Below are 41,164 nucleotides of genomic sequence, written 5' to 3'. Positions count from 1 at the left end.
TGCTTCAGCGGATCTGCTGGGCATGCTGGACGTCGAAGAGGTCTGCACCGCGCTCACCTCGGTGTGGGTGGCAGTGCTGCAGTGTGCGCTGGAGGCGATCATCCGGGCCGACACCCCTCCGGGCGGGTTCGCTCCGGCGGCGATCGCGGTGATCGGGATGGGCCGGTTGGGTGGCGGTGAGTTGGGCTACGGCTCGGACGCCGATGTGATGTTCGTCTGCGACCCGGCCACCGGCGTCGACGAGAGCCGGGCGGTGAAGTGGTCGGTGAGCGTCGCCGAGCAGCTGCGCGGCCTGCTCGGCTCACCCAGCGACGACCCACCGCTGGAGGTCGACGCCAACCTGCGACCGGAGGGCCGCAGCGGCCCACTGGTCCGCACCCTGGCCTCCTACGGCGCCTACTACCAGCAGTGGGCGCAACCCTGGGAGGTGCAGGCGCTGTTGCGGGCCCGGTCGGTGGCCGGCGACGCCGGACTGGCGGCGCGCTTCGTGGCGATGGCCGACGCGGTCCGCTATCCAGGGGGCGGGATCTCCCCGGATGCCGTGCGGGAAATCCGCCGGATCAAAGCGCGGGTCGATGCCGAACGGCTGCCCCGCGGGGCGGACCCGAATACCCATACCAAACTCGGCCGGGGCGGCCTTGCCGATGTCGAGTGGACCGTGCAACTGCTGCAATTGCGGCACGCCCACGAGGTGCCGGCGCTGCACGAAACCGCGACGCTGAAGGCCCTGGAGGCCATCAAGGAGGCCGGGTTGATCCCTGAGGACGACGTCGCACAATTGCGCGAAGCCTGGCTGACCGCGACGCGCGCCCGCAACGCCCTGGTGCTGGTGCGCGGCCGGCCTACCGATCAGCTGCCCGGACCGGGCCGTCAACTCAACGCGGTCGCGGCCGCAGCGGGGTGGCGGGACGGCAACGGAGGGGAGTTCCTCGACAACTACCTGCGCGTAACCCGGCGCGCCAAAGCCGTTGTGAACAAGGTATTCGGGAGCTGAGGCACCGGTGGAGAAATGGGAAGGCCGGCTGATCAGCGGTGAGCAGACCGTCCGCGACGCCACGCGGGCCGTGCGGACACCTCTGGGGCCGTTGCATGCCGAGGCCGTCGTACAACGCACCGCGAACCACAAGACCTACGCGCGGGGATTTATCAGTGATACCCAGGGACCCACGGTGGAGGCCGAGGGTGTCTTTATCGAACCCGCGTGGGCACGCAACGGAGGCGGAACAGGCAGATGAGGTTTTACGTCAGCAGCGCATTCGTGGACACCGGGGAGATCGTTGAGATCGCCAAAGCCGCAGACGAACTCGGGTACGAAGGTATCGCGATTGCCGATCACGTGGTCAATCTGGAGACCCTGTCGACGCCATACCCGTACACCGACGACGGGCAGCGACGCTGGCAGCCCTTCACCGACTGGCCGGACCCATGGGTGCTTGTCGGGGCGCTGTCGCAGGCCACCGCTCGGCTGAAGTTCGTCACCACGGTGTACATCCCGGCCATGCGGGATCCCTACTCGGCCGCCAAAGCCATCGGAACCGCGGCCTGCCTGTCGGAAGGCCGGGTTGAACTCGGCGTCGGGGTGGGCTGGTGCGAGGAAGAGTTCGCTCTGCTTGGGCAGCCCTTCGCCAAACGCGGCAAGCGCACCGACGAGATGCTGGAGCTGATGAAAGCGCTCTGGCAGCCGGGCTGGACGGAATTCGACGGCGAGTTCTACCGCACCCCAAGGCTGGAGATGATGCCCACACCGCCGCGGATTCCCATCTACGCCGGCGGGCTCTCCGACGTCGCGCTGCGACGTGCTGCACGCAACGACGGGTGGATCGGCGATCTGATCGGGTTGGATCAGGCCATCGCGTCGGTGCAACGGATCGGCGAGATACGGTCGGCGGCCGGGCTGGGAATGGACGGCTTCACCGTGATCACCCCGCTTGTCGACGCGTTCCTGCCGGAGCACTTCGAACGTGCGGCCGCCGCTGGGATCAGCGCCGTGCTGACCATGCCGTGGATGTACTATTCCGGTCCGTCGGCGTCGCTGGCCGAGAAGATCGACGGTATGAGTCGCTTCGCCGCGGCCTTCGCCGGGTGAGTTTGCGGGCCGTTTCAGCTCTGAGGGGCTACTGCTCTCAGGGGTTGCACGTCGGGCACATCGCCGGATCAGCAGCCGCGGACGTCGGTCGCCGCAGCTGGTGCGAACACGACGCGCAGGCGTGGATTTCGTTGCAGACCAATGCTGTCGGCGTGTCACAGAGTCGGCAGGGCAGACCCGTTTCGGAGCTCACCCGTCCGAATCCCGGGCACCCGCACACGGGGCATCCGGTGGCCAGCCGACGAGCCAGGCTGGCGGCTAACCGGCGCAACACCCGGCGTCTGCCGGGGTTGTGGTGCGCCCGCAGATCGGGTTCGACCAAAGCCAGACCGTCGGGGGAGGCCGCGACCGCCGCGGCAATCGCCGTGGCCAATGTGTCGGTGTCGCTGACGCCCTTGGCCACCCCAGCGACCGGGCCGCAGGGCCGCACCGTCAGCGCCTGCTGCGGCAGCCCGGCCAGCAACTGGTCCGGCAGGTCGGCCGGTCGGGCCACTCGGTGGCCGGTGCTGGGAACTGAGGTGCTGCGATAGCCTTCGACAACCTCGATTCCCAGCACCTCGTCGCAGAACATCACGATCTCCTCGTGCCCGAACCAGCCCCCGGGCAGAACGCCGTAGCTTGCCTCGCTCGCGAGTCCGTAGGGCAGGCCGGTGATCTCCATCGCAAGACGAGCCTTGCCCCGGGCCGCCTCCGTCGCTGCGCCACGGCGGGCCACCTCGCCGGTGAAGGTGCCGAAGCGATCGGTGTCGAGATCCGGCGGTGTCAGCAGTTGGGCGCCCAACAGAGAACGGAACGCCAAGGCGAACTGATGTTGCTTTCCATGCCGGGTGCCGACCGCGATGGTCGTCCCCCGGTAGGGGGTGTCAGCTGGTGAATGCTCCCTGCGATCGGTCATCGAGTATCGCGAGGATCTCGCCGATGTCGTGGCCACGTTCTACCGGGTGACGTAATGGCCGGTCGCCGCGAACCCGGTAGGAGTTGCGGCGTCCTTCCTTGCGGCGAATCAGGTAGCCGGCGTCGACCAGTTCGCCGACGATACGCTGCGCCGCACGTTCGGTCACACCCACCTGCTCGGCCAGCTCCCGCAGCCGAAGACCGGGATCTCGGGCTATGCAGACGAGTGTGTGGGCGTGGTTGGTCAAGAACGTCCACTGACTCATTCCAGAAGTCTACTTCCGACCCCTGTATTTCGTTGCACCCCCGTGGGGGTCCGAGAGGAAAATCAAGATTTCTCATTCAAGAAGTTTGACATACGTAGTCAAACACATGTAATTTACATCGCATGTGGACTTCGGAGAGCGGCTTGCTGGTGGCGATGCTGACCGCCCCGGCGCTGGTCGCAGCCTCGGCATTCCTATTCGGTCAGCACGCGCCGCGGCGCTTCGGCCAGGCAGGTGCGATCACCGCAGCGGCCGGTTTCCTGGGTGCGGTCGCCCTAGCCTTCGGTGCCGGAAGCGGCCGCGACATCTCGGCGTATCTGTTGGGTGGCGAGTTCGACGCCGACCGGTTGGCGGCGGTTCTGCTGCTGCTGGTGTTCGGCGTCAGCGCCATCGTGCAGGCCTTCGCGGTGCGCTACCTCACCGGTGACCCCCGGGCGCCGTGGTTCTTCGGGGGAGCGGGCCTGCTGACCGCCGCCTCGGCCGGCCTCACCTCGGCGGCAACGCTGCTGACCCTCGCAGTCTGCTGGACCGTGGCCGGCGTCGCGCTGGCCCTGCTGCTCGGCACCTACTGGGATCTGCCGGCGGCCCGGGACGGCGTGCGCCGCACCGTCACCGCCTTTGTCGTCGGCGATCTGGCACTCTGGGCGGCTGTCATCGCGGCCACCGCGACCTGGGGCCGGATCGACCTGCGCACCGGCGCCCTCAGCGGGCCCATCATGCCGGTTCTCGGGATCCTGGTCGTGGTGGCCGCTTTGTCACGGTCGGCTCAGATTCCCTTCCACCGCTGGCTGCCGGCCACCCTGGCTGCCCCGACCCCGGTCTCGGCTCTGCTGCACGCCGGAGTGGTCAACGCCGGCGGCATCCTGCTGATCCGGATGGCTCCGCTGGGTTCCGACGACCTGGCCCGGGCGCTTACGATCCTGGCCGGCGCCGCGACCATGGCCTACGGCGCAGCGATCATGCTGGTCAAGCCCGACATCAAGGGCGCGCTCGCGCACTCCACCACCGCTCAGATGGGCTTCATGATCCTGACCTGCGGTTTGGGTCTATGGGCCGCGGCGGTCATCCACCTGGTGGCGCACGGCTTCTACAAAGCCACCCTGTTCCTCTCCTCGGGGTCGGCGATCGCAGGTCGGCGTCGCCACGAGGGCCTTCCGCCGACCCTCCAGCAGACCCGCGGTCAGATACTGACCAACGGCGCGGCAGCACTGGCACTACCCGCCGCAGCCCTGGCAGCCGCCCTGGCGGTGGTTCCGCCGGCCCCGGGCGACCACGCCGCCGAGCACGCTCTGCTGATCTTCGCCTGGGTGACCGGGGCAGCCGTGACCTGGGGTTGGCTCCAGCGCCGCCCGGGTCTGGCCGGCGCACTGACCGGTGCGGCGTTCCTCATCCCGGCCGCGATCGCTTACGTGGCAATCATCAACGGCCTTGGAGGATTCCTGGCACCAGCCCTGCCGGCCTCGACCCTGCCGGTCACCGCGGTCTGGCTCATCACCGCGGGAGCCGCGGTCGCACTCGGTGCGCTGGCACTCGCGCGCTGGGCCCCTGGCGCCGAAGGGTTGCGCCGCGCGGTCTACACCGGCGCCCTCACCGCTGGACACATCCCATCCCGCCAGTCCTCCGCCCCCGTGATGACAGGAATCCCGATGACAGGAGCCCGCTCATGATCAGCACCCAGGTCGATCTCGACACCCGACGCGCCAGGCTGAGGGCGGATGTCAACATCGCCGCCCGGGTGGTGCCGACGCACTACCCGCTGGAAACCTTCATCGCGGTCAACCCGTTGGCCGGTCTGGAAGGCATGCCCTTCGAGCAGGCCATCCGGCGGGCGGGGGACCTCTACGGGATGCCGGGAACCCTGGGCGAGGAGGTCTTCCGGCAGTTTCACCGCGAGGGCCGGATCACCGACACCGACCTCGATCGGGCCCTGGTGCTGCGCTACCCCAACGTTTCCCGCGAGCCGCAACTGAAGATCGGCGGGCGGCTGATCAGTCCGCTGGAACTGCTTCGCGCCGACATGCTGCACGGGATCGGTGACCCCAAGGTCAAGCGGCGCTTCACCACCCGCGCTGAAACGCAGGCGCCCGCGGTGGCCGACACCATCGATGCGCAAACCTCCAAGTGGTGCGCGGCCTTCTTCGGCGCGGCCGCCTGGCCGATGCCCGGCCGGGACAACGGGTTCTATCCGGCCTGGCGAGCACTGGCATCCAGCGACCGCAGCCTTCCCCGAGCTACCCGCAAGGCGCTCCGCCAGGTCGCCGAACGCGCCGATGACGCTGTCCTGCAGGCCTTGTCGAGGCTTGGCGTTAATGACGACGAGCGGACCACCTACCTGCAGGCCCATCTCACCCGGATGCCCGGGTGGGCGGCGCATGTGCAGTGGTGCGCCAGTCGCAACGCCGGGGTGGACGTAGTGCAATACCTGGCGATGCGACTGACCTACGAAGCGGTGCTCATGGCCGGTCGGTATCGGCCGGTCGTCGAGGCCGTCGATGAGGATGCAGCCGGTATGCCTTCCGCGCGGCAGCGTGCGGCGCATCTGGCAGCGGTGCTGGGCGCTGAGTCACCCAGTGAGGATGACCTGGCCGCGGCGGCACGGGCGTTGACCGCACTGCCGATCACCGCCCGGGAACTGCTGTGGCAGAACGCTTTCGAGGCGCACTATCGTGATGACCTGCTCACGACCCTGGCCGGGCCGGTCAAGCCGGCTCAGGCAGCGCACACCCAACTGGTGAGCTGCATCGACACCCGGTCGGAGGGCCTGCGCAGGCACCTGGAGTCTCTCGGCGGTTACGAGACGCTGGGCTTCGCGGGGTTCTTCGCCGTGGCCATCCGCTACACCGGCTTGGCCGGCGGTGCACCCAACGATCTTTGCCCGGTGCTGATTTCGCCGAACCACGACATCGCCGAAGTGCCCGCACCTGAGGCTGATCGGGCCGCGGCCCGGCAACTGGCGGGCATTACCGGCCTGGCCGGTGCGGAGTCGGCGTTCCACGCAGCCAAGGAGGCGTTCGCCGCCCCGTTCACGCTGGCCGAGGCGGCCGGCTGGGCCGCTGCACCGCTGTCGGCCGCCAAAACGCTGGCACCGCGGACAAGTGCTGGTCTGCGCAGGAAGCTGCGCGATGCGGTGGCACCTGCCGCACCGACGGTGATCGACCTGGACGCCATGCCGCAGAACGAGCAACTGCTGTTCGCCCAGGTGGCGTTGACCACCATGGGGTTGACCAGGGGCTTCGGGCGGCTGGTGGTGCTGTGCTCCCACGGCAGCACCACGGAGAACAACCCCTACCAGGCTTCCCTGGACTGCGGTGCCTGCGGCGGGCAGGCCGGTGCCCCCAACGCGCGCACCGCGGTGGCGATCCTCAACCGCCCGGTGGTGCGTGCCGGCCTGTGCAGCCTGGGCATCGACATCCCCGAGGAGACCCTGTTCGTCGCCGCCCAGCACGACACTGCGCGCGACTGCATCACGCTGCTCGACCGGCATCTGATCCCGGACGACTACGCCGCCGACATCCAACGGCTCGAGGGCGATCTGCATCGGGCTGGAGCGGCGCTTGCCGCCGAGCGCTGCACGGTGCTGCCGGGTGCCGGCCGGGGCCTCAAGCCGGGGCGGGCTGCCCGCCACGTCGCCACCCGGTCCTCCGACTGGGCGCAGGTCTACCCGGAGTGGGGTTTGGCCGGCAATGCGGCGTTCATCGTCGCGCCGCGTGCGGTGACGCGGGGCATCGACCTGCAGCGCAGGACATTCCTGCACTCCTACGAGGCGCAGGTGGATACCGACGGCTCCGCCCTGGAGACCATCCTGACCGCGCCGCTGGTCGTCGCCCAATGGATCAACTGCCAGTACTACTTCTCCACCGTCGCACCCCAGGTCTTCGGCGCCGGAACCAAGACCATCCACAACGTTGTCGGCACCGTCGGCGTGATCGCCGGACACAGCGGCGACCTGCAGCTGGGCCTGCCCTGGCAGTCGGTGTGCGACGGCCAGCGTCTGCTGCACGAGCCGCTTCGGCTGCTCGCGGTGGTGCAGGCGCCGTTGGATCGAATCGACATGATCGTCGATCGAAACCCAGTGCTGCAGCAGCTTTTCGGCAATGACTGGGTCGCCCTGACGGCCCGGGAGAACCCGGAACAGCCATGGCAGCGCTGGACGCGGGCGGGATGGCGGATCTGGTCCGAAACGCCCGGCAATGAGAACACCCAACCCACCCACAGCGAGGAGATGGTTCCGTGACGACACCTGTATCACTGCCCACCCTGACCAAGATGACCAAAGTCGAGGTCGTCGTATCCGGAAGCGACGCGCCGGCGGTGCGTGACCTCATCCAGAGCGTCGGCGCGACCGGATACACCAGCCTCTCCGGAGTGTCCGGGCTCGGGCACCACGGCTACCACCAGGGGCGGTTGCTGTTCAACCAGCAGGCCACCCTTGAGTTGATCATCACCGTCGTCCCGCCGGAGAAGGTCGAGGCGCTGCTCGCGGGGTTGCGGCCCTTGCTTGACGCGTCTTCCGGGGTGATGTTCGTTACCGAGACCTACGTCAGCCGCCCCGACTACTTCAGCTGAGCTTCGAAAAACAAAGAGAGAGAGAGGAAACTCCGATGTCCGATCCATTAGTCTCCTGGCAGCGTTTGCGGTCCGGCAACGAGCGGTTCTTCATGCCCGTGCGGGCACACAAGGGCGGAGTGATCGACGAACAACCCGTAGCGGCGGTATTCCGTTGCGCCGACACCGGCGTGGCCAGTGAGACCGTCTTCGGCCAGAGCTGGGGTTCCTTGATCGACATCAGCACCTGGGGTCACGTTGTCGACACCGGGGTGATCGCCACGCTGGAGTATGCCGTCGAGAGCCGCGAGGTTCCGCTCATCGTCGTGCTGGGTCACCACGACTGCCACGCAATGCGCACCGCGATGCGGGCCTGGACCGATGCCACCATGCCCGAAGGTGCCACTCGCACCGTCGTCGAGCACGCCATCGGCTCCATCGTGCGCCGCGGCGCGGCGGCGGAGTCGCTGGAGGCCGTGACCAAGGCGCACATCGTGGAGACCGGTCTAGCGCTGCTCGAGCGTTCACCAGTGATCGCCCGCCGCGTCGACGCCGGTCAGTGCGCGATCGTCTGCGTCACAACCAATCCCGTCGACGGCAAGATCGTCGCACACGGGACCGTGGGTTCGGTGGGTGAGGTGGACGGCGCATTGCTGGAGTGCGTCTGAGTCATCACCGGCCGGAGTTGAACCCCGGTTCGGCGACCTGCGCCTCGGTGAGCTGACCCACCGGAGCCGGTACGTCCGGCGGGGTGGCCATCTCGGCTGCTGGTGCCTCGGCCGGCAGCGGGCCAGGCGGCGGCGGTGCCACCGGTACCGCCGCGGCCGGTGGGCTGGTCGCCAAGGGTTCGACTTCAACCGGTGCGGTCGGATACTGCACCGGCCCCGCGCCAGTCTTGGTGAGGGTGAACGGAATTGAGATGCTCGCCGGCTCGGTTCCGCACGCGCCTTTGCTGAGAATGCTCGCGCTGCCGGACAGCGTTGCCGCGTCCCACGAGTAGGTGTTAACGCCGGGGACGGCGGTTCCGTCCTTGCAGAGGATCGCGTCAGGCTGAGCGACGAACATGATCCACGACCCGACACTGAGATGCGCCTCGGAACTCCACGGCGCACGTTTGGAGTTGCCGGCTTCTAAAACCCGGACACAGCCAGGGTTGTTGCCAGCGCAGGGCGCCATGGTCCAGATTGCGCTCTCACCGTCCTCGGCTTCGAAGGTGTACGCGCCCATGACATCGGGGTCGGCGGCAGCGGCGGGTGCAGCGGTTGCCAGTGCGGTGAGAACAAACGAGGCCACGGCAACGGCTCCCGGTGTTTTCCAAGTCATCAGCGTCATCAGCGTCATCAGCCTCATCAGCGCCCTTTCGACGTACTGCGGGAGCTTAACCGCACGGTTCGCAGGTTCAGCAGTGCGCCGGTGAGGGCGCCCAGCACGTCTGCGATCCAGTCCAACACGTCGGCACCGGAGCGGCCAGGGGTGATGGTCTGTAGTGACTCGTCGAGCAGTCCGAACGTCGCAATGAGCAGTACAGCCAGGCCGACTATCTTGCTGCGGCTTGCGGTGTGGTGTGAGGTTCGCACGGCACCGGCGGCCAGCCAGCCGCCCACGGTGAAGGCGGCGAAATGGTTCAGCTTGTCCCAGAACGCAAATGCGGCCTCCGGCAGATCCTCAGGGCTCAGCGACGACAACCACAGGATTGCGCAGGCCCAGAAGAACAGCGCAGACCAAAGCACGATGGCATATCGGCGCTGTGACACCCGGCTACCCAACCACACCGGTACAGAAGAGCCCACCCGCATCTGCGGGTGGGCTCTTTCCGTAGGTCGACGGGTTACACGTCGTAGTACAGCGCAAACTCGTAGGGATGCGGCCGGATCTGGATCGGCAGGATCTCGTTCTCCCGCTTGTAGGAGATCCACGTCTCGATCAGGTCGGAGGTGAACACCCCACCTTCGGTGAGGTAGTCGTGATCCTGTTCGAGACGGTCGATCACCGCTGCCAGCGAGGTGGGAGCCTGCGGAATGTTGGCTGCCTCGTCCGGTGGGAGTTCGTAGAGGTCCTTGTCGATCGGGGCCAGCGGCTCGATCTTCTTCTTGATGCCGTCGATGCCGGCCATCAGCATCGCCGCGAACGCCAGGTAAGGGTTACCCGAGCTGTCCGGGCAGCGGAACTCCAGACGCTTGGCCTTGGGGTTGTTGCCGGTGATCGGGATCCGCACGCAGGCCGAGCGGTTGCGTTGGCTGTACACCAGGTTGATCGGGGCTTCGTAACCCGGCACCAGGCGCTTGTAGGAGTTCACCGTCGGGTTGGTGAACGCCAGCAGCGACGGGGCGTGGTGTAGGATGCCGCCGATGTAATGCCGGGCGATGTCCGACAGACCGGCGTAGCCGGACTCGTCGTGGAACAGCGGCTTGCCGTCCTTCCACAGCGACTGGTGGGCGTGCATCCCGGAACCGTTGTCGCCGAACAGCGGCTTGGGCATGAAGGTGACGGTTTTTCCGTTCTGCCAGGCGGTGTTCTTGATGATGTATTTGAACAACTGCACGTCATCGGCTGCGTGCAGCAGGGTGTTGAACTTGTAGTTGATCTCGGCCTGGCCGGCGGTGCCGACCTCGTGGTGGCCACGCTCCAGGGTGAAGCCGGCGTTGATCAGGTTGGTCGACATCTCGTCGCGCAAGTCGACGTAGTGGTCGTACGGCGCAACGGGGAAGTAGCCGCCCTTCGGGCGGACCTTGTAGCCGCGGTTGGCGCTGCCGTCCGCCTCAAACGGTTCGCCGGAGTTCCACCAACCCGACTCCGAATCGACCTCGTAGAAGGTGCCGTTCATCTTGGAGTCGAACGCCACCGAGTCGAAGATGTAGAACTCAGCCTCGGCGCCGAAGAAACAGGTGTCGGCGATGCCGGTGGAGGCCAGGTAGTTCTCCGCCTTGCGGGCAACGTTGCGCGGGTCGCGCGAGTAGGGCTCGCGGGTGAATGGGTCGTGCACGAAAAAGTTCAGGTTCAGGGTCTTGGCAGCCCGGAACGGGTCGATACGCGCCGTCGCAGGATCCGGCAGCAGCATCATGTCGGACTCGTGGATGGACTGGAATCCGCGGACCGAGGATCCGTCGAAAGCCAGGCCGTCCTCGAAAACACTCTCGTCGAACGCCGACGCTGGGATCGAGAAGTGCTGCACCACACCGGGCAGGTCGCAGAAGCGGATGTCGACGTACTCGACCTTCTCGTCCTTGATCAATTTGATTGTGTCGTCGGCTGTCTTGTCTGCCACGTCGTCTCCTTTGTGTCGTAACTCGCGGCTGACGGTAGGGAGGCGATGTTGCCTGTCCGTCAAGTAAATGTTGCGTGGACGTTACGGGTCACCCCAGCGGCGGTCGGTCCCGGTTGCCGGTCGAGAACGGACCCTATTCTGGAGACATGGCACGTGAGATCGGGTCCTGGCTGTCCGGGCCGCAGTCGCTGGGTTCCCACGATGGATATCCGGGGGAGCGCTTGGGCCTGCCCGAAAAGGGGCCGGGGTCCCTCGCCGGGGCCTTTCGCCGCCTGGCGGCGCTGCTGGTGGACTGGATGATCGGCTACGGGCTGGCCGGGTTGGGGCTGGCCCTAGGTCTTTTCGGCAGCGGGTTCCTGGCGACCGCGGTTCTTATCATCTGGTTCGTCATGGGCGTGGTGTCGGTCCGGCTTTTCGGGTTCACACCGGGCCAGTTCGCGCTGGGTCTGCGGGTGGCCTCGATCGACAACCGCCAGCATGTCGGTACCGGCCGGGCGGCGGCGCGGGGTCTGCTGATCGCGCTGGTCCTACCGGCTTTGTTCACCGACGGCGACGGCCGCGGTATCCAGGACCGGGTGACCGGGACGGCGGTTGTCCGGCGCTGACGTCGATTGTGGAACCCTGCAGACGGTCGCTTGCGCTTTGACTGCCGGATTTCTCAGCCGAGGACTCAGCGCCGCCGGACGGTGCGCTGCACCCCGCGCATCTTGGCCTGCTGCGGCATCGGCCCCTTCGGCATCGCGGCGGCGGGGCCGAGTTTGGTGCCCAACGCGGTGAGCTTGGATTCCAGGTCGTCCATTTTCTTGGTGGTGATGTTGACTGGAAGCTTGTTCAGGTGCTTCTCCAGCTTGGCAAGGGGCACCTCACCCTCGCTGTCACCGATGATGACGTCATAGATCGGGATCTCGCCGACGAGTCGGGCGGTCCGCTTCTTCTCCTGAGCCAGTAGCGACTTGACGCGGGACGGGTTGCCTTCGCCGACGAAGATCACCCCGGGACGGCCGATGACGCGGTGCACGGCGTCGAGGTTGCCGTTCACCGAGACACCCTTGGTGACCCGCCACTTGCCGCGCATGTTGTCCAGCACCCATGCCCCCGCGCCGGCCTGGCCCTCGGCCTTGCGGTACACCGACTTCTGCGCGCGGCGCCCGAAGACGATGAACGCGACCAGCACGCCGAGCACGATGCCGAAGAAGATGAACAGGTATTTACTGAATCCGCCCGTCCACAACCCGAAGGCCACCGAGAGGGCAACTACCAGCAGGAACGCGCCGATCATGTAGGGCAGCAGCCGTTTGTCCTCCTGGCGCTGCATCTGAAACGCCTGCCACAGCTGCGTCCGCCGTTGTTTGGAGGCAGCCTTGCGGGCCGTTTTCGCTTCTTCCTTGGCCGCCTTGAGCTCGGCCGGCTTGCGGGACTTCGCCATAGCTGTTCAGGATACGGATGGCTTGCGGGCCAGTGAAGCTTGCTCATAAAGCCGGCCCGCCCGGTACGACGAACGCACCAGCGGCCCGGCCAGCACACCGGCAAACCCGAGGCCCTCAGCGTAACCCGCCAGTTCGACGAACTCCTCCGGGTGCACCCAGCGCTCCACCGGGTGGTGTCGTGGAGACGGACGCAGGTACTGGGTAATGGTGACGATGTCGCAGCCGGCGTGGTGCAGGTCGGCCAGTGCGGTGTGGACCTCCTCGATGGTCTCGCCCATGCCCAGGATGAGGTTGCTCTTGGTGACCAGTCCGAAGTCTCGTCCGGCGGTGATGACGTCCAGGCTGCGCTGGTAGCGGAACGCCGGGCGGATCCGTTTGAAGATCCGGGGCACGGTCTCGAGGTTATGGGCGAAAACCTCCGGCCGGGAGGCGAAGACTTCCCGCAGCAGGTCCGGTTCGCCGTTGAAGTCCGGGGCCAACAGTTCCACCCCGGTGGACGGGTTGAGCCCTTTGATGGCGCGGACGGTCTCGGCGTAGAGCCAGGCACCGCCATCGGGCAGATCGTCGCGGGCGACCCCGGTGACGGTGGCGTACTTCAGGCCCATCGCGGCCACGCTCTCGGCGACCCGGCGCGGTTCGTCGCGGTCCAGCTCAGCCGGTTTGCCGGTGTCGATCTGGCAGAAATCGCACCGGCGGGTGCACTGCTCACCGCCGATGAGGAAGGTGGCCTCCCGGTCCTCCCAACACTCGTAAATGTTGGGACAGCCCGCCTCCTCGCAGACGGTGTGCAGACCCTCGCGCCGAACCAGACTCTTCAGCGACGTGTACTCCGGCCCCATCCGCGCGCGGGTCTTGATCCACGGCGGCTTGCGCTCGATCGGGGTCTGCGCGTTGCGGGCTTCAAGTCGCAGAAGTTTACGGCCCTCAGGTGCAACGCTCATGGCTGCGATGTTACGGGCAGCCGCCCGTCGAGGGCATCGCAGACTGCATCGGCGACCCGTGAGCGCACCTGGTCAACACCGACCCGTCGGCCCAGCTCTGCGGTCAGCGAGGTGACCCCGGCGTCGGTGATTCCGCACGGCACGATCGCGGAAAACGCAGCTAGGTCGCAGTCGCAGTTCAGGGCGAAGCCGTGCAGGGCGACCCCACGGGCCACCCGGATACCGACAGCGGCGATCTTGCGGGCCGGACGACCGCCTTCCGGCGGCAGCCAGACACCGGAGCGTCCCTCCACCCGGCGGGCGTCCAACCCGAGTTCGGAGCACACCGCCATTAGTGACTGTTCAAGGCGACGAACGTAATTCACCACGTCGAGTTGTTCGCCCAAGCAGATGATCGGGTAGCCCACCAGCTGCCCTGGCCCGTGCCAGGTGATCTTGCCGCCCCGATCGGTATCCACGACGGGGATACCGTCGACCGGACGTTCATGGGCCTCGGTCCGCTTGCCGGCGGTGTAGACCGGTGGATGTTCCAGCAGCAGCAGAGTGTCCGGGCCGCCGGCCACTCGGGCGTCGGCGGTCTGGCGCTGCAGATCCCAGGCGGCCAGATAGCCAAGCGTCCCGAGTTGTCTGATCTGCACCGGAGCGTCGCTGGAGCGGATGGACTGCCGCATCGTCCGACGGTACTACCCGCGGCCGGCCCCGGTGGCGTAGGACAGCGCTTCGCCGATGGTGTTGTGGTGGAAAACGAAACCGGCGCGCTCCAGGGCGGCGGGCACAGCCCGCTGGCCGCCCAGCACACCCTCCTCGGCGAACTCCCCGAGCAGTGTCTTCAGTGCGAAACCCGGCACCACCCAGGGTGCTGGGCGATTCAGCATCCGGGCCAGGGCTGCGGTGAACTCTGCGTTGGTCACCGGTGCCGGACCGGTGACGTTCACCGGCCCGGAAAGGTCGCTCTTGCGGATCGCGAACAGCAGTGCCCGAACCTCGTCCTCAAGGCTGATCCAGGGCATGTACTGCCGCCCGCCGGCCAGCCGGCCACCCAGCCCGAGGGCGAAAATCGGCTTGAGTCTGCTCAGCAGGCCCCCGCCGGGGGAGAGCACCAGTCCAGTGCGGGCCAGCACCACCCGGACCCCGGCCTCGCGGGCTGGTGCGGTGGCGGCCTCCCAGTCCACGCACAGCTGCGCCAGGAATCCTGTTCCTGCCGTGGCGGTTTCGTCGACAATGCGGGCGCCGGCGTCGCCGTAGTAGCCGACCGCGCTGGCGTTAACGAGGGTCGGCACGCCAGCCTGCACCACCGCGGCAGAGATCACCTCGGTGGGGTCGATGCGGCTGTCGCGCAGACTCTGCTTGAACGCGCCGGACCACCGCTTGTCGCCGACGCCGACACCGCAGAGGTTGACCACCGCGTCGACGCCGTCAAGCCCGGCAGGATCGAAATCGCCGCTGTCGGGGTTCCAGTACAACTCCTCGCGGTTGGCCGCAGCGCGCCGGACGATCCGCAAAACCCGATGGTCGGCCGAGCGCAGTGCGGCCACCAGGGCCGAGCCGATCAGTCCGGACGAGCCGGCGACCGCGACGGTCAGTGTGTCGGGCTGTGTCTCGGGCTGTTTAACCACCGCTCTCTTCCTACTGCCGTCTTCGTTCTGCCGTCTTCGTTGTGCCGTTCGGGCTCGCTGATGACTCGCTAAAGCCCGAGTTCGGCTTCGAAGGCGGCTTCCTCAAGTCGCTTACGGATCGTGGTGACGAACCGGCCGGCGTCCGCACCGTCGACGAGCCGGTGGTCGTAGGTCAGCGGGAGGTAGCAGATCGAGCGCACGCCGATCGCCTCGTTGCCGGACTCGTCGATGATCACCCGGGGCCGCTTGACGATCGCGCCGGTGCCCAGCATCGCGGCCTGCGGCGGAACCAGGATCGGGGTGTCGAACAACGCACCTTGGCTGCCGATGTTGGTGATGGTGAAGGTGCCGCCGGACAGTTCGTCGGGCTTGAGGCCGCCCGAGCGTGCCCGCGACGCGATGTCGTTGATGGCGCGCGCAAGCCCCGCCAGCGACAGATCACCAGCGTTGTGCACGACCGGCGACAGCAGACCCTGCTCGGTGTCCACCGCAAAGCCGAGGTGTTCGGCGTCGTAGTAGGTGATCTCGCCGGTCTCCTCGTTGTAGCTGGCGTTGACGTTGGGATGGGCCTTGAGAGCGTCGATGACCGCTCGGGCGATGAAGGGGAGGTAGGTCAGGTTCACGCCCTCCCGCTCGGCGAATGCCTTCTTGGCCCGGGCCCGCAGTGCCACGATCTTGGTCATGTCCACTTCGTGGGTCTGGGTGAGCTGGGCGGTGGCCTGCAGCGACTCCCGTGTCTTGCGGGCGGTGATCTGGCGGATCCTGTTCGCCTTTTGCGTGGTGCCACGCAGATGGGCTAGCGGTGACGGCCCGGCCGGTGCCGGTGCTGTGGCCGGGGTGGCCGCTGCGGCCGCCGGTGCGGGTGCGGCGGGAGCGGTCGTGGCCGCGTCCTTCCGGCCGGACGCGGCCAGCACGTCCTGCTTACGAATCCGCCCGCCGACGCCGGTGCCTTTCACGGTTCCCAGGTCAACGGAGTTCTCGGCGGCCAGCTTTCGCACCAGCGGGGTGACGTAGGGCCCGCCGTCATCGCCGGCCGGGGCCGGTGCAGCCGGGGCTGGCGCGGGAGCCGGGGGAGGCGAAGCTGGGGCCGGCGCCTGCTCGGCCTTGGGGGCTGGCGCTGGCGGGGGCGGGGCTGCCGGTGCGGGCTCGGGGGCTGGGGCTGGGGCTGGGGCTGGGGCTGCCGGTGCGGGGGCGGTCCCGGCTGCGCCGATTCGGGCCAGCTCGCCGCCCACTTTCACCGTTACGTCCTCTTCGGCGGTGATGCTCAGCAGGGTGCCCGATGCCGGGGATGGGATCTCGGTGTCGACCTTGTCGGTGGAGACCTCGACGAGCGGCTCATCGACGGCCACCGTGTCTCCGACCTTCTTGAGCCATCGGGTGACGGTTCCCTCGGCGACCGACTCGCCGAGTTCGGGCATCAGCACCGGCGTCGAGTCCGCTGAGGCGGCCGGCGCCGCGGCCGGGGCCGGCGGCGCCTCGGGGGCCGGTTGCGGCGGCGCGGCCGGCTGCGGGGCGGGCGCGGGTTGCTCGACGGGCGCCGGCTCCGGGGCGGGTGCGGCTGGTGCGGCTGGTGCGGCTTCACCGGCGTCGGAGATGATCGCCAACTCGCCGCCGACGGCCACGGTGTCGTCCTCGTGGGCGATGATCTTGCTCAGCACCCCCGACGCAGGCGCCGGGATTTCGGTGTCGACCTTATCGGTGGACACCTCCAGCAGTGGCTCGTCGACCTCGACGGTATCGCCCTCTTGCTTGAGCCAGCGGGTGACGGTGCCCTCGGTGACGCTCTCACCGAGTGCGGGCATCTGGACGGAGACGGCCATAGGTGTTGACTCCCTCGTAACGTCGACAGCGTGGTGGTCCCAATCCTGTCATCTCCGGAGCGCCATCGGCGCGTAAGCGGCAAGGTCGATTCTTCTGGCACCATCGATGTAGATCACTGAATAGGCGAGCGGTCGGAGAGGAGATTGCGGCGTTGGGCCTGTTCGACAGGATCCGTAAGAGGCGGCGCAGCGACCGCCCAGCGTCTGGTGCCGCGCCCGACCTGCGATACCTGCGCCAGTGGGCGTCCACGCGGTCAGGTGTGGAGGCCTACGTCGAGCCGCAGACCCCCGTCACCCCGATGACCGTCGTTCTGGTGGCCGGCGACGGGGAATGGACCCGCCGACCTGCGGGTGGAGCTGCGGGCGCCCGGCGCGTCGGACAGAAGCTGGGTATCCCGGTCTACGACGTGCACAAGGTGGGCTATCCGCAGCGGATGCGTGACTTCGATGCCCGCCGGCGGATTGCCCGTCGCCGTGAGCTTCGAGCCGAACTCGACGGGCAATAATTCTCGGATGCCGACGCGCTACGTCTGTTCCCCCGACGGAACCCGCATCGCGGTCTACGAAGAGGGCAACCCCGCTGGGCCGACTGTCGTGCTGGTGCACGGATGGCCGGACTCGCACGTGCTGTGGGACGGCGTGGTGCCCCTGCTGGGGCAGGGCTACCGAATCGTCCGCTACGACGCCCGGGGGGCCGGCGATTCCGAGGTGCCCAAGGACGTGGCGGCCTACCGGGTGGCCACGTTGGCCGACGATTTCGATGCGGTCGTCACTGCCGTCAGCCCCGGCAGGAAGGTCCATGTCGTCGCCCACGACTGGGGTGCGGCGACGATGTGGGAGTACGTCACCCGGCAGAAGGCCGTGGACCGTGTCGCGTCCTACACGTCGATCTCGGGGCCCGACCCGGGACATCTGAGCCGGTTCATCCGGGAGGGATTGGCCCGGCCGTACCGGCCGCGCCGCTTTGCCCGGGCGGTGGCCCAGACGGCGCATTTCAGCTACATGATTGGATTCTCGATTCCGGTTCTGGCGCCGGCGGCGATGCGGTCTTTCCTGGCGCGCTGGATCAGCCGCCACCTGATCACCCCCGGCATCCCGCCCGAGCAGCGCCATCAGGGCAGCACCTTCGTCGCCGACGCCACCAACGGTCTGAAGATCTACCGGGCCAATTTCCTACGCGCCCTGCGCACCGCGCCGCGGGACCGTTACGTCGCGGTGCCGGTGCAGGTGCTGGTCAACACCAAGGACACATTCGTCCGGCCACACGTTTACGACGACACCCCCCGCTGGGTGTCGCAGCTGTGGCGCCGTGACGTCAACGCCGGACACTGGTCACCGATGTCGCATCCGCAAATGGTGGCCACCGCCGTCGATGAATTGGTGCGTCATCTCGATGGTGCGCCGCCGAGCAGAGCACTGCTACGCGCCCAGGTGGGGCGGCCGCGAAAGGCGTTCGGTGACATGCTGGTTGCGATCACGGGTGCCGGCAGCGGCATCGGCCGGGCCACGGCACTGGCCTTCGCGGCCGAGGGCGCCGAGGTCGTCGTCAGCGATATCGACCCCGTCGCAGCCGAACACACCGCTGCCCAGATCCGCGACGGCGGCGGGGTGGCCTACAGCCACTCGGTCGACGTCGCCGACGCCGACGCCGTCGAACGATTGGCCGAGCAGGTGTGTGCCGAGCACGGAGTGCCCGACATCGTGGTCAACAACGCGGGAATCGGGGTGGCCGGAGCCTTTCTGGACACCCCGGCCGAGCAGTTCGACCGGGTGCTCGACGTCAACCTGGGTGGTGTGGTCAACGGTTGCCGGGCGTTCGCCGGCCGCCTGGTGGAACGCGGGACCGGCGGGCACATCGTCAACGTCGCCTCAATGGCGGCCTACGCGCCGCTGAGTTCGCTGAACGCCTATTGCACCTCCAAGGCCGCGGTCTACATGTTCTCCGACTGTCTGCGTGCCGAACTCGCCGCCGCCGGGGTGGGTCTGACCACGATCTGCCCGGGGCTGATCAACACCAACATCGTCTCGACCACCGGTTTCCACGCACCCGACGGCCGGGCGGTGGAAACCCGGCGCGCTCAGTTGGAGCGGATGTTCGCGATACGCCGCTATGGACCGGAGAAGGTCGCCACAGCCATCCTTGCGGCGGTACGCGACAACAAGGCCGTACGCCCGGTGGCCCCGGAGGCCTATCTGCTTTATGGCACCTCCCGGGTGTTGCCGCAGGCGCTGCGCAGCACCGCGCGCGGCAGGGTGGTCTAGCGGCCGACGCGGTGTTGAACGCGGCAAAAGACCGGCGCCCCCGGACGCGACAGCCCGCTTCTGACGCTGTTCACCTGAATTGGCCTCGGCAGCCGGTTAGTCGGCGGCGGGCGCGGCGGTCGGCTCGCTCGCTGCGGTGCGCCTCTCGGCCCGCCTGAGCCGCCAGGACACCTCAATCGCCCCGACCAGCAGCAGCGCTGCGATGTAGGTAAGCCACTGGAACGGCACACCGCCGAACCGGGTGAACGGCGCCCCGCGCGGGCCCAGCGGAACGTCGGCCACCAGCAGGGCCTGGCCGCCGCGCTCGCTGTGCACCGCGGTGCTGCCCAGCACCCGGCCGTTGGGTGCGACGATCACCGAGTCCCACGCCACGTCGGCCTTGACCATCGCGACGCGATTCTCGATGGCGCGGAATGCCGTTGACGCCGAGCGCAGGTCGGCGACAGAGGCGAAGTCGATGCTGGGCGCCAGGATCATCTGAGCGCCGTTGCGCGCGGTCTTGCGGGCCGGGCCGTCGGGGAAGTCGATGTCGAAGCAGATGATCATGCCCAGCACACCCTGCGGGGTCTCGATCGTCGGGTATTCCGTTCCCGGCGTGAACTTCTCGCCCTCGACGATCACCCGCTTGGTCTTGAGGTAGACGACCTTCACCTCGCCCTGCGGGCTCCACAGCAGGCCGGTGTTGGGGGCAGCGCCGTCGGTGGCGTCCGGTGTGAAGCCCATCGCAAGGTATACCCCGGTCTCGCGGACCAGGGCGGGGATCCAGTCCGTGCGGGTGGACCGGGGGTCGTAGTCGAGCGTCTCCTCGGGCCAGACCACGACTTTGGCGCCCTGCGCGGCGGCATCGCGGGTCATCGTGCTCAGTTGGGCGATCTGATCAGCGATGCGCTGATCCTCGGTACGGCCGGGGCCGATGTTGCCGGCGGAGATCAGTGTGCCCGGTGTGGCGTTGTCCAGGCCGGGCTGCACCGCGGCGACGCGCACCTCGGGGCCCATCCGGTTGGTCACGTCGCGGTAGATCAGCAGGCTGACGGTGGTCCAGATCGCCACGGCGGCAACAGGGATCGCGACCGACCAGGTCAGCACCCGGCGGGGGACCGGTACGCCGGCGGGACGGACCCGGTCGATGAGCGCGATAACCACCAGCGCGACGGCGGCGTTGGCGACGTGGATCAGCAGACTCAGCGCGGGTGTGCCGGTGATGCTGATCGGCTGGGCCAGTTCGGGCATCGGCGCCAGCCGGTAGCCGATCCACATGTAGGTGCCGAAGATCTCGTTGTTCTGGACCAACAGGTCGATGGCCACCCAGATCAACGGCAGTTGCACGACGAACCAGCGGTAGTTGCTCCGCTCGGCGAAGGGCCGCAGGAACATCCCGATGAGCCCGCCCACGAGCGCCGCGCCCACGCCGATGCCGATGATCGGCCCGATCGACAACACCGATCGGGCGTTGAGGAACAGCGCGAAGTAATAGGCGCCGAACGCGATCGCCACCGCCAGCGCGCTCCAGCGCCGGGGCAGCAGCCGATACTGGGCGACGTACATCGGCACGAACGCCACGAAGGCCAGCCACCACAGGTTGCCGAACGTCGGCCAGATCACGACGAGCAGAGCCGCGGAGAGCAGGGCAAGGAACACGCCCCCGACGGTTCGTCCAGTCATGGGCGAAAGCTACATCACCAGGCGGAAGCTACATCACCGGTTCGGGCTCGGCGAAGCCCGGCCGCTCACCCGTTTTTCGCGATGTCCTCGCACGCCGCGAACAGCGTCCGTACCGGTACGCCGGTCCCACCCTTGGGGGTGTACCCCCACGGCGCGGTGGTGTTGTAGGCCGGTCCCGCGATGTCGATATGGGCCCACTGAACGCCCTCGGCGACGAACTCGCGCAGGAATACCCCGGCGACCAGCATTCCGGCGAAGCGCTGCGAACTGATGTTGGCCAGATCGGCGACCGTCGACTTCAGGTCGTCCTTGAGTTCATCGGGAAGTGGCATGGGCCAGCCGTTTTCGCCTTCGGCCTGGGACAGTTCCGCCACCCGGTCGCGGAACTCGTCGCTTCCCATCACGCCGGGGATGCGGGCGCCGAGGGCGACGGTCTGAGCCCCGGTCAGAGTGGACGTCTCGATGAGGTAGTCGGGGGAGTCCTCGCAGGCCCGCACGATCGCGTCGGCCAGGATCAGCCGGCCCTCGGCATCGGTGTTGAGCACTTCAACGGTGACGCCGCCGTACTGGGTGAGCACATCGCCGGGTCGCTGCGCGGTGGCTGAGGGCATGTTCTCAGCCATCGGGACGGTGGCGATGACGTTGATGGGCAGTTTCCGGTCGGCGATGAGCACCATGGTGGCGATCACCGCGGCCGCTCCGGCCATATCCGAGGTCATGTGATGCATCTGCGCGGCCGGTTTGATGGAGATCCCGCCGGTGTCGAAGGTGATGCCTTTGCCGATCAGCGCCACAACCGGGACTTTCCCGGAGGACTTCCTGGCCTTGTCCCCGCGGTACGTCAGCCGCACCAGCCGCGGCGGGTTGGCCGAGCCCTTACCGACTCCGATGATGCCGCCGTACCCCTGCTTGGCCAGGGCTTTCTCATCGAGAACCTCCACCGCCAGCCCGGCGCCGGTTCCGAGAATCTTTGCCCGCCTTGCGAATTCGTCGGGATGGAGGTGGCTGGGCGGGGTGTTGACCAGATCGCGAGCGGTGGCGACCGCTGTGGCGATCGCAACGGCGCGGGCGGCCTGGCTCTTGGCGCCGGTCGCAGTACTCAATGCAGTGATCGCCGACAGGGCAGGCTCTTTGGGGGCGGTTTTCTCGCTGCGGAACTCGTGCATCTGATACGCCCCGAGGATCAGACCCTCCACCGCTGCGGTCAGGTTCAGTTCGGAGAGCAAGGTGATGATCGATCCCACCCCGCTCAGTGCCCGTGCCGCCGAGCCGGAGGCTCGACGGATCACCTCGGCAGGCCATTCGTCGCGGGGTGCGCCGAGTCCGACCGCCAACACGCTGCCCACCGGCAGCGACGGGATGTGCAGCCGGGTGAGTTGTTCGGGACCGGCCTTGGCGCCCAGCGCCCGCAGTGCCGCCTCGATTTCGCCGACCGCCTCGGCGTCGAGGAACGGACCAACGACGACCTTCGGGGCGGCATCGTCGCCGGGGCCGCTGACAACGGGAACGAGCAGGACTGCAGGACCGCCTGCCCGCTTCGGGACGGACGTGGCGACGGTGACGCTCGGGGCGATGTAGCCGGGCTGGGTGCTCACCAGCAACACCCTAATCGGGGCCGGTTCAGAGGGTCGGCTCCAGTCGCGGTCAGACCCGGGTTCGGGGCCAAGCTATTCGTCGACGTCAAGACCGGCCAACGCCGGTTATAGAATCCCGCTATGTCTCAGGCCTCCCTCGAGTTCAGGGTGCAACGCAGCGCCCACCCGGCGAGCGAGGCCACGCGGACCGAGGTTCTCGCCGAGCCCGGATTCGGCCGGTACTACAGCGATCACATGGTGTCGGTGCTCTACGACCGCGGCCGTGGATGGCACGACGCGCAGGTGGTGCCCTACGGACCCATCGAACTCGACCCGTCGGCCATCGTCCTGCACTACGCCCAGGAAGTGTTCGAGGGGCTCAAGGCCTACCGGTGGGCCGACGGGTCGATCGTGTCATTCCGCCCCGACGCCAACGCGGCACGGTTGCGGGCGTCGGCGCGCCGGCTGGCCATCCCCGAACTGCCTGACGAGTTGTTCATCGAGTCTCTGCGGCAACTGATCGCGGTCGACCACGAGTGGGTTCCGGCCGCCGGCGGTGAGCAGTCGCTGTACCTGCGGCCCTTCATTATCGCCACCGAACCGGGCCTGGGTGTGCGGCCGTCGGCGGAGTACCGGTACCTGGTGATCGCTTCCCCGGCCGGCGCGTATTTCACCGGCGGAATCAAGCCGGTCAGTGTCTGGCTGTCCACCGAATACGTCCGGGCAAGTCCCGGCGGCACCGGCGCGGCCAAATTCGGTGGCAACTACGCGGCTTCACTGCTCGCCCAGGCCGAGGCCGCCGAACACGGCTGCGATCAGGTGGTGTGGCTGGACGCGATCGAGCGTCGCTACATCGAGGAAATGGGCGGTATGAACCTGTTCTTCGTGTTCGGTAGCGGCGGCTCAGCCCGGCTGGTGACCCCGGAATTGAGCGGCTCGCTACTGCCGGGCATCACCCGTGACTCGTTGCTGCAGTTGGCCGGTGACGCGGGATTCGGCGTGGAGGAACGCAAGATCGACGTCGAGGAGTGGCGCAAGGGTGTGGCTGCCGGCGAGATCACCGAAGTGTTCGCCTGTGGCACTGCGGCAGTCATCACACCGGTGGCCAAGGTCAAGTACGGCGAGGGAGAGTTCATCGTTGGCGACGGTGAGCCCGGTGAGGTCACGATGGCGCTGCGCGACACCCTGACCGGGATTCAACGGGGCACCTTCGCAGACACGCACGATTGGATGACCCGGCTCCGCTGACTCCAGACTTAGCCTTCCGCAACGGTATTGCGGCCCGAGCGTTTGGCGGCATAGAGCGCCGCGTCGGCGCGGGCCAGCCAGGACGTCAGATCGTCGTCCTCGTGCAGCTCGGCCGCGCCGATGCTGACGCTGACCGTGAACAGGTTGTCGAACGGAACCTCGGCGATTTGCTGGCGTAGTTTCTCGGCGGCCGCCACCGCATCGCGCAGATCGCAGTAGCGGAGCAGGACAACGAATTCCTCACCCCCCCAACGCCCGACGACATCTGTTGTGCGGACGTTGTCCCGCAGCCGACTGGCCACCTCGACGAGTACGCGGTCGCCGGTTTGGTGCCCATGCGTGTCGTTGATCGACTTGAAGAGGTCCACGTCGATCATCAACAGCGTCAGTGCCTGACCGTGGCGTTGGGCCCGGGTGAGATCGGCGGAGAGCAACTCGCCGGTGTGTCGACGGTTCCACAGCCCGGTGAGTGGATCGGTGACGGCCAGACGGGTCAGATCCGCCTCGAATCGCTTGCGCTCACTGATGTCGCGCGTCACGCCGAGAATCTCGACGACCTGGCCATCGGCGTCGACATGCGGAATGACCTGCAATTCGCCAACCATGATCGAGCCATCCCTGCGGTAGTACTCCAGTTCGCCGCGGAAGGCTGGTGGCTCGCTACCTTCGGCGATGGCGGCGAACAACTCGGCGAAGTATGCGCCGACCTGGGCGGCCGACTCCGGCGGGTGAATCACCTCGAGGCTCTGGCGCATGGCCTCTTCAGGGGTGAAGCCGCGGACCCGTTCGACGGCGGGGCTGACGTAGGTGATGGACCCGTCAAGGCCCATCGTCCACACCACGTCCCAGGCGTTGTGGGCCAGCAGTCGGTGACGCTTCTCTGAGTTACGCAGATCCCGTTCCACCGCATGCAATTCCGTTACGTCCTGCATGGCTCCCTCGACGACCCGGGAACCGTCTGGGCGTTCGCGGCACTCGACGCGGCCCCGGCTGTACACCGGTGTTCCGGCATGGTGGCGCCACTTGAGGTCGATCAACATGGCGGTACCGGGCGTCATCGAGAGCATCTCATCCAACGTGCGCCTGGACTCGGGGGCGACATGGGCAAACAGCGTTGCTGCGCCGGCCGGGCTGTCGGTCACCCGGATACCGACCAGTTGGGTTCGCATGCCGCCGTTGATGAACTCGAACGCCACGTCCGGATGAATCCGAAGGACGAAAAACACCAAACCACTGTCGTCGGCCACCCGCTGGAACCACTCGGGGCCGGGTACGACGCCGGTGGGCGGATCGTGTTCAGTCACCGCGGACCTCCTCGAACCGGCCGGTCTTGTCGCCCAGTTTAATCCGATACACCGATCCAAGCTTGGGCCCGGACGGATCAGGGGTCGGTTGATGCGGCGGGGACTTCAGCAGCGGCATGATGCGCTCGACGAGCAGAGCCATACCGGTGTCCCAGTCTCGTCCCTCGCACTCCTGAAAGCTGCCCCAGGCGATCACGCTGCGCCAATTCGACAAATCATCCACGCGCTCCACCTCGACGCAGACATCGGGATGTGCCCGCATGGCACGCAGCTTGGCACCGTCCATCCCGTGGCCCCAGATGTAGGTCCCGTCGTAGACGTAGCTCACCGGAACCACGTACACCCGGCCGTCGCTGATGCAGCCGATCCGCGCGATCACCTCTGTGCGGAGCACCTCTTCGATCTGTTCAGCGGTCAATTCGCCGAGCATGTTTCACCCCTAACTGCGGATCACCAGGCCCATGAGGGTCAGCGTGGTGGTTGCCTCGATGGCCGCACCCATGACATCGCCGGTGATTCCGCCGAACCGGCGAACGCAGTGGGTGATCAACAGTGCGGCGGCCAGCAGTGAGACCAGTACCGTCACGGGGCCCTGCCACAGTCGCGGGGTGGCAAGTGCGGCGCCGCCCGCCACCACAATCGCCCAGCCCGTCACCGCCAGCATGGACTGGCTGCCGGCCACCCCGGCGCCCAGGGTGCTGCCGGCGGCGGCGGGGATGCCCCGGCGGGCGGCCAGCACCGCGGCGACCCGGCCGGCTGTCACGGCGGTCACTGCGGCGACAGCGCCGGTCACTCCCGTCGGTAGCGCCGCGAACGCCGCCGCCTGAGCCAGTAACGCCACGACGACCGCGGCAACACCGAAGGGGCCGGTGGACCCGTCGCGCATCACCTGCAGAGCGCGGTCCGGCGGCCCATAGCAGCCGAGTCCGTCGGCGGTATCGGCAAGACCGTCGATGTGCAGGCCGCGGGTGAGCACCAGTAGGGTACCCACCGCCACCAACCCGGCAAGCAAGCTCTGGTCACCGAACGCCCACCTGCCGACCCACAGTGCCGCCGCAGCAGCCATCCCCAGTGCCAGCCCCACCACAGGCAGCACGGTCAGGGTGCGGCGACCGGGGCCGCTGTCGTGGCGCCCCATCGGGAGTACCGTGCCGAACGCGAAAGCACTTGCCACGCTCGGTATCACGGGGCGCTGATCCCGTCCGGGCCGGACACTCCCGCGTCGGTGAAGGTGGCCATCGACGACAACGTCGCCACCGCTGCACGCAGCACGGGCAGCGCCATCGTCGCACCGGTGCCCTCGCCCAATCGCAGGCCCAAGTCGATGATCGGATCCAGATCCAGGTGGGCCAATGCCAGGCTGTGGGCAGGCTCGGGGGAGCGGTGTCCTGCCTGCCACCACAACCGCGCACCGGGCGCGAGTTGCTCGGCGAGCAGGGCGGCCGCGGTGATCACCAGGCCGTCGAGCAGTAGCGGAGTCCGCCGGACCGCGGCTTGGGCGCAGAACCCGGCCATTGCGGCCAGATCGGCGCCACCGCACGCGGCAAGCAACCCGACCGGATCGGCATGTACGCCCCGCGACCGGTACAACGCATCGCGGACTGCGGCGGTCTTGCGGGACCAGGCCGCGTCGTCGATGCCGGTGCCGCGTCCGACCACGGCGACCGGTTCGGTGCCGGTGACGGCGGCGACCAGAACCGTCGCGGCGGTGGTGTTGCCGATACCCATATCGCCGGCGATGAGCAGGTCGGCCCCGGCGTCGACCTCCTCGTCGGCGATCCGCCGGCCCATCTCGACCGCGGCGGTCGCCTCATCGGTGCTCAGCGCGCTCTCGACGGCGATGTTGCCGCTGGAGCGACACACCCGGTACGGCGCGGGGGAGTCCCGGTCCACCGCGATGTCGATCACGCGGACACCTGCACCGGCAAGCTCGGCCAGCACGTTGATCGCCGCACCGCCGGAGTCGATGTTGTCCACCATCTGTGCTGTGACTTCGGCTGGATAAGCCGACACACCGTGGCGGGCCACTCCGTGATCCCCGGCGAACACCACGATCCGGGCTCGCTCGAATTGTGTTGGGGGACAATTGCCTTGGCACGACGACACCCACACCGACAGATCCTCCAGTCGGCCCAGTGCCCCACGGGGCTTGGTCAGGCTGTCCTGCCGTCGGCGGGCGGCGGCCGCGACTCGGCCGTCGGGGGGGACGACCTCCCCGAACTTCATCAGATCCCCGCCGTCATCGAGTCACCGACGCACCGCTTGATCCACAGTGGCTGTCCGGCGACCACCAGAACGACCTGCTGGCACCGGTCGGCCAACCGCTGGTTGAGCGCACCCAACTCATCGGCGAAACGTCGCCCCGATTCGGTGGCCGGGATCACTGTCAGCCCCACCTCCGGGCTGACCAGGACCAGATCGGCGGCGGTCTCGCCGATTGCGGCGAGCAGGTCGTCGACCTCAGCGTCGATGGGCGCACCGGTCCAGCCGCGCCGGTCCAGCACAGCGGTGAGCCACCCCCCGAGGTCGTCGACGATGGTCGGAGTGTCCGGATCTGAACGCAGGCTGCCGGCGACGTCGACGCTTTCGACGGTGCTCCAGGTCGGGGGGCGGCGGTCACGATGGTCGGCGACCCGGCGTACCCAGGCGTCGTCGTTGTCCGGCACGGCACCGGTGGCGACATAGCGCACGCACGGCGCGGAAATCTCTGACTGGGCGATGAACGATTCGGCCCAAAGCGACTTGCCCGAGCGGATTCCGCCAAGGACCAAGGTGCGCACGGGTCTCTCAGACCACCTTGGCGCCGCGCTCGACCCGAGGCCGCGGAATCCGTGAGCGGCGCAGTTGAGTTGCCCTTGATACGGCGTACAGGCCCAGCTTTCCGCGGCTTTCGGTGTTATCCGGGAACTTGGCGGCCACCGCCCGATTCACCTTGCGCACCAACAGGTAGCCGTCGATGAACATGATCAGCACCAGCAGCAGGGTGAACGGCGGCGAGTAGTAGGCGAGCTTCGGCGTGGCGAGCATCAGGAAAATCAGGATCAACGACAGCGGCAGGAACAGGCCGAGCAGGTTGCGGCGGGCGTCGACGATGTCGCGTACGTAGCCTCGGACCGGACCTTTGTCCCGCGGCAGCAGGTAGGCCTCCTCGCCGGACATCATCCGCTCACGCTGTTTCGTCATCGCCGAACGGCGGGCGACTTTCTCGGCCCGACGCTCCTCCTTGGTCATCGCGCTTCGCGCTTCTTTACGCCGCTGCCGTGCCTCGGCGGCGGTCATCGGTGCCGGCGCCACCGGACCCCGCTTCTTGATCTTCTCGTTGCGTTTGGGGGTGGGGCGGCCCTTGGGGGCCGTGGTGCGGGCGGGGGTGCTGTCCAGGCTGGCCGCATCCGGTGCGAGATCGGCGTCCGGCCCGGACCCGGAGTCCTGCGCCCCGGCGTCGTCGGCGTCGTCGTTGCGGCGGCCCAGCAGTTTCACGCTGTCAGGTTACTGCGCCGTCACTGCCGGGCACATCATGGAGGCCCTGAACGGGCCTGAAGCGGGACCCGGTAGCGGACTCAGTACACGACCCAGTACAGGACCCAGTACACGACCCAGCACAGGACGTAGCCTGCTGAGATGACTCCCGGCCTACGGGTACTCATCGCCCCGGACTGCTTCGGTGACAGCCTGACCGCCGTCGACGCGGCCCAGGCGATCGCCGACGGGTGGCGGCGGTCCCGGCCTTCCGACACCCTGGTGCTGCTTGCGCTGTCGGACGGCGGCCCCGGCTTTCTCGAGGTGCTCACCGCCCGGCACCCCCGGTGGCAGGTGCGTCGGGTGCGGGTCAGCGGACCGCTGTCCGATGAGGTCGACGCCCGGTGGGTGTTGGATCCGGTGAACGCCACCGCCTACATCGAGAGTGCACAGGCGTGCGGGCTGAGCCTGCTGGGCGGCCCGCCCACCGTCCAGAGCGCCATCGATGCCCACAGCGCGGGGGTCGGCCAGATCTTCGGCGACGCGCTGAATGCCGGTGCGCACCGCCTGGTGGTGGGTCTGGGTGGCACCGCCTGCACCGACGGTGGGCGGGGGGCGATCGAAGCCCTCGGCGGGACCGAGGCCGCCCGTCGCAGGCTGACCGGGGTTGACCTGATCGTCGCCACCGATGTCTCACACCCGCTGCTCGGCCCATCCGGAGCGGCTGCGGTGTTCGGCCCGCAGAAGGGTGCGGACGCCGCCACGGTGGCACTTCTGGAGTCGAGGCTGGCCGACTGGGCGTCGCAACTGCAGGCGGTCACCGGTGTGGAGGTGGCCGGGCTGCCCGGGGCGGGCGCTGCCGGGGGATTGGGCGCTGCACTGCTGGCCCTGGGTGGGCGCCGGGAGTCAGGGGCGACCCTGATCGCCGAGCACACCGGCGCGACCGCCGAGATCGCGCGCTCTGATCTGCTTGTCTCCGGAGAGGGCCGCCTGGACGGTCAGTCGCTGCACGGCAAAGTCGTCGGGTCGCTGGCCGCCGCGGCCGCCGGCCACCGGGTGCCGGTGTTGGTGTTGGCCGGCCAGGTCGACTTGAGTGAAGCCGAACTGCTGGCGGCCGGCATTACCGGGGCTTTCGCAGTGGCGGAATATGCCGGTTCGGTTCAGCGCGCCCTGGCCGACGCCGCAGCGCAGCTTCGCGGGCTCGCGGCGCGCACCGCAGCAGAGCTGACGGTTCGAGGAGTCGAGAGAAGTCGAGAGAGTCGAGAGAAGAAGGAATAGCCGGCGCACCAGGTACCGTTGAACCCAACGGGGTCACCGCAATCGACCCCAACCCGTTCCGCTGAGGAGACGTAATGACTGACCAGTCGGCCACTTCGACCGGCCTCGGGACCGATCCGGGCACCACCACCCACGGTGCGACCCTGACCGATGCCGCTGCCACCAAGGCCAAGACCCTGCTCGATCAGGAGGGCCGGGACGATTTGGCGCTCCGCATCGCGGTGCAACCCGGCGGATGCGCCGGTCTGCGGTACAACCTGTTCTTCGACGATCGTGCTCTCGACGGCGACCTCACCGCCGATTTCGGCGGCGTGACCCTGACCGTCGACCGGATGAGTGCCCCCTACGTGCAGGGCGCCACGATCGACTTCGTCGACACCATCGAAAAGCAGGGCTTCACCATTGACAACCCGAACGCCACCGGGTCATGCGCCTGCGGCGACTCGTTCAACTGATCGTTCAGTACTGATTCGATCTCAGTACTGGGCTGCGGTGCGCAGCAGGTAGGAACACACCAGAAGTTGGTTGTCCTGCCGCAGGATCTGAGCGACGCCCTGCTCCTCGTCACGACCCCTGCGCGACGAGGAGGCCGGCGCGACTTTCATGGTGAACAGCACCTGGGCTTGGTAGGACGAGGACAGCACGATCTTGTCGATCGAGGTGACGTCCGCCCGCGCGAACTGCTTGCGAAATGCGTCACTGGCCAGTCGGGCCAGCGCCATGTCCGACCTGCGGTCTTTGATCCCGTCGTACATGCCGCACAGCGTGTTGCGGGCGATAGTCTCGGTGTCGCCGTCGGACAATGCGGTCAGATAGTTCTGGATAGCCGTCTTGGCGTTGGATTCGCCGAAAGCCGTCGAGCCGCTGCCGGGCCGGTTCAACCCGGCGAACAGTGCGGTGGCGATCAACACCCCGACCAAGCCCAGCCCCAGCAGAGTCCACAATAACGCCCGGTTGCGTCTCGGCGGCTGGGGGTAGGCGACCGGGGGCGGTAGCGGTCCCGGGTAGGCCGCTGGGTAGGGGTAGGGCTCCGGGTAGATCGGCGGCGGACCGGGTGGGAGGGGCGAACCGGGGAACGGTTGACCCTCTGCGCCGGCGTGCGGCGGCGGATACGGGCCAGCCATCGATCGTTCTCCTCGCAAGTGTCGTCGGTCCGGCATGGGCCCAGTACCGCAGGGGCCATATAGTCGGCGTTCGATACGCAGGCTAGCGCACCGCTGCACCTGCTCCACGGAATGAAGGGCGGACACCTGTCGTGACGATCGCGGTAACCGGATCCATTGCCACCGACCACCTGATGCGCTTCCCGGGTCGCTTCTCCGAGCAGTTGCTGGCCGAGCACCTGCAGAAGGTCTCGCTGAGCTTTCTGGTCGACGACCTGGTGGTCCATCGCGGCGGGGTGGCGGGCAACATGGCTTACGCCATCGGTGTGCTTGGTGGGGACGCAACGCTGGTCGGGGCGGCCGGAGTCGACTTCACCGACTACCGGGAGTGGCTGGAGTCCGCCGGGGTCAACTGCGCGAACGTGCTGATCTCCGATACCCAGCACACCGCCCGGTTCGTCTGCACCACCGATGAGGACATGGCACAGATCGCGTCGTTCTACCCCGGCGCGATGTCGCAGGCCCGCAACATCAAACTGGCCGAGGTGGTGGCCGCGGTCGGCCAACCCGAGCTGGTGATCGTCGGTGCCAACGACCCGGAGGCCATGTTCGCCCACACTGACGAGTGCCGGGCCCTGGGTCTGGCGTTCGCCGCCGACCCCTCTCAGCAACTCGCCCGGTTGTCCGGGGAGGAGATCCGTCGCCTTGTCGGCGGCGCCACCTATCTGTTCAGCAACGACTATGAGTGGGATCTGATGCTGTCCAAGACCGGTTGGACCGACGCCGACGTGCTCGGCCAGGTGGGTTTGCGGATCACCACCCTGGGAGCCAAGGGCGTCGACATCGTCGGCGCCGACGGCACGAAGATCCACGTCGGGGTGGTGCCGGAGACTGCGCAGGTCGATCCCACTGGGGTAGGCGACGCTTTCCGGGCTGGGTTCCTAACCGGACGCGGTGCCGGCCTGGATCTGGAACGCTCCGCCCAACTCGGATCCCTGGTCGCGGTGCTGGTTCTGGAGACCACCGGTACGCAGAACTGGACCTGGGACCCTGCGGTCGCCCGCACCCGTCTGGCGGAGGGCTTCGGCGCCCAGGCGGCCGACGAGATCGCCGCGGCGCTGGCGGCAGCCAGTCGCAGTTAGTCGGCTACAACTGCACCGGATACTGCGGTTCGCTGATCTGCGGGACGATGCTGCCCTCGACGAAGATCGCGTACCACAGCAGGAAGATCAGCACGGTCCACAGTCGGCGACTATGGTCGCCGTCGCCGGTACGGTGCTCGTCGAGCATGGTCTGCACCGCGGCGAGGTCGACCAGATGGCCGGCCTGCGAGGCGGCGATCATGCCGTAGGCCCAGTCCATCAGTTCACCGGACCGTAGCCAGTGCCGGATGGGCACCGGGAAGCCGAGTTTGGCCCGGTTGAGCACGTGCGCCGGCACGATCGGTTCCAGGGCGCGGCGCAGGGCGTACTTGGTGGTGGTGCGGGTGATCTTCTGGTCGTAGGGCAGCCGGGAGGCAACCGCGAAGACCTCGGGGTCCAGGAAAGGAACCCGCAATTCCAAGGAGTTGGCCATCGTCATCTTGTCGGCTTTGACCAGGATGTCGCCGCGCAGCCAGGTGAACAGGTCGATGTGCTGCATCCGTGCCACGGGGTCCCAGTTCAGCGATTCGGCGTAGATCGCCGCCGTGACGTCGGTGTGGGTCCAGTTCGGGGTGAAGCCGGGCAGCACCGCGCGCAGTTGGTCGTCGGAGAAACTGCGGGCGTTGCCGTAGTAGCGGTCCTCGAGAGTCAACGATCCGCGGTGCAGCAGACTCTTACCGCGCATGCCCTCCGGAAGCGGTTTGGAGGCCTTGCCCAGCGATTTGCGCACGCCGCGGGGGAGATAGTCGAACGCCCTGAGTGACAGGGGTTCCCGGTAGATCGTGTAGCCGCCGAACAACTCGTCGGCACCTTCTCCGGACAGCACCACCTTGACGTGCTTGCGCGCCTCGCGGGCGATGAAGAACAGCGGTACCAGCGCCGGGTCGGCCACCGGCTCGTCGAGGTACCAGACGATTTCGGGCAGTGCGGCGACGAACTCCGACTGGCTGACCACCTTGGCGACGTGACGGGCCCCGATGGCATCCGCAGATGCGACTGCCACGTCGACCTCGGAGAAACCCTCCCGCTCGAACCCGGTGGTGAAGGTGATCAGCCGGGGGTTGTGCCGGATGGCCAGCGCCGCGATAGCGGTCGAGTCGATGCCACCGGACAAAAAGGCGCCGACGGTGACGTCGGCCCGCATGTGCTTGGCAACCGAGTCCTCCAGGACCGCGGTGATCTGGTCATAGCGGGCTTGCTCGTCGCCGGGGCGAAACGGCACGGCGGCGAACCGCGGGTGAAAATACCGGGTGGTCTTGGGGGCCTGGCCGGGGCGGATCACCGCGTAGCAGCCCGATTCCAGGCGGCGCACGCCGCGGTGCAGGGTCTCCGGCTCGGGCACGTACTGCAGCACGGTGTAGTGCTGCAGGGCGCGGACGTCGATGGCGGTGTCCAGGCCCAGGAGGCCGGCGAGGTCGAGCAGGCATTTCTTCTCGCTGCCCACCGCGGTGCCGCCCGGGCCGGTCGCCATGAACAGCGGTTTGATGCCGAACGGGTCCCGGGCGCAGAACAACTCTCGTCGGGTGGTGTCCCAGAGCGCGAAGGCGAACATGCCGCGCAGCCTGCTCAGCGCCTCGGTACCCCAGTAGTGGTAGGCGGCGACTATCGCCTCGCCGTCGCCGTCGGTGGCGAACTCTGCACCGAATTCCGACCGTAGAACCTCGCGTAACTCGAGGTAGTTGTAGATCTCCCCGTTGAACACCAACACATAGCGACCCGGCTCGCCGGGCGGGCCCCAGCGCAGCGGCTGGTGGGAATGGGCGATGTCGATGATCGAGAGCCGGTTGAAACCCAGCACAACTTGATCGTCGGCCCATGTCCCAGGCTCATCCGGGCCGCGGTGGCGCATCAGATGCGAGGCGCCCGCCACGGCATCGACCGTTGCTTCAGAGATGGCGCCGGCGGCGTGTCCTACCAGGGCAAGCAGTCCGCACACCCGGCCAAGTATGCCCGACCGCCAGCAGGCTGCCGAAGCTACACCCGATGTCCACCCGGTCGAATCGCCAGGTGTGTCCGCTTGCTGTCCGTTGGTGGTCTACGCTGCGTAGTATTCGAGTGGCGATGTGCCCTCGTGCCACCTCCTCTGGTGGGTGGTCGAGGCTGCATCGGTCCGGCTTGTGACACAGGAGGCGCCAAGTGACACCACGCGGACTAGGCGATGCCACCACCAGCTTCGGCGACCGTTCCAACCGGCGGCGGGCGGTGGCGCTGAGCGCAACGTTTGCCGTTTTGGCGATCACGCTCAGCGGGTGTAGCTGGCAGGACGCGCTGGCGTTGGGGTGGCCTAGAGGTGTCACTCCCGAGGCCGAGGCCATGCACAAACTGTGGGTCGGTTCGGTGATAGCCGCGCTCGTGGTCGGTGTGATCGTGTGGGCCCTGATGTTCTGGTGCGCGGCGTTCTTCCGCAAGAAGCGCGGCGACGAGGAATTGCCGCGCCAGTTCGGCTACAACATGCCGCTGGAGTTGGCGCTGACGGTGGTCCCCTTCGTCATCATCTCCGTGCTGTTCTACTTCACTGTCGTCACTCAAGAGAAAGTCCTCAACAGGGAGCCGAACCCGGAGGTGGTCGTCGACGTCACCGCCTTCCAGTGGAACTGGAAGTTCGGATACCAGAAGGTCGCCTACGCCGACGGGTCGTTCAACTACGAGGGTGCCGATCCGGCCCGCAAGGCCGCTGTGATGTCCAAGCCGGAGGGTAAGGGCCCTGACGGTGAGGAGAAGGTCGGCGCGGTCCGCGGAATGAACCCGGAAGACCGCTCGTACCTGAACTTCAACAAGATCGAGACTGTCGGTAACAGCGACGAGATACCGGTTCTGGTGCTGCCGGTTGGTAAGCGGATCGAGTTCCAGCAGGCTTCTGCGGACGTGATCCACTCGTTCTGGATCCCCGAATTCCTCTTCAAGCGCGACGTGTTCCCTGAGCCGGAAGCCAACCACTCGGAGAACAAGTGGCAGGTTTCCCAGATCAACCAGACCGGTGCGTTCGTCGGCCGGTGCGCTGAAATGTGCGGCACCTACCACGCGATGATGAATTTCGAGGTGCGTGTCGTGCCAGCCAACGACTTCAAGACCTACCTTCAGGCCCGTGCCGATGGCATGACCAACGCCGAGGCGCTCAAGGCGATCAACCAGGCCCCGCTGGCAACCAGCACCAAGCCGTTCGACACCCGCCGGGGCGAACGGGTGATGCCGAAGCCCGAGATGGCTGCCGCGCAGGGCACGAAGTAGGGGAGTCTGATATGCGTATCGAAGCCAGGCTTTTTGAGATCCTGACCGGCTTCTTCCTACTCGCCGCCATCGTCTACGGCGCTCTGACCGCGGTATTCGAGCCCGGCGGGCTGGAATGGGCCGGCACCACTGCGTTGGTCCTCACCGCAGGTCTGACCCTCATCATTGGCACGTTCTTCCGGTTCGTGGCCCGACGCCTCGACACCAGACCGGAAGACTACGAGTACGCCGATATCGCCGACGGCGCCGGTGAACTCGGGTTCTTCTCCCCGCACAGCTGGTGGCCGATCCTGATCGCGCTGGCGTTCTCGACGGCCGCCATCGGTGCAGCTCTGTGGCTGCCGTGGCTGATCGTAACCGGCGTAGTCTTCGTGCTGGCGGCGGTCTGCGGTCTGGTCTTCGAGTACCACACCGGGCCCGAGAAGCACTGACCTCCAAGGTCACGATTCGCCCGCGTCGGCGGCATCACCCGGTGTCCTGAACGGCCCGCGGGTGCTCGGTTGGGTAGTGTTTTGGCCTGGAGTGAGGCTGACCGCCGGCGGCGAGGGCCACTTCCCGGGCAGGCAGTCAGAAGAGGAATAGTCGAAGGATGAGCGGACCCAATCCGCCGGAACCTGAGCTCGGCGGCCAGCCGTCGCAACACTCGGGCGGGGACCGGGAGGAGCTGACCGACACCGGGTTCTCTCGTGCCTATTCGGCTCCGGAATCCGAGCAGTACACCATCGCGCCGTACGTTCCGGCGGAACTTGAAATCTATGACTACGACGCCTACGAGCAGCGTGAGGGGGTCGACGACCTCGCTCCGCCGAAATGGCCGTGGGTGGTCGGTGTCACCGCGATCATCGCCGCAATTGCGCTGGTGGTGTCGGTGTCGCTGCTGGTGACGAACAACGGTGACACCGAGACCCTGGCCACTCCCGGAACCACCGCCGTGCCCACACCGCCGGTTCAGGATCAAATCACCACCACCACGCCGCCCCCGCCCCCGCCCCCGCCCCCGTCGGCTGAACCGCCACCGCCACCGCCTCCGCCACCGCCGGCGATCGAGACGGTAACCGTGACCCCGGAGCCGCCGCCTCCGCCGCCTCCGCCGCCTCCGCCTCCGCCGCCGAGTCCCGAGCCGGCGCCGGTGACCACCAGCGCAGCCCCGCCTCCGCCGCAACCGCCGACGACGCCGGCTGGACCGCGGCAGGTGACCTATAGCGTCACCGGCACCAAGGCGCCCGGCGACATCATCACGGTGACGTATGTCGATGCATCCGGACGGCGCCGCACCCAACGCAACGTCTACATTCCGTGGTCACTCACGGTGACGCCGATTTCACAGTCCGATGTCGGCTCGGTGCAGGCCTCCAGTCTGTTCCTGGTCAGCCGGTTGAACTGCTCCATCACAACCAGCGACGGGACGGTGCTGTCATCGAACCAGAACAACGCCGCGCAGACGAGTTGCTGATGGTAACCGAGGGCCGCTCGCCTGAGACCGTCGACCGCGTGATGGTCGGCGTCTGTGGGGCGATCTGGCTGGTGTTACTGGCAGCAAGCGTCTTCGCAACGGTCGCGATGGTCCGACTCGGCAGCGGGCAAACCGGCGGTGTGCAACGGCAGTCCTCGTGGCTGCTCTACAGCATCATCGTGGTTTCGGCTCTGGTCATCATCGGTGCGATCCCGCTGCTGCTCCGGGCCCGGCGGGCGGCAGTGACTGTCGCCGGCCCGGATGACTCCCCGGCGGACCCGGCCATGCGGGCGCCCGCCACCGACGCCGCGGCGGGAAGGATGCGCGTCTTTGGCGTGGACCCCTACGCCCGCCGGGTGCCTGAGGCCCGGGCCGTCGGAGTGACGCAGGCCGTGGTGGAGCGGTTGTGGCTGCGTGGGACGGTTTCGCTGCTGGGCGCGATGGGCGTGGCGTTGACCGGCGTTGCTATCGGCGCCAATTTCCTGGCCGGTCGCAACGATGCCGGGGCTTGGGTCGCGTTCGGGCTGGCCGGGGCGATTACCGTGGCGATGCCCGCGGTGATGGTCTTTTTCCAGCGCCAATTAAGGGAAGCGGTGGAAGGGCCGGCGGAGTAATCCGCGAACGTACAAAGAAAGGGCCCCAGCCGGTGGCTGGGGCCCTTTCTCATTCGGTGGACAAGTCTATCCGTGGGAGCCGTTAACGCTTCCGTTCCCGTTTCCGCTGGGCAGACTTGCGTGTCCATTGGACCCGTAGTCCTGGTATTCCTTGAGCGCCGTCAGAGCCCGCTGCTCGGAGGCGTGTGCCGCCTCGTTCAGCGCGGCATCCTCAGGGGCTGGGTCGGCAGTCAAGAAGCTGCCATGACCAGGCCTACCGCCGGAGCCCAACTTATTCATCCGCTTGGGCAGCGGTGCACCCTGGTATTCCAACGGAATCGGGTGACCGTGCTCGTCGACCGGACCGAGCGGCTGGTGCAGTTCGATGTAGGCACCGTGCGGCAGCCGCTTGATGATGCCCGTCTCGATACCGTGCTCGAGCACCTCACGGTCGCTGCGCTGCAGGGCGACCGCCCACCGGTAGGCCACGAAGAATGCCAGCGGCGGCAGCACCAGCATGCCGATACGTCCCATCCACGTCGTCGCGTTCAGCGAAATGTGGAAGTTGTAGGCGATGATGTCGTTGGAGGCGCTCGCGGTGAGCACCAGGTAGAACGCAATCACCATCGCCCCGATGCCGGTACGGACCGGCACATCCCGCGGACGCTGCAGCAGGTTGTGGTGGGCGTCGTCGCCGGTGAACTTCTTCTCCAGGAACGGGTAGATGAACATCAGCAGGAACACCACGCCCATGATCACCGCAACCCACACAGCGGCCGGGATCGTGTAGTTGCCGATGTAAATCTCCCACGGCGGGAACAGCCGGATCAGGCCGTCAGTCCACAGCATGTAGAAGTCCGGCTGTGATCCGGCCGACACCTGGGAGGGCTTGTAGGGACCGAGCTGCCAAATCGGGTTGATCTGCAGCAAGCCGCCCATCAGGCCGAGAATGCCGACGATCATCGCGAAGAAGGCGCCGGACTTCACGGCGAACACCGGCATGACCCGGACACCGACGACGTTGGTCTCAGTGCGACCGGGGCCGGGGAACTGGGTGTGCTTCTGGAACCACACCAGCGCCAGGTGCATGCCGATGAGGGCGAGCATGATGCCCGGGAAGATCAGGATGTGCACCGCGTAGAGCCGCGGCATGATGATGTTCCCGGGGAAGTCACCGCCGAAGATCGCCCAGTGCATCCAGGTGCCGACCAGGGGCAGGCCCAGGGTGATCGAGGACAGCGCAGCGCGGATGCCGGTTCCCGAGAGCAGGTCGTCGGGCAGCGAGTAGCCGAAGAAGCCTTCGAACATCGCCAGGATCAGCAGCAGAGCTCCGATGATCCAGTTGACCTCGCGGGGCCGCCGGAAGGCGCCGGTGAAGAAAACCCGGGCCATGTGCACCATGATCGACGCGGCGAACAGCAGCGCCGCCCAGTGGTGAACTTGCCGGACAAACAGCCCGCCTCGGACCTCGAAGCTGATTTCCAGCGCCGTCTCGTAGGCCCGTGACATCTGGATACCGCGCAGCGGTTGGTAGACGCCGTCGTAGGTGACCTCGGCCATGGACGGGTCGAAGAACAAGGTCAGGTACACACCCGTGAGTAACAGCACGATGAAGCTGTAGAGGGCCACCTCGCCAAGCAAGAATGACCAGTGGGTGGGGAATACCTTGTTGAGTTGGCGTCGCAACGCCGCGGACGGGTGGTACCGCGAATCGGCGTTGTCGGCGGCCTTGTTGACACGGTCAGCGAGTGTCGTGCTCATGATCTGCGCTCCCAGAATGCCGGTCCGACTGGTTCTATGAAGTCACCGTTGGCGACGAGGTAACCGTCCTTGTCGATAGTAATAGGAAGTTGCGCCAGTGCGCGCGCTGCCGGCCCGAAGATCGGCCGTGCGAAGTGCAGCGCATCGAACTGCGACTGGTGGCACGGGCACAGGATGCGGTAGGTCTGCTGCTCGTAGAGCGAAGACGGGCAACCCAGGTGCGAGCACACCTTCGTGTAGGCGAAAAGCTCACCGAAGTTGAAGCTCTCCTGACCTTGGCGTTTGACCACCCGGGGCATGTCGACCGGCTTGATCCGGATCAGCATGACCGGGTTGCGTACGCCCATGCCGATATGGGTCAGGCGTTCGTGGGACTCCACCGTGGTGCCGTCACCGTCTTCTTCGCGCCACGGGAAGACCGTCTCCATGCCGCCGGCGTCGATGTCCTCCGGCCGGATCTTGGTGAACGGCGACTCACCCGGACGGCCGGTGGCTCGACCGAGGTAGATCGTCTCGCCCCTGTAGCGAGGCGTCCAGTCCGAAGTCCACAGCACGGCTTTGAGTCCATCGGCGGTGGGAACCACAGGCTTCCACGGATTTTTGATCAGGCCGCCCAGACCTGCGACCAGCGTGCCCACCCCGAATGCGCCGACGCTGATGCCCAGCGAGGTCAGGATCAGCTTGCGACGCTTGATCGTCGAGCCATCGAGAGCATTGATGAGCGTGGCCGCTGTGGCCTTGCGCTCAACTTCGGAGGACGGCCCGTCGTGGCGGTCCTGGATTGAGATCTCCTCCGGGATGAAGCGCTTCTGATACAGAACCGCCCCGATCCCGATGGCCAGGATGGACAACCCGAACGTCAGCCCGTAGAGCGGCGTGGTCAGGGTGTACCAGAAGTTGCCCTCCGCGCCGTATGGCTTGTACTCCCAGGGCCAGAACAGGAAGACCAGCAGCAGGGCGAGGCCGAACAAGCCGCCGATCAGCAGCCAGGCAGCGACCAGTCGCTCAGAGCGCTTCTCGGCCCGGGTGCCCGGGACCGGCCAGCGTTCCTCTTTGAACACCGTCTCGACTCCGTCGAGTCGGGCGCCGAGGGCCGTCAGTTCTTCATTGGTCATGCGCGAGAGATCCTCGCCCTGCGGGTGTCCCGAATCGTTCGTGCTCATGCCCGTGCCCCGATCCACAGCGCCACCGCTACCGCGGCGACCATTCCGACGACGAAGATCGCCATGCCCTCCGGCACGGGGCCGAAGCCGCCGAGGCCGTAGCCACCCGGGTTGGGGGTGTCGGCAGCCGACCGGACGTAGGCGATGATGTCCCTCTTCTCCTCCGGCGAGAGTTGGCGGTCGGAGAACTTCGGCATGTTCTGCGGGCCGGTCAGCATCGCGGTGTAGATCTGGGCCGGCGTGGCCGGATCCAGGGCGGGAGCGTACTTGCCCGACGACAGGGCGCCGCCGCGGCCGGTGAAGTTGTGGCAGGACGCGCAGTTCAGCCGGTACAGGTCACCGCCGCGGGCGATGTCGCTGCCCAGCAGCGACTCGTTGGCGATCTGACCGTTGGCGTCGCGGGGGACCAGGGGGCCGCCGCCGACGCTCTGAACGTAGGCGCCCAGCGCGTCGACCTGTGCCTCGTCGAAGTTCGGCGGTTTGCGCATCGCCTGTGCCTCGTTGCGCATCATCGGCATCCGGCCGCTGGAGACCTGGAAGTAGACCGCAGCCTCGCCGACTCCGACCAGGCTCGGCCCGCGGGCCTCCACGCCCTGCAGGTTGGCTCCGTGGCAGGTGATGCACGCGGTCGCGTAGAGCTCTTGGCCAGTGCGCAGCAGCGCCGACTTCGACTCATCGGCGACGGCGACTTGCGGTTTGGGCGTCAGCGTTGCCGCCAGCACCCCGGCCAGAGCCAGGCCGAAGAGCAGCAGGACTGCGCCGGTAAGTCGCCGGCGGAACCGGCGGCGGGACTTGTCGCTCATCGAACCCCTTCTCATCGACGGATGATCGCTCATCAACGGATGAAGTAGATAGTGGCGAACAGGGCGATCCAGACGATGTCGACGAAGTGCCAGTAGTAGGACACGACGATCGCTGCGGTTGCCTGGGCGGGGGTGAACTTGCTCATCTTGGTGCGCACGAGCAGCAGGACGAATGCGACCAGGCCACCGATGACGTGCAGGCCGTGGAAGCCGGTTGTCAGGTAGAAGACGCTGCCGTAGGCGCTGCTGGAGATCGTGGTGCCCGTTTCCACCA

The 41,164-nt window shown here is 67.3% G+C and carries 41 protein-coding genes and 1 pseudogene; 18 read left to right on the top strand and 24 right to left on the bottom strand.

Features of this window, described 5'->3' with window-relative positions:
* The 3 genes and pseudogenes from ADBZ5N_RS04445 to ADBZ5N_RS04435 form a co-directional block, all read left to right on the top strand.
* Positions 1-994 (top strand): [protein-PII] uridylyltransferase family protein (locus ADBZ5N_RS04445; protein ID WP_526256282.1); only part of this gene is annotated, 994 nt, incomplete at its 5' end.
* Between the two features lie 76 nt (positions 995-1,070).
* Positions 1,071-1,235 (top strand): annotated as a pseudogene (locus ADBZ5N_RS04440) (PaaI family thioesterase); the annotation flags it as partial.
* Entirely contained in the window at positions 1,232-2,086 is an 855-nt protein-coding gene (locus ADBZ5N_RS04435; RefSeq protein WP_526256281.1) for a TIGR03619 family F420-dependent LLM class oxidoreductase, read from the top strand. The pseudogene ADBZ5N_RS04440 and the gene ADBZ5N_RS04435, both read left to right, overlap by 4 nt.
* Before the next feature lie 37 nt (positions 2,087-2,123).
* On the opposite strand, the gene ADBZ5N_RS04430 is transcribed toward ADBZ5N_RS04435, so the two are convergent.
* Positions 2,124-2,981, bottom strand: coding sequence for a DUF6671 family protein (locus ADBZ5N_RS04430; protein ID WP_526256280.1), 858 nt, complete (start codon positions 2,979-2,981; stop codon positions 2,124-2,126).
* Positions 2,950-3,246, bottom strand: coding sequence for a winged helix-turn-helix domain-containing protein (locus ADBZ5N_RS04425; protein WP_526256279.1), 297 nt, complete (start codon positions 3,244-3,246; stop codon positions 2,950-2,952). The genes ADBZ5N_RS04430 and ADBZ5N_RS04425 overlap by 32 nt, the downstream gene beginning before the upstream one ends.
* Before the next feature lie 122 nt (positions 3,247-3,368).
* Here ADBZ5N_RS04425 and ADBZ5N_RS04420 point away from each other — a divergent pair, with 122 nt between their 5' ends.
* Genes ADBZ5N_RS04420 through ADBZ5N_RS04405 form a run of 4 tightly spaced genes read left to right on the top strand, consistent with a single transcriptional unit; the run spans position 3,369 to position 8,459 of the window.
* The gene (locus ADBZ5N_RS04420; protein ID WP_526256278.1) at positions 3,369-4,913 is read left to right on the top strand and encodes a proton-conducting transporter transmembrane domain-containing protein; all 1,545 of its coding nucleotides are present in this window, start codon (positions 3,369-3,371) and stop codon (positions 4,911-4,913) included.
* Positions 4,910-7,480 carry a putative inorganic carbon transporter subunit DabA gene (locus tag ADBZ5N_RS04415; RefSeq protein WP_526256277.1) on the top strand — a complete coding sequence of 857 codons (2,571 nt, stop codon included), beginning with the start codon at positions 4,910-4,912 and terminating at the stop codon, positions 7,478-7,480. Before ADBZ5N_RS04420 ends, ADBZ5N_RS04415 begins: the two co-directional genes overlap by 4 nt.
* Entirely contained in the window at positions 7,477-7,812 is a 336-nt protein-coding gene (locus tag ADBZ5N_RS04410; RefSeq protein ID WP_526256276.1) for a P-II family nitrogen regulator, read from the top strand. Before ADBZ5N_RS04415 ends, ADBZ5N_RS04410 begins: the two co-directional genes overlap by 4 nt.
* Before the next feature lie 35 nt (positions 7,813-7,847).
* Positions 7,848-8,459, top strand: a complete 612-nt coding sequence (locus ADBZ5N_RS04405; protein ID WP_526256275.1) for a carbonic anhydrase — start codon at positions 7,848-7,850, stop codon at positions 8,457-8,459.
* Positions 8,460-8,463: 4 nt separating this feature from the next.
* On the opposite strand, the gene ADBZ5N_RS04400 is transcribed toward ADBZ5N_RS04405, so the two are convergent.
* From ADBZ5N_RS04400 to glnA, 3 genes are all read right to left on the bottom strand, one after another.
* On the bottom strand, positions 8,464-9,141 hold the full coding sequence (locus tag ADBZ5N_RS04400) for a hypothetical protein (RefSeq protein WP_526256274.1): 678 nt from the start codon (positions 9,139-9,141) through the stop codon (positions 8,464-8,466).
* Positions 9,141-9,545: a VanZ family protein gene (locus ADBZ5N_RS04395; protein WP_526256273.1), complete on the bottom strand. Its 405-nt coding sequence runs from the start codon at positions 9,543-9,545 to the stop codon at positions 9,141-9,143. Before ADBZ5N_RS04395 ends, ADBZ5N_RS04400 begins: the two co-directional genes overlap by 1 nt.
* 74 nt (positions 9,546-9,619) lie before the next feature.
* The gene (glnA, locus tag ADBZ5N_RS04390; RefSeq protein WP_526256272.1) at positions 9,620-11,056 is read right to left on the bottom strand and encodes a type I glutamate--ammonia ligase; all 1,437 of its coding nucleotides are present in this window, start codon (positions 11,054-11,056) and stop codon (positions 9,620-9,622) included.
* Positions 11,057-11,202: 146 nt separating this feature from the next.
* Here glnA and ADBZ5N_RS04385 point away from each other — a divergent pair, with 146 nt between their 5' ends.
* Positions 11,203-11,661 (top strand): RDD family protein, encoded by a 459-nt coding sequence (locus ADBZ5N_RS04385; RefSeq protein WP_526256271.1) that lies wholly within the window; start codon positions 11,203-11,205, stop codon positions 11,659-11,661.
* 65 nt (positions 11,662-11,726) lie between these two features.
* Here the strand turns inward: ADBZ5N_RS04385 and ADBZ5N_RS04380 are convergent, their stop codons facing one another.
* From ADBZ5N_RS04380 to sucB, 5 genes are all read right to left on the bottom strand, one after another.
* On the bottom strand, positions 11,727-12,482 hold the full coding sequence (locus ADBZ5N_RS04380; protein WP_526256270.1) for a DUF4191 family protein: 756 nt from the start codon (positions 12,480-12,482) through the stop codon (positions 11,727-11,729).
* A gap of 6 nt (positions 12,483-12,488) precedes the next feature.
* Positions 12,489-13,424, bottom strand: a complete 936-nt coding sequence (gene lipA / locus ADBZ5N_RS04375; RefSeq protein WP_526256269.1) for a lipoyl synthase — start codon at positions 13,422-13,424, stop codon at positions 12,489-12,491.
* A complete protein-coding gene (gene lipB, locus ADBZ5N_RS04370) occupies positions 13,421-14,095 on the bottom strand; it encodes a lipoyl(octanoyl) transferase LipB (protein WP_526256268.1) in 675 nt (224 codons plus the stop codon). The genes lipA and lipB overlap by 4 nt, the downstream gene beginning before the upstream one ends.
* A 12-nt stretch (positions 14,096-14,107) precedes the next feature.
* On the bottom strand, positions 14,108-15,040 hold the full coding sequence (locus tag ADBZ5N_RS04365; RefSeq protein WP_526256267.1) for a TIGR01777 family oxidoreductase: 933 nt from the start codon (positions 15,038-15,040) through the stop codon (positions 14,108-14,110).
* A 68-nt stretch (positions 15,041-15,108) separates the two neighbouring features.
* Positions 15,109-16,860 carry a 2-oxoglutarate dehydrogenase, E2 component, dihydrolipoamide succinyltransferase gene (sucB, locus tag ADBZ5N_RS04360; protein WP_526256266.1) on the bottom strand — a complete coding sequence of 584 codons (1,752 nt, stop codon included), beginning with the start codon at positions 16,858-16,860 and terminating at the stop codon, positions 15,109-15,111.
* 152 nt (positions 16,861-17,012) lie between these two features.
* Between sucB and ADBZ5N_RS04355 the strand changes: the two genes are divergently transcribed.
* Both ADBZ5N_RS04355 and ADBZ5N_RS04350 read left to right on the top strand, forming a co-directional pair.
* On the top strand, positions 17,013-17,366 hold the full coding sequence (locus ADBZ5N_RS04355) for an oxidoreductase (RefSeq protein ID WP_526256265.1): 354 nt from the start codon (positions 17,013-17,015) through the stop codon (positions 17,364-17,366).
* 7 nt (positions 17,367-17,373) lie between these two features.
* A complete protein-coding gene (locus tag ADBZ5N_RS04350; protein ID WP_526256264.1) occupies positions 17,374-19,122 on the top strand; it encodes an SDR family oxidoreductase in 1,749 nt (582 codons plus the stop codon).
* 96 nt (positions 19,123-19,218) lie between these two features.
* Here the strand turns inward: ADBZ5N_RS04350 and ADBZ5N_RS04345 are convergent, their stop codons facing one another.
* Positions 19,219-20,784, bottom strand: coding sequence for a nitrilase-related carbon-nitrogen hydrolase (locus ADBZ5N_RS04345; RefSeq protein WP_526256263.1), 1,566 nt, complete (start codon positions 20,782-20,784; stop codon positions 19,219-19,221).
* A 65-nt stretch (positions 20,785-20,849) separates the two neighbouring features.
* Positions 20,850-22,388, bottom strand: a complete 1,539-nt coding sequence (locus ADBZ5N_RS04340) for a leucyl aminopeptidase (protein WP_526256262.1) — start codon at positions 22,386-22,388, stop codon at positions 20,850-20,852.
* A 111-nt stretch (positions 22,389-22,499) separates the two neighbouring features.
* Here ADBZ5N_RS04340 and ADBZ5N_RS04335 point away from each other — a divergent pair, with 111 nt between their 5' ends.
* A complete protein-coding gene (locus ADBZ5N_RS04335) occupies positions 22,500-23,606 on the top strand; it encodes a branched-chain amino acid aminotransferase (protein ID WP_526256261.1) in 1,107 nt (368 codons plus the stop codon).
* Between the two features lie 8 nt (positions 23,607-23,614).
* Here ADBZ5N_RS04335 and ADBZ5N_RS04330 read toward each other — a convergent pair whose 3' ends face one another.
* The 6 genes from ADBZ5N_RS04330 to ADBZ5N_RS04305 are packed head-to-tail and all read right to left on the bottom strand — an operon-like array spanning position 23,615 to position 28,387.
* Positions 23,615-24,910 carry a sensor domain-containing diguanylate cyclase gene (locus ADBZ5N_RS04330; protein WP_526256260.1) on the bottom strand — a complete coding sequence of 432 codons (1,296 nt, stop codon included), beginning with the start codon at positions 24,908-24,910 and terminating at the stop codon, positions 23,615-23,617.
* The gene (locus ADBZ5N_RS04325) at positions 24,903-25,340 is read right to left on the bottom strand and encodes a pyridoxamine 5'-phosphate oxidase family protein (protein WP_526256259.1); all 438 of its coding nucleotides are present in this window, start codon (positions 25,338-25,340) and stop codon (positions 24,903-24,905) included. The genes ADBZ5N_RS04330 and ADBZ5N_RS04325 overlap by 8 nt, the downstream gene beginning before the upstream one ends.
* A 9-nt stretch (positions 25,341-25,349) precedes the next feature.
* Entirely contained in the window at positions 25,350-26,096 is a 747-nt protein-coding gene (locus ADBZ5N_RS04320; protein ID WP_526256258.1) for an adenosylcobinamide-GDP ribazoletransferase, read from the bottom strand.
* A complete protein-coding gene (cobT, locus tag ADBZ5N_RS04315) occupies positions 26,093-27,136 on the bottom strand; it encodes a nicotinate-nucleotide--dimethylbenzimidazole phosphoribosyltransferase (RefSeq protein ID WP_526256257.1) in 1,044 nt (347 codons plus the stop codon). Before cobT ends, ADBZ5N_RS04320 begins: the two co-directional genes overlap by 4 nt.
* Positions 27,136-27,690: a bifunctional adenosylcobinamide kinase/adenosylcobinamide-phosphate guanylyltransferase gene (locus ADBZ5N_RS04310; protein WP_526256256.1), complete on the bottom strand. Its 555-nt coding sequence runs from the start codon at positions 27,688-27,690 to the stop codon at positions 27,136-27,138. The genes cobT and ADBZ5N_RS04310 overlap by 1 nt, the downstream gene beginning before the upstream one ends.
* Before the next feature lie 7 nt (positions 27,691-27,697).
* Complete coding sequence (locus tag ADBZ5N_RS04305; protein ID WP_526256255.1) at positions 27,698-28,387, bottom strand: DUF3043 domain-containing protein; 690 nt, start codon at positions 28,385-28,387, stop codon at positions 27,698-27,700.
* A gap of 141 nt (positions 28,388-28,528) precedes the next feature.
* Here ADBZ5N_RS04305 and ADBZ5N_RS04300 point away from each other — a divergent pair, with 141 nt between their 5' ends.
* Positions 28,529-29,644: a glycerate kinase gene (locus ADBZ5N_RS04300; RefSeq protein WP_526256254.1), complete on the top strand. Its 1,116-nt coding sequence runs from the start codon at positions 28,529-28,531 to the stop codon at positions 29,642-29,644.
* A gap of 74 nt (positions 29,645-29,718) precedes the next feature.
* Entirely contained in the window at positions 29,719-30,099 is a 381-nt protein-coding gene (locus tag ADBZ5N_RS04295) for a HesB/IscA family protein (RefSeq protein WP_526256253.1), read from the top strand.
* Between the two features lie 21 nt (positions 30,100-30,120).
* Here ADBZ5N_RS04295 and ADBZ5N_RS04290 read toward each other — a convergent pair whose 3' ends face one another.
* Positions 30,121-30,768, bottom strand: a complete 648-nt coding sequence (locus ADBZ5N_RS04290; RefSeq protein ID WP_526256252.1) for an Rv0361 family membrane protein — start codon at positions 30,766-30,768, stop codon at positions 30,121-30,123.
* A gap of 131 nt (positions 30,769-30,899) precedes the next feature.
* Here ADBZ5N_RS04290 and ADBZ5N_RS04285 point away from each other — a divergent pair, with 131 nt between their 5' ends.
* Positions 30,900-31,889: a carbohydrate kinase family protein gene (locus ADBZ5N_RS04285; protein WP_526256251.1), complete on the top strand. Its 990-nt coding sequence runs from the start codon at positions 30,900-30,902 to the stop codon at positions 31,887-31,889.
* A gap of 4 nt (positions 31,890-31,893) precedes the next feature.
* Here ADBZ5N_RS04285 and asnB read toward each other — a convergent pair whose 3' ends face one another.
* Entirely contained in the window at positions 31,894-33,825 is a 1,932-nt protein-coding gene (gene asnB, locus ADBZ5N_RS04280; protein ID WP_526256250.1) for an asparagine synthase (glutamine-hydrolyzing), read from the bottom strand.
* 200 nt (positions 33,826-34,025) lie between these two features.
* Here asnB and ctaC point away from each other — a divergent pair, with 200 nt between their 5' ends.
* The 4 genes from ctaC (at position 34,026) to ADBZ5N_RS04260 (ending at position 37,184) form a co-directional block, all read left to right on the top strand.
* Entirely contained in the window at positions 34,026-35,117 is a 1,092-nt protein-coding gene (gene ctaC, locus ADBZ5N_RS04275; RefSeq protein ID WP_526256249.1) for an aa3-type cytochrome oxidase subunit II, read from the top strand.
* A gap of 11 nt (positions 35,118-35,128) precedes the next feature.
* Positions 35,129-35,548 carry an aa3-type cytochrome oxidase subunit IV gene (ctaF, locus tag ADBZ5N_RS04270; protein WP_526256248.1) on the top strand — a complete coding sequence of 140 codons (420 nt, stop codon included), beginning with the start codon at positions 35,129-35,131 and terminating at the stop codon, positions 35,546-35,548.
* A gap of 158 nt (positions 35,549-35,706) precedes the next feature.
* Complete coding sequence (locus ADBZ5N_RS04265) at positions 35,707-36,570, top strand: MmpS family transport accessory protein (protein WP_526256247.1); 864 nt, start codon at positions 35,707-35,709, stop codon at positions 36,568-36,570.
* Complete coding sequence (locus ADBZ5N_RS04260) at positions 36,570-37,184, top strand: DUF2561 family protein (protein WP_526256246.1); 615 nt, start codon at positions 36,570-36,572, stop codon at positions 37,182-37,184. The genes ADBZ5N_RS04265 and ADBZ5N_RS04260 overlap by 1 nt, the downstream gene beginning before the upstream one ends.
* A 66-nt stretch (positions 37,185-37,250) precedes the next feature.
* Here ADBZ5N_RS04260 and qcrB read toward each other — a convergent pair whose 3' ends face one another.
* The 4 genes from qcrB to ADBZ5N_RS04240 all read right to left on the bottom strand — a co-directional run.
* Positions 37,251-38,924: a cytochrome bc1 complex cytochrome b subunit gene (gene qcrB, locus ADBZ5N_RS04255; RefSeq protein WP_526256245.1), complete on the bottom strand. Its 1,674-nt coding sequence runs from the start codon at positions 38,922-38,924 to the stop codon at positions 37,251-37,253.
* Positions 38,921-40,087: a cytochrome bc1 complex Rieske iron-sulfur subunit gene (gene qcrA / locus ADBZ5N_RS04250; protein ID WP_526256244.1), complete on the bottom strand. Its 1,167-nt coding sequence runs from the start codon at positions 40,085-40,087 to the stop codon at positions 38,921-38,923. The genes qcrB and qcrA overlap by 4 nt, the downstream gene beginning before the upstream one ends.
* Positions 40,084-40,890, bottom strand: coding sequence for a cytochrome bc1 complex diheme cytochrome c subunit (gene qcrC / locus ADBZ5N_RS04245; RefSeq protein WP_526256243.1), 807 nt, complete (start codon positions 40,888-40,890; stop codon positions 40,084-40,086). The genes qcrA and qcrC overlap by 4 nt, the downstream gene beginning before the upstream one ends.
* 32 nt (positions 40,891-40,922) lie before the next feature.
* A partial coding sequence (locus ADBZ5N_RS04240) for a cytochrome c oxidase subunit 3 (RefSeq protein WP_526256242.1) occupies positions 40,923-41,164 on the bottom strand: 242 nt, incomplete at its 5' end.

It is taken from the genome of Mycobacterium sp. (genome assembly GCF_044370595.1).
Taxonomy (GTDB): Bacteria; Actinomycetota; Actinomycetes; order Mycobacteriales; family Mycobacteriaceae; genus Mycobacterium.
The sequence above is the reverse complement of the archived record's forward strand: the minus strand, read 5'-3'. Positions and strand labels throughout refer to the sequence as shown.

Bases quoted from the DNA above. Each gene is read 5' to 3' on its own strand.
- ADBZ5N_RS04265 (WP_526256247.1), top strand. From the start codon at position 35,707: ATGAGCGGACCCAATCCGCCGGAACCTGAGCTCGGCGGCCAGCCGTCG.
- ADBZ5N_RS04420 (WP_526256278.1), top strand. From the start codon at position 3,369: ATGTGGACTTCGGAGAGCGGCTTGCTGGTGGCGATGCTGACCGCCCCG.
- ADBZ5N_RS04385 (WP_526256271.1), top strand. From the start codon at position 11,203: ATGGCACGTGAGATCGGGTCCTGGCTGTCCGGGCCGCAGTCGCTGGGT.
- cobT (WP_526256257.1), bottom strand. From the start codon at position 27,136: ATGAAGTTCGGGGAGGTCGTCCCCCCCGACGGCCGAGTCGCGGCCGCC.
- ADBZ5N_RS04295 (WP_526256253.1), top strand. From the start codon at position 29,719: ATGACTGACCAGTCGGCCACTTCGACCGGCCTCGGGACCGATCCGGGC.
- lipB (WP_526256268.1), bottom strand. From the start codon at position 14,095: ATGCGGCAGTCCATCCGCTCCAGCGACGCTCCGGTGCAGATCAGACAA.
- ADBZ5N_RS04300 (WP_526256254.1), top strand. From the start codon at position 28,529: ATGACTCCCGGCCTACGGGTACTCATCGCCCCGGACTGCTTCGGTGAC.
- ADBZ5N_RS04380 (WP_526256270.1), bottom strand. From the start codon at position 12,482: ATGGCGAAGTCCCGCAAGCCGGCCGAGCTCAAGGCGGCCAAGGAAGAA.
- sucB (WP_526256266.1), bottom strand. From the start codon at position 16,860: ATGGCCGTCTCCGTCCAGATGCCCGCACTCGGTGAGAGCGTCACCGAG.
- qcrA (WP_526256244.1), bottom strand. From the start codon at position 40,087: ATGAGCACGAACGATTCGGGACACCCGCAGGGCGAGGATCTCTCGCGC.
- ADBZ5N_RS04335 (WP_526256261.1), top strand. From the start codon at position 22,500: ATGTCTCAGGCCTCCCTCGAGTTCAGGGTGCAACGCAGCGCCCACCCG.
- ctaF (WP_526256248.1), top strand. From the start codon at position 35,129: ATGCGTATCGAAGCCAGGCTTTTTGAGATCCTGACCGGCTTCTTCCTA.
- ADBZ5N_RS04415 (WP_526256277.1), top strand. From the start codon at position 4,910: ATGATCAGCACCCAGGTCGATCTCGACACCCGACGCGCCAGGCTGAGG.
- ADBZ5N_RS04400 (WP_526256274.1), bottom strand. From the start codon at position 9,141: ATGAGGCTGATGACGCTGATGACGCTGATGACTTGGAAAACACCGGGA.
- ADBZ5N_RS04260 (WP_526256246.1), top strand. From the start codon at position 36,570: ATGGTAACCGAGGGCCGCTCGCCTGAGACCGTCGACCGCGTGATGGTC.
- ADBZ5N_RS04425 (WP_526256279.1), bottom strand. From the start codon at position 3,246: ATGAGTCAGTGGACGTTCTTGACCAACCACGCCCACACACTCGTCTGC.
- ADBZ5N_RS04345 (WP_526256263.1), bottom strand. From the start codon at position 20,784: ATGACTGGACGAACCGTCGGGGGCGTGTTCCTTGCCCTGCTCTCCGCG.
- ADBZ5N_RS04325 (WP_526256259.1), bottom strand. From the start codon at position 25,340: ATGCTCGGCGAATTGACCGCTGAACAGATCGAAGAGGTGCTCCGCACA.
- ADBZ5N_RS04435 (WP_526256281.1), top strand. From the start codon at position 1,232: ATGAGGTTTTACGTCAGCAGCGCATTCGTGGACACCGGGGAGATCGTT.
- ADBZ5N_RS04430 (WP_526256280.1), bottom strand. From the start codon at position 2,981: ATGACCGATCGCAGGGAGCATTCACCAGCTGACACCCCCTACCGGGGG.
- qcrC (WP_526256243.1), bottom strand. From the start codon at position 40,890: ATGAGCGACAAGTCCCGCCGCCGGTTCCGCCGGCGACTTACCGGCGCA.
- qcrB (WP_526256245.1), bottom strand. From the start codon at position 38,924: ATGAGCACGACACTCGCTGACCGTGTCAACAAGGCCGCCGACAACGCC.
- lipA (WP_526256269.1), bottom strand. From the start codon at position 13,424: ATGAGCGTTGCACCTGAGGGCCGTAAACTTCTGCGACTTGAAGCCCGC.
- ADBZ5N_RS04290 (WP_526256252.1), bottom strand. From the start codon at position 30,768: ATGGCTGGCCCGTATCCGCCGCCGCACGCCGGCGCAGAGGGTCAACCG.
- ADBZ5N_RS04405 (WP_526256275.1), top strand. From the start codon at position 7,848: ATGTCCGATCCATTAGTCTCCTGGCAGCGTTTGCGGTCCGGCAACGAG.
- ADBZ5N_RS04350 (WP_526256264.1), top strand. From the start codon at position 17,374: ATGCCGACGCGCTACGTCTGTTCCCCCGACGGAACCCGCATCGCGGTC.